This window comes from Pseudoalteromonas sp. S408, assembly GCF_005886645.1.
GTDB lineage: Bacteria > Pseudomonadota > Gammaproteobacteria > Enterobacterales > Alteromonadaceae > Pseudoalteromonas.
In genome coordinates, this window is sequence record NZ_PNDY01000002.1 from 1 (window position 1) to 57,671 (window position 57,671).

Below are 57,671 nucleotides of genomic sequence, written 5' to 3' on the forward strand. Positions count from 1 at the left end.
TTGGCAGTAACCGAATCTGTATTGTGTGTGAAGATGTTGTCAGTGTGAAAAACAGTTCAAGTTAGGTGGTGACCTAGTTTGGGCTGTTTTATTTTACAACTTAATTACACCCTATCCCAAATATTTGAAAGCCCTTAAGTAATTAAGGGCTTTTTTATGCCTATTTACAAACGAGTAAAACATTACATAAATAGTAACCCTTATCCACCTAGCGCCACTGCCAACGTACAAAACTCTCTTTTAAATAACTTTAGCGTAATTATTTACTAGGCAATGTTTCCATACCCTCACACCGTCACTTAATTCAGTGGACTAACTTTACTTATAGACCAATTGGTTTATATGTAATGTTAGCTATTATCGCGAGGTATAAAGTCTAATACGGTTGCATTGATACAATATCTGTCTTCCCCTCTTGGGCCTTCGCCCGGAAATAAGTGACCTAAATGAATTCCTGAACTTTTAGACCTCAACTCTATGCGCTGCATGCCCCAACTGTTGTCTTCATGTTCGGTTACACTATTTTTAACAGGGTGCGTAAACGACAGCCAACCTGTGCCAGAATTAAAGCGATCACGGGTATCAAACAAAGCCTCTCCACTGAGCTTGTCAACAAAGGTACCATCTGGAGTATTTTTAAATATTTTGTATTCTTTACAATAAGGACGATCTGTTTTGGCATTAAATGCGACCTTATAGGCTTCGCTATTTCCTAATTTAAATGCCCCTAGGGCTTTATAAAAAGTATCGCGGTTTGCATAGCCCTGGCGTCCGTATACTTCTTCGCCATTTTCTAAAAATAGAATAGTCGGTGTTGCCCAAGTAGCCGATTTAATCGTTAATCCATCTAATTGATCGGCAAATCTAAATGATAAAGGAATCGTTCCTTTGTAGTCATTCGCCACCTCTTTTTTAAACTTCTCGCAGTAGGGGCAATAATCGCGTGAGTCTATAACCACTATTTGCTTACCTGCTAACAATGCAGTGTTGTCTTTAGTTTCATCAGGTACTGGTTCAAAAACAACACCAGTAGAATGATCAGGGCAATAGCCATTAGGATTTTTCTGTAAATAATTTTGATGGTATTCTTCCGCGGCAATAAACCCCTCGAGTGGCTTTATTGCAGTGACTATATCTCCATACCCTGCATTGGTTAATAATTGTTGGTACTGCGCTTTAACCTTGAAAGCAGTGTCACTTTGCTCATTGTTGCTCGTTAAAATAATTGAACGGTATTGCGTACCAATGTCGTTACCTTGTTTGTTTAGCTGGGTAGGATCGTGACTTTCAAAGTAATTTTTAAGTAATGCTTGTGAGGAAATAATATTGCTGTTGTAAGTAACTTTGACTACTTCAGCGTAGTTGTTTTCGTCAAAACGACGTGATTGCTTAGTAATATTTCTGTAAGTAGCCTCAAAGCCTTTTCCATCAGCATAGCCAGACTCTGCATCAATCACTCCTTCTAGTGCTTCATAGCGTTTTTCTGCGCCCCAAAAACACCCCGATCCTAGTACAAGGGTTTCTACATGCATGCTCGCTTCTACATTGCTTTGTTCTACTTTTTCCATTGATAAAGCAAAAGTGCCTGCGCTAAATATAATGGCAGCGCCCGATAAATATAATAATTGCTGATAATTCATAATATACCTCTAAACAAGTCCGTACTCATTGAGACCATTTAATCTTGATTATTATTTCAAACTACGTGCTTATTTATTACGAGGATTAAGATATAAAGTTTACTTTTAAACCTCATTGGCAATGAAATTACAGAATTAGTGTATTAACTATTTTGTATAAAATGTTTTTTGTTAGTCTCAAGGTTGTCAATAATTAACTAAATATGTGTTAGGTTTGCTTAATGATGTCCGAATTAGGTTTTACCAATGCAAAATCCTCACGTTTACGCTCTATCAAACAATAGCCTAATGTTTGATGCATCTCATTTAAGCGCTAACGACACTCTCAGTATTCAAAACAAAATTTGGTCTTTAGCAAGCCACTGTAATACAAGTGGGTCATTTATCGACGTTGTACCAGCTATGACCTCACTCACTTTGTATCTTAAGCAAGAAATAGAGTTAGCCAAATGGCATGAAGAATTACTAGGTATTTGGAATAACATTAAGCCAAATGAGTTTGTTGCTAAACATCATAAAATTAAGACGCATTACAATGGGGCAGATTTAAACTACGTTGCCAACTTTCATAATTTAAGTATTGATGACGTCATTAATCTTCACAGTGAAGCGCAGTACGCTGTTTTATTTTTAGGGTTTCTACCTGGTTTTGCATACTTAAACGGGTTAAACGAACATCTTTATACACCAAGACGTTCCGAGCCTCGCCTAAAAGTGCCTAAAGGCTCTGTTGCTATTGGCGCTGAGCAAACAGCGATTTACCCTTCAGATTCGCCCGGTGGTTGGCATATTATTGGCCATACTGACACGCCCTTGTTTGATGCAAAGCTAAAAAAACCATGTTTAATACAGCCAGGTGATACGCTCGAATTTATACCTATTTCGGTGGGGAAATAAATCATGATTAAAGTGATTAAAAGTGGCCCATTACTGACCATTCAAGATTTTGGACGCAGCGGATACCGCCATTTAGGCGTTAGTCAGTCTGGTAGCTTAGACCCTTATGCACAAACCATAGCAAACTGCCTTTTAAATAATGATAAAAATGCCGCTGTGCTTGAGGTGACTGTTGGCATGTGCGAACTTGAGTTTGAATGCAACACAGTTATTGCCTTATTTGGTGCTGATTTAAATGCAACACTTGATGAAAAACCTATTTACCCGGGTTGGACATACAATGTAAAACAAAAACAAGTGCTTAAGTTTTCAACAGGGAGAGCCGGATTAAGAGCCTACATTGCCGTTAAAGGGGGAATTCAAAGCTCGGTTATTATGAATTCTAGAGCCACTGATTTAAATGCTGGTTTTGGCGGACTAAATGGCAAATCGCTCATAGCCGGTGACAATATTAAAATTACTCCTTACCAATCAGAATTTACTCAATGCGGCGCACTTATGCCGCCAAAACGTAAAATTGTGCGTGTATACCCAAGCCCATACGCAGAGCTTTTCTCCAAACAGATCATTAATGGGTTTACTCAGTCGTCGTTTAAAGTGAGTCACAATAGTAACCGTATGGGCGTAAGACTCCAAAGTGATGATTATTCTTTAACTCACTCACACTCATTACCTTCTCTTGCTGTGAGTCCAGGAAGTATCCAACTGCCCCCAAATGGAGAACCCATTGTATTGTTAAACGATGCACAAACAACGGGAGGTTATCCCTTATTAGGCACCGTCATTGAAGCAGATTTACATCAATTTGCTCAATATAAACCGCTAGATACAATTGAATTTGAATACGTGACGTTTGAACAAGCACTAAAAGCTAAACAAAAACTCAAAGGCCATTTAAACCAGTTAAGCATTGCACTTAAAAGTAGAGGCCTAGGCAATAATGGGGGACGTTAAACCGCGCGTAATTTAATGTAGTTCATTGCACTACTTAGTTACATAAACAAGTTCGGCCTGCTTGATTGTCTAATTAATAGTTCAGAGTTTACACAGCAAATTGATGTAAAAATAATCAGAGTTTCGCCCTATTAACCAACAAGGTGCAACGAGTTAAACATTGGTGCATAAATTATTCTTAATTAATTGCAAAAGCTGTGTGACTTGAGTAATTATTTCTGATAAAACAAGGGTTCGCAGTTCAGCAAATTGGCTGTTCTGCACACATAATAGGAATGAGGAGTTACTATGTGTTCAATCTTTGGGGTATTAGATATAAAATCTGATCCCGCTCAATTGCGTACCCAAGCAATTGAAATGTCAAAATTACTACGACACCGAGGGCCAGATTGGTCTGGTGTTTACGCGTCTGAAAAAGCAGTTTTAGTTCATGAGCGTCTTGCAATTGTTGGCGTATCTAGCGGTGCGCAACCTTTATACAACCCAGAAAAAACGAATATATTAGCGGTAAATGGGGAAATATATAATCACAAAGAGTTAGCTGCGAATTTAGACACTGATTTTACGTTCCAGACGCAGTCTGATTGTGAAGTTATCTTAGCGCTATACAAACAAAAAGGCCCTGAGTTTTTAGATGACTTAAATGGTATTTTTGCGTTTTGCCTATACGATGAAGAAAATGACGCCTACTTAATTGGTCGTGATCATATCGGTATTATACCGCTTTACACTGGCCACGATGAACATGGTAACTTTTATGTTGCCTCTGAGCTGAAAGCACTTTCTCCAATTTGTAAACACATTGAAGAATTCCCCCCTGGCCATTACCTTTACAGTAAAGATGGTGAACTTAAGCCTTATTACAAACGTGATTGGCAAACTTTCGACGCAGTTAAAGATAACAGCGCAGAGTCGGCAGATGTAAAAGACGCATTAGAAGCAGCCGTTAAACGCCAACTTATGTGTGATGTACCATACGGTGTATTACTGTCAGGTGGATTAGACTCATCAGTTATTTCTGCTATTACACAGCGTTTTGCTGCTAAACGTATTGAAGATAACGACGAAAGCGATGCTTGGTGGCCCAAACTTCACTCATTTTCAGTTGGCCTTGAAGGTTCGCCCGATTTAGCGGCGGCTCAAAAAGTTGCAGATATGATTGGTACGGTGCATCACCCTATCATTTTTACTATTCAAGAAGGTATTGATGCGCTTCGAGAGGTCATTTACCACATAGAAACCTATGATGTAACCACAATTCGTGCATCAACCCCTATGTATTTAATGGCGCGTCAAATTAAAGCCATGGGTATTAAAATGGTTCTTTCTGGTGAAGGTGCAGATGAATTATTTGGTGGTTACTTATATTTCCACAAGGCTCCTAATGCACAAGAGTTTCATGAAGAACTAAACCGTAAAGTTTCTAAACTTCATATGTTTGACTGCCTGCGCGCTAATAAGTCGATGGCCGCATGGGGCGTTGAAGCACGCGTACCATTCCTTGATAAAGAATTTGTTGATGTTGCTATGCGCATCAATCCTGAAGCAAAAATGTGCAAAGATGGCAAAATTGAAAAGCATATTTTACGTGAAGGTTTTGGCGGTTATTTACCAGATGAAGTTTTATGGCGCCAAAAAGAACAGTTTTCTGATGGTGTTGGTTACAGCTGGATAGATACATTAAAAGAGTATGTTGAAGAGCAAGTAAGCGATCAAGACCTTGCTAATGCAAAGTTCAAATACCCTATTAATACCCCTGATTCAAAAGAAGCTTACTACTACCGTACTATTTTTGAGTCGCACTTCCCAGGTGACGCATCAGCAAAGTGTGTACCACATGGCAAGTCAGTTGCTTGTTCAACTCCTGAAGCACTTGCTTGGGATGAGTCGTTCCAAAACAATGCAGACCCTTCTGGTCGTGCAGCGGGCGTTCACAACGACGCTTACACAGGTAAAAAATAAGCACTAATTTATACACTGCATAAATTTTATGCAGTGTATAAAACTCCCCCACCCCATTTATTACAGTTTACATCCCAACCTTAATAGACCACTTAGTTTATAAATAACTATTTGTTAAATTATAGTTTAAGTTCTAACCTTATAAATATTGCCTGCATATCATTAATTTCTAAAATCGCTATTTATATGGCTAACAATACCCAAAAAACACGATATTTTGACTATTTGTTACTTTAAACGTTTATGCAACCTCATATCATCTGTAAGATAGGAATATTATTAGTTAGTCTTCAAATTATTTTTCATTCTCTGTATATAGACTAATGTATTTAATGGGCGGCTGGATAAACCAGTTATTTATAATTAAAAAAGAGGTATTGCATGAAGGAAAATCATGACAAATATAGTATCGACAATACAGATTACACCGTAGGACAGGATAACGTTCAAAAGTGGGGGTTTGATATTCATAACCCTGTTTTTGGGATCAGTGCGGGCCTTATTATTTTATTTTTAGTTGCCTTACTTGTTACTGAGCCACAAACAGCTAAAACGGCACTAGATACAATTAAATTCGATATCATTAATAACTTCGATGCGCTATTTATGTGGGCTGCTAACTTTTTTGTCGTTTTCTGTTTAGCACTTATTGTATCTCCATATGGAAATATACGCTTAGGAGGAAGTGAAGCTAAACCATCTCATACACGTCTTTCATGGCTTGCCATGTTATTTGCAGCGGGTATGGGTATTGGCCTTATGTTTTGGGGTGTAGCTGAACCTGTTGCTTATTATACTGGTTGGTACGAAACACCGCTAAACGTTGCAGCAAACACGCCAGAAGCAGCAAAGCTAGCTATGGGAGCAACCATGTTTCACTGGGGGCTTCATCCGTGGGCAATCTATGCAGTGGTGAGTTTATCCCTTGCTTTTTTTGCTTACAATAAAGGGCTACCACTATCAATTCGTTCGATTTTTTACCCTATTTTAGGTGATAAGGCGTGGGGATGGCCGGGTCATATTATTGATATTTTGGCTGTTTTGGCGACTTTGTTTGGTCTAGCTACCTCTCTAGGATTGGGTGCCCAACAAGCCTCTGCAGGTATTAATCATGTCTTTGGTTTAGAAGGCGGTATTGGTTCGCAAATATTAGTGATTGTAGGGGTTACTTTATTAGCGGTTATCTCTGTTGTTCGCGGCATTGATGGCGGTGTAAAACTACTTAGTAATATAAACATGCTAATAGCGTTTGTATTGTTATTGTTTGTTTGCCTTGTGGGATTTGCTGTAGCTATGGGCAACATTCCAAATACCGTGATGGGCTATGTTGAAAACATTATTCCTTTAAGTAACCCACATGGCCGTGAAGACGAAACATGGATGCACGGTTGGACTGTATTTTACTGGGCATGGTGGATTTCGTGGTCACCTTTCGTTGGCATGTTTATAGCTCGTGTTTCACGTGGGCGCACTATTCGTGAATTTTTAATCGCTGTGTTACTAATCCCAACCTTAGTAACGGTATTGTGGATGTCTATTTACGGTGGTATTGCAATTGACCAAATTATAAATGGTGTAGGCGCGCTTGGGCTTAATGGCTTAACTGAGGTTCCTTTAGCAATGTTTCAGATGTTAGATGAGCTTCCGCTTGCAAATATATTATCGTTTATTGCGATTGTGCTTGTACTTGTATTTTTTATTACCTCTTCAGACTCTGGTTCGTTAGTCATCGACTCTATTACTGCTGGTGGTAAAATTGACGCCCCTGTTCCACAACGTATATTTTGGGCTACGGTTGAGGGCGCTATTGCCGCAGCATTGTTGTGGATTGGCGGAACACAGGCTATTGAGGCCTTACAAGCAGGTGCAGTTTCAACAGGCTTACCATTTACGTTTGTGCTTTTACTTATGTGTGTGAGCTTGTTGTTAGGTTTAAGAACTGAGCCTAGACCGACTAAATAATAAATTAATAATAATAAAACGCCGCATTTTTTGCGGCGTTTTTATTTGTATGTGTTCAGCTCCATATCTCACACAATGGGGTTTCTTCAGTGTAATGATGGCGTAATTGAGCTTGCAATAGTTCAGCTGTTGCAAGCGCATCAGTTAGCGCATGATGCCCTTCATAAACTGGTAGTGAATAACGTTTGCGACAGTCATTTAGCCTCAACGACCCCAATTTGGAGTTAAATAACTGCCCAATTAAGCCTTGTTTTGCCTTGAGCGCTCTGCGCTCAAGTTCCATGGTATCAACAACCATAAACTCAATATGCTCTCTTAATCGCAATACTAAGGCACTGTTTAAAAAGCCACGTTCGATTGCCGCATAGTGAACAACAATCACCTTAGCACGTAACGCATCAAGCAAAGGAGCAATAATGTTGTCAAAGTCGGGCGCGTTATCTACATCATTATGAGTAATACCGTGGATCACAATAGACGATTCACTTAGGTTTCGTCTTGGCTGAACAAGCCAGTGCTTGCTCTGTTTACAGTATATTCGCGTTAATGTAAAAGGAACTAATCCTACACTCACAATATCATCTGTTTGGCTATTTAGCCCTGTTGTTTCAAAATCTAATGCAACAAAAGAAATTTCTTTTATAGGGGCGTTAGCATTGCTAAATGCCGATAAATAAAACTCTTTTATTAAATTATTTTGTGTATTGTCGGCAAGCTGTGCATAACGTATTTTCCAGTTTGTTACTTCTTTAAAAAACATAGATTATTTCACACCTGAGTGTGCGCTATAACAAAATTTAAGGTAACTTTGCGCCTTATCTAAAATAGCAAAAGCATCTTTCAAATGTCGCTGTTCGAAAGGAGAAAGTAAATGAGGGTCAAGGTTATTATCGGGTGCTTCACCCTGTTCAATTTGCCATGCCTGATGGCGTATACGCGTCATTGAAATGTACTCTAACGCATCACGTAAATCTTGCGCTTTACCTTCAGGTAAAACATTGGCTTCTATAATATCTTCTAAACGATCAAATGAATTTTGCTTACGAGAGCCAATTGCAAGTGCATGAACACGAACTACATCACTCAATGGCGCAGTACCGCGTCGTTTTAAGTTCATAGACTTTTGATGCTGTCCATTGTGCTCGAGAACAAACCCTTTAAAAAAACCAAGAGGAGGTGTTCTATTTCGAGCATTTGATGCCATGTTAGCTAAAAACACTCTGTTACTTGCACTTTGTTTTGCAATAAATGTTTTTAACTCATCAGCCCATTTTGTTTTACCCCACACACCGTCTAAATCAAAAAATATAGAGCTATTAAGCAAAGCCTGTGGTTTAGGCTCAGCAATCCATTGGGAAAATTGTTCAAACCATTGGTCTTGTGTTTTTCGCCACTTTTTAAAGGATGCCATAATTTCACCGTCGCAATAGCTATAGCCACATTCAGCTAATCCATCACAAACAAAGTCACTTAAGTTTTGAAAATATGTATTATGTTTTTCATCGTCATAACTATTATCTAATATAAGTGCATTATCTTGGTCAGTAACAATAAGTTGTTCATCCCTTGCCATAGAGCCTAATGCAATAAAGCAGTAAGGTACTGGCGGCGGGCCGAACTTTTCTTCTGCAAGTATTAGCAGTCGTTGTTTAAAGGTACGGCCAATGACAGCCATTGCAGTACCAACCATGTGAGAGTTAGCGTCTTCATTTACCATGCGCACAAATACACGGGGAAGTTGATTTGCATAGTGGGCTAAATCTTCCACAGACTGCTGTGCCAATATACCACGCACCAACAATAAGCTACTCTGCGATTCATAACGCAAAATATCTGATAAAGAAATAACACCTATCGGCCGTTTTTTTTGTACCACTGGAAGATGATGTAAGTTATCTCTGAGCATGGCTAACACAGCTTCAAAAATATAGTCATTTTGATCAAGTAGCACTAAGTTAGTGGACATAATAACGTGTGCAGGGGTGTTGAAAGCAAGCCCCTGCGCCACAACTTTAGTGCGTAAATCTTTATCTGTTATTATGCCAACAACTTGCCCGTCATCTTCTTGGGGGTCGTTATTTACGGGCTTATTAACGTCGGTAACTAGCACTGACGATACCGATTCATCAGTCATTAGCTGTGCTATATTTTTTACTGTTTCAGTTGCGTCAACTGTGACAACCTCTCGGTGAAGTAACGATTTAACTTTGGCAGTCGTTAAATCGTTTCCATCGGCTTGTTCTACAATTGCCTGATGCAAACGCACGTTACCATCCGTTTCAAAGTAATCTGCAAATACTTCATATTCATCACAATACTGCAAAAAAATGTCAACGTTTATACAATAAACTAAGGTGTCTTCGAGCGCTGTAGCCGGAAAACGCACCTTTCGATTCATTAGTAACCCCATTTGCCCAAATATTCCTGCGGTGGCCAAACGGTTATACAGCTCACCATCACGTCGGTACATTTCAACAGAGCCACTTCTTATTATGTATAAATCAGCTATGTCTTGGCCATATTGTAAAATATCGGTATTAGCCCTGAAGTAACTGACTTCAACTTGTTGGGCAAGTTCATCTAATGCTTTTTGAGGAAGATCATCAAAAGGAGGGTGTTGTGATAAAAATTGCGCTATTTCAATTTGCTCGCTTTGCATTATAGATCCCTACTAATATCCAGTAATGCAATTGTGGGCCTAATTAACCGTTTTTTAAAGAAAAAAGATTAATTAGGCTCATAAAGATTTACTCTGTATGTTCAAGCTCTTGAGCAAGCTGTTTAGTTTCATCCCCTCTTGGCTTAGTAAAACGTGCAAGCCCTAAATAGATGACTGGTGTTAAGTATAAAGTAAATAAAACAGCAAGCGACAGCCCACCAAATACAACCCAACCTATTGCATTACGCGCTTCGGCACCCGCCCCACTTGATAATATTAATGGTAGTGCACCAAGCAACGTAGAAACGAGTGTCATAGTGATTGGACGTAACCTAACCAGCGCAGCCTCTTCAACCGCCTCACGCACAGATAAGCCTTGATCGCGAAGTTGGTCTGCAAATTCAACCAGTAAAATAGCATTTTTTGCAATCAGACCAATCAACATTACTAAACCAATTTGAGAATAAATATTGAGAGACGTATTCGTTAAATACAGCGCTAAGATGGCAGAGGTAATACCAAATGGAACTGTTAGCATTACCACTATGGCACTGTTAACACTTTCGAATTGAGCAGCTAATACAAGCAATACAATTAAGAATGCTAAAACGTAAGTTAGAAGGACTTCGTTTGCAGTTTCTTCGAAGGTCAGCGCTTCGCCTTTAAACGCAAGAGTAATGCCCTGAGGCAAAGACTGCTGAGACAAATTACGAATTTGCTCGACTATATCTGCAATCGTCATTCCATCGGGTAATTCCATATCCAATTCAATAGCACGACGCTGAGCATGACGCTCAAGCTCTGCAGCAACGCCCTCTTCACTAATATTAGCTAAGCTACTAATTGGGACTAACCTTCCTTGTGAACTTGCCACATACAGGTTTGCTAAATCACTTGGATCTTGAATAACTTGGTTTTGCACTTGCAACATAATAGGTATTGATTGGTCACCAATGTTTAAATCAGCAATATCATCACCATTTATGGCGGCACGAAGTGTAATTGAAATATCACTTAGCGATACACCCAACTCTTCGGCTCTTCGTCTATCAATATTTACACGTAATTGTGGTTGTGATGGCTGATAAGATACTCGCACAGGCGCTGTACCTGGGATTGCATTTTCAATTTGTTTTGCAAAGTCTTGCGCAGCAATAAAAATTTGTTGGTAATCTTGGCCTAATAAAGCAATTTCTATTCCGCCACCTTGGCCTCTTAAATTTAAACTGTTTGAACCCGATGCACGTCCGGCTGCGCCTGGAATTTCACCTAACGGACCACGAATTTTATTAATGATTTCTTGTTGAGTAAATTGACGGTCGTCCCAATGCTTAAGAGGAACCGTTATAAACACTATATTAGGGTCCCATTGCCCAACAACGGTGTATATAGATTCTATTTCACCACTTTCTACGAAAGGCAACAAAATATCTTCCATCTGCATTGCTTGCCTGTCCATAAAGTTCAAACCTACACCATCAGGTCCTCTGGCAAAAATTCGTATTTTACCCCTGTCCTCTGTGGGTAAAAGTTCGTTGTCGAGGTTTAGATACAATGCACCAGAACCAAAGGCTATTAATATGCACGCTATGAGAACTAACCAAGCACGGTTCAAAACGCTTTTTATCGTTGTACTGTAAAGCTTAACAAGCTTATTGCCTACTTTAGCAAACGGGTGGGTGCTTTGTTTTTTCAGTTTTAATTTTGAAGTCAATGCAGGAACAAGTGATAATGCGACAAAACTTGAAATAATAACGGCGCCGGCAAGCACCCCGCCAAACTCTCTAAATAATCGCCCTGCAGTAGAAGGTAAAAAAGCAATAGGAATGAAAACCGCTGCCAATACCGCAGTTGTGGCAACAACCGCAAAAAATACTTCTCTCGTACCTATGACAGCGGCAGCGCGCCGACCAAGTCCTAAACCTCTTTGACGTTGTATGTTTTCACTCACAACAATTGCATCATCGACTATTAAACCCGTGGCTAGCACAAGCGCTAATAAAGTGAGTATATTGATAGAAAAACCAAGGGCCCAAATAAGAGCAAGTGAACCTATAAGCGCAACAGGTATAGCAAAAGCTGGCACAAGTGTAGCGCGCCACGAGCCTATGAATACCCATAATGTTATTACCACTAACAAAACGGTAAGCACTAAGGAATTGATTACTTCATCAACTGAGCTTCTTATAAATTGCGCGTCATCTGAGGTTAGCGTAAATTCGAGCTCAGGGAATCGTTTGCGCATGTTTTCGAGCAACTGAAGCACTTCATCCGATATTTCAATTGTATTCGACTGTGCTTGGCGAATAACCTCCATACCAATTACGGGTTTGCCATCTAAACGAACCATAGAGCGTGGATCTGCAGGACCAAAATAGACCGATGCAATATCACCTACTCGTGTATCGCCGCTAACAATAATATCTGCAACTTCACTAGGTGTAATAGAAGTTGCGTCTGCTCTAACAATTACTTGTTGGTCACTTGATTTAAGGCTACCCGCGGGTACATCAAAAGGCGCTTCTCGTAAAACGTCTGCTACATCAGGAATAGTAAGATTAAAACTGCTTAATTTTAGGGGATCTAAACGAACACGTAAAACGCGTTTACGGTCTCCGTTCAACCTTACATCGGCAACGCCTGGTATTGTTAGAAATTGAGGTGCTAAATCGGTTTCGACTCGCTCAGTAAGGGCTTCAAGAGCCAGACTACTACTTGACACAGTGAGCGATACAACCGCTTCTGCATCGTTATCGGCTTTGATAATGGCAACACGCTCCACCTCCTCTGGTAACTCTCGTTGTACACGAGCAACAGACTCTCTGGTTTCGTTAGCTGCATTGTCTAAGTCAACGCCAGGGCGAAATTCAACAACAATACGAGCACTGCCCTCTTCACTTTGTGCACGTATTGATTTAACGCCACTCACTCGGGCTATCGCCCCTTCCAGTTTGCTGGTTACTTCTGTATCAACCGTTTCGGGTGACCCACCAGGAAATGATGCTGAGACTGTTATACGCGGTCTATCAACATCTGGTAACTCTCTAACTTCAATGCCAGCGATTGCAGCTAAACCGGCAATTATAATTAATAGATTTAAAACAACAATAAGAACAGGTCGGCGGATTGCCATTGAAGGGAGATCTTGCATCATAGGGGAATTTTTCATTATTATTCCTCTAAATTACTGACATTGGCGAACGTTAATGCTTGGTTTTCGCGTAGACGTTGCACGCCTTCAACAACCAATATATCGTTCTCATTTAAGTTACCTGAAACTAGCAATCGCCCAGCTAAGCGTTGCTCTATTTTTACATCAATACGCGTAGCTTTTTTATTTATACTTTTCCAAACGTAAGGACCTGTTGCTCCCCACATAAGTGCAGCTTCAGGCACAACCGCGTATGACTCCCCTTGCATTGTAATATTAATTCGAAAGCTCATACCTGGCATAAACTGATCATTTGTATTTTCCAGTTTGGCTTTAACTCGTAAGGTACGGGTTTGTGGATTTATTCGCGAATCTAAATATGAAACTTGAGCATTAATGGCTTTTGCACTTTGCCATGGTGTTACTTCCACAATGCCTTTATTTTTTAGCATAGAGACAGCTGACTCAGGTGCGTTAAAGTTGATATACAAACTGCGGGTATCATCAATAGTCGCTATGGCTGTTTGCTCAGTAATGCGATCCCCTTTTTCAACATCAGTAAGCCCCATCACACCATCGAATGGCGCAAGTACTGTTCTATCTTCTAGGTCTGTTTTTGCATTGATAAGTGCAACCTCGGCAAGTGCATGCAGAGTTTTCGCATCATCTAAGTCACTTTTAGGGATTGCCCCTTTTTTGTGACTTTCGCTGAGTCTGTTAAGTGTACGCTGAGTGTCTGCTAGGGTTATTTCTGCTTGTTGAAGCGCTGCTTTTTGCCTACGAGAGTCTAGTTCAACTAAAACATCTCCTTCTTTAACAAAGTTACCCGGTTTAAAGTGAACTGCTGTAACTCTATCACCAACAGCAGGGTATAATATAACGGAATGAATTGCTTCTGCATTTCCTACAGCTTTTACCTCTTCTTTTGTACGTTCCGTTGTTACTTTTTGTACCATTACATTTGCACTTGATGCTGCGGTGCTAAAAATGAATAATAACAAGTAGATATTTAATAGAAGTATGCGCAATTTCAAAGAACCACCTAATAGACAATTTTGTTAACCACTATACGCAGTGTAACAAAACTGTGATCAAAATTAGCCAGTGTTAACGCTGAATGCTCAACTATATAAGATGAATAACAAAATGAAGGCAAAAAAAAGAGCCGTGAAGCTCTTTTTTATTTAATAACTATTACCGATTAATTACTTTGCGCGTTGCGCATCTTTTTGTGCTTTTTTAGCTTCTTTACGTTGTTGAAGAACAGTTTGTGCTTCATTACCTATATGCCCTTCACCACGAGCTTGAGCAAGTTCAATTTGTTTTTGGCGCTCTGCAAAGCGCGCTCGCTGCTCATCAGTTACGTTATCAATACAATGATGGCATGAAACACCTTCTAGATACTCAGGCTTTTGTTTTTCTTGTTCAGTAATAGGCATACGACACGCATGACACTGATCGTACGATCCCTTTTGTAGGTCATGGTTTACAGCAACGCGATTATCAAAAACAAAGCATTCGCCTTCCCACATGGTTTCTTCTTTTGGCACCTCTTCCAAATACTTAAGTATTCCGCCTTCAAGGTGATAAACTTCATCAAAGCCTTGTTCTTTCATATAGGCCGTTGATTTTTCACAGCGAATGCCACCTGTACAAAACATAGCTACTTTTTTATGTTTTTCTGGATCAAGATTTTCTTTTGCCCACTGCGGAAATTCACGAAAAGTGGTTGTATTGGGATCAACGGCATTTTGAAATGTACCAATTTCAATTTCGTAATCATTACGCGTATCAATTAAAACAACCTCTGGGTCAGAAATTAATGCATTCCAGTCTTGAGGTTTAACATAGCTCCCCACGACTTTAAGGGGATCAATTCCCTCTACCCCCATTGTTACAATTTCTTTTTTTAGTTTTACTTTTGTGCGGTAAAACGGGCATTCGTCGTCATAAGATTCTTTAGTGACAATATTTTTTAAATTTGGCTGCTCATCTAGCCATGCAAGGAGGTTATCAATGCCTTCTCTTTTTGCAGAAACAGTTCCATTTATCCCTTCTGCAGCTAAAAGTAATGTGCCTCGAACTTCGTTTGCTTCCATAACCTCTAATAAAGGTTTACGTAATGCCTCAAACTCTGGCAGCCCTACAAATTTGTATAATGCGCACACCACAAAGTGTTCGCTGGTAAGATCGTCTTTATGAACAGCTGTCATTTTATTTCCTATTTTGCCTTAATTAGCCAATATTGGCGTTTACCGAATCGTAAATCCGGCGCATATGGGGCGCGTATTTTACGCTTTTTTAGATTAATTGCAAAAAATAGCAGCATACATTGCTTTTTGCTGTCGGGATAAGCCATGTGTACGCTATAATGCAGCAATTAATTTAAGTTGCACATTGGAGAACATTACATTGCACTTTACTGATCTTGGGATTGATACTCGCCTTGAAACACAATTAGCACATCAAGGGATCACCCAGCCCACAGACATTCAAGCACATGCAGTGCCTACCGCACTTGCAGGGCATGACATTTTTGCTCAGTCGAAGACTGGGTCGGGCAAAACCTTGGCGTTTTTATTACCTGCAGTTCAACGGGTTATGAAACAAAAAGCACTCAGTAAACGCGATCCACGTGTACTTATTGTTGCCCCTACACGCGAACTAGCCACGCAAGTTTTTACTCAACTACGTTTATTAATAGCAGGCACTGCTATTAAGGCAGTTAAAGTATTAGGTGGTGAGAACTTTAACGACCAAATTAAAGCATTAAGAAACGACCCACAGTTTGTAGTTGCAACACCGGGTCGTCTCGCTGATCACGTTACTAAACGCTCTTTACAGTTAAGTGGGTTAGAGCTGCTGATTTTTGATGAAGCAGACCGCATATTAGATCTGGGCTTTACCGAACAATTAAAACTAATTAATGACGAAGCAAATCACCGCCTTCGACAAACATTATTATTTTCAGCAACGCTTGACCATGCACAAGTAGATGCGCTTTCGCGTAATTTATTAAAAAAACCAAAACAAATTACGCTTAGCGCTGCAAACGAGCAACACAGCGATATAACGCAAACACTCTACCTAGCCGACCACCTAGATCACAAAGAAGCATTACTTACACACTTTTTAAAGCAAGATGAGGTAGGCCAATGCATAATTTTTACTGCAACCCGGGCAGATACAAGTCGTTTGAGCGAAGAGCTAAACAACAAAGGATTTAAATCAGTTGCACTTGCGGGTGATTTAACACAAAGCAAACGCTTAGACATTATGGACTCGTTTAGCAGAGGAAACTTTAAAATATTAATTACCACTGATGTCGCATCTCGTGGCCTAGATTTACTAAGCGTAACCCATGTGATTAACTTCGATTTACCCAAGCATGCTGAAGAATATGTACACCGAATAGGTAGAACTGGACGTGCTGGCTTTAAAGGTACTGCTATATCGTTAGTCGGCCCTAAAGATTGGGCTAGTTATTTATCAATTAAATCTTTTTTAAATGATGAACTTAAGTTTGCAAGTATTGACGGACTTAAAGCTAAATTTAAAGGCATAAAAGAGAAAAAACCTGCTTCAACGCTTAAAGCTAAAAAAGTAACGCAGGTTAAAAAGCCACAAATAAAACGTAAAGCAAAACCCAAAAAACCAGTAGCACCCATTAAAGCCCCTATGAATATCGATGGCGATTCACCAATGCGCCGTAAAAAAAAGCCTGAGCAGGAATAATTATGAGTTACCTTGGAACAACACAAACACTATTTGTAAAAGAAGTAAGTAATGAAGGCGCTTACTTGGACGGTCATGATTTAGGTGAAGTTTTTTTACCAAAAAACGAAATCAAAGATGAACTTGAAGCCGGTGATAGCATTAGCGTGTTTATATATTTAGATAATGCTAATTTGCCAACTGCAACGGTTAGAAAGCCACATGCTCAGGTAGGTGAGTACGCCCTTTTACGTGTCAAAGAAATAAATAGTATCGGTGCTTTTTTGGACTGGGGATTAGAAAAAGATGTACTAGCCCCATTTAATGAACAAAAGCCACGCATGCAAGAGGGACATTCTTATTTAGTTCGATTGTACCTTGATAATGCCAGCCAACGCATTTGTGCTTCAACTAACTTTAATCGCTTTTTATCGAAAGATGAACCTGAATACACTAATCTACAAGAGGTTGATTTAATTGTTGCTGGCAAAACAGATATTGGCTACAAAGTGCTTATTGAAGAATCTCACTTTGGTGTTGTGTTTTACAACATGGTGTTTAAAAACTTATTTGTAGGGCAAAAACTTAAGGGCTTTATTAAAAAAGTAAGAGAAGACGGAAAAATTGACGTTGTGCTAGAAAAACCAGGCATGGGCAAGGTAAGTGAGCTTGGCGATAAAATAATGGAAAAGCTTAAAAACGAAGGCGGAATACTCGCTATTGGCGATAAATCTGATCCTGAACTTATCAAAAAAGTATTCTCTACGAGTAAAGCGAATTATAAAAAGGCAATTGGTGGTTTGTTTAAGCAAGAGCTTATTGAAATTGAAGCAAAATCAATTCGCTTGAAATCGAAATAATTAAACAACACTCATTCTATATTTTTATAATGAGTGTTTAACCTAAAATATACTTATAAGGCAATGTGCATTGCGTATATTGCCTTGAATAATCAAGTACTTCCCTTTCTGATTCTAAGTTCAATGGTGCTAGCCTGAACACCTTTTTTTCACACTCTAATTTTTTTTCGTCATGGTTTGTTAAACAAGCACTAACACTTATATCCTGGGCATTCAATGTGTCGGAGTTTCTGTAACAAAGGTGATGTGCGTAGTCTTTCATTGTTTTTTTAAAATCAAACATATTTACAGGATACGCTGAAATAACATCTGTTACTGTTGTAACTCCATCATATGCTTTACTCGAAAACACATATTTATTAAAAGAGAAGCCTGCGATGATAATGACCAATGAACCAATTAATACCTTCAAAATAAAACCCCTCACAACATTTTGATATTATAAATGTAACACAAATTACACATAACGTAAGGGGTTTAGTACTTATTTGCTGTTTTTTGTAAACTATTTTATAGACTCATTAACATCTTGCAGTACTTTTACTGGATTTGATGCTTTAGTAATCGGCCTGCCTACTACTAAGTAATCACTACCTGCTTCAATTGCTTGTTTTGGAGTCATTATTCTTTTCTGGTCGCCTGCATCACTACCTTCAGGACGAATACCGGGTGTAACTAGTTTAAAATACTCACCAAGCTCAGCCTTTAAAACACTCGCTTCTTGCGCGGAACAAACAACACCATCAAGGCCTGCTTCTTTGGCTAGTTTTGCAAGGTATATTACCTGCTCCTGAGGTGATTTATTTATACCTAATCGCTTTAATTCTGACTCATCCATACTTGTTAATACAGTAACAGCAATAAGAATTGGGGCTTTATCACCAAACGGTTCTAAAGCAACTTTTGCTTTAGTCATCATTTCGAAACCACCCGATGCATGAACATTTACCATCCATACCCCCATTTTTGCAGCCGCTGTGACTGCCTTTGCGACTGTATTAGGAATATCATGAAACTTTAAATCTAAAAAAACATCAAAACCAAGTTCAATTAATTCTTTTACAAATTCAGGACCAAAGTATGTAAACATTTCTTTGCCTACTTTTAAACGACAAGTATCGGGCGAAAGCTGTTTTACAAATGCTAACGCTGTTTCTTGATCGTCGTAGTCTAAAGCGATAAGTACTTTTTTTGAATTTTCGAAAGACATAGTTATCCTAATGTATAGCAGTAAAGAGTTTTTGTATATTTGACTTAGTTAGCTAAGCGAACTTATACAAAGTGAATAAGGAGGTTTAATTAGACTATTGGCGCTAGTTAAACTTCTAGTCGAATTTGTAAGGGCTCTACAATAATTAAGTATTTAGGGGTTATTAAAATCCGTCTAAACCTCTACTTGGGACAATGGTTTCCCAATGTTTACAAGAGGGGCAATTCCAATAGATTGTATAACTTGTGAAGCCACAATGCTGGCATTGAAAGTCTGGCTTAGTCGCTATATATGACGTAACAAGTTTATCAATTTCATTGAGCACTTCTTTTGTATTTTTATTTTGGTCACCCATAAGCTGCAGTAAAAAGCTAAAACCTCTAATTGTAGGTTGCCTTTTTAAACTATCAGTTAAAAAATCAAAAGCTTGCTTAGTCTGACCTTGCTCTAGGAGCGCTTGGCAATGTTTTATTTTTATTAGAACACCACCTTTGTCTAGTAAATCGCTTACTAGTTCATGAAATTGATGCGTTAAGTTAAGTTGTTTATAACTATGCGCTAGCTCATCAATAAATAACGGTGCAAACAACGTAAACTGACAGATTAGTTCACGCCAGTAGTAAATAGCTTTTACGTAATCCTCTTTGGAAAAAGCGATGACACCTAGCTCGTACAAGGGCCTAACTGCTTTATAATTTAAACTAATCGCTTTACGCATAATTTGAGGATTATTATCACTAAGCGCAGCTTCACAATAAAAATTAGCTATGGCTTTAAATTGCTGCTCTTTAGAGAATAATTCGCTGTGAGATTCAAACATATTAATGCCTTTATCCCATTCACGTGTTTGCGAATACAAAGTAATAATAGGATCGAGAGCTTCTACGTGCCCTGCCTTGACTAGCCAAACTAAATGCTCTTCTGCGCCATCTAATAAGCCAGCCATAATATAATCTTCAGCGAGTTCTAAACGGCTGGTTGCAGCTTGCTGCTCACTTAAGCTAGGATGTTTTAGGAGGAGTTCATGTATTTTTATTGCACGATCTAATTCGCCTCGACGACGAAACATTGTGGCAAGAGTGGAATAGTGTTCAACCGAATCAGCGGCAACTTCAAGTAGGTTTATTAAATGCTCTAAGCCTTGATCTTCTTCACGGTCTAATAAAAATTTTAAACCTTTACTGTATTCAGACGTAATTTGTCTATTCAGTTGATGGGCATGATTCTTAGCGCTGTTTTTTCCCATAACCCAGCCATAACCGGCTGCGACAGGTAGTAATAAAAACAAAAGCTCAATCATAATTAGGTGTCTTTATTAACGTCAGGCTTATTTTTATTTTTCTCAGGCGACAATTGCTTTTTTAACCGGTAGTTTTGCCACTTCAACTGAGAAAACAACTTGAAGCTTATAAAAAAACCAATTAAAACACCTAACAAAAAGCAGATACTTATTATTACAGCTAAAGGTAATGTATTACTGGCTATAATATAATTTACTTGTACTAACTGCGGATTTTGTGACCCTAATACAAAGGCACTAATTAGGCATAGTGCAACCAGAATAATTTTCAATACCTTGAACAAGTAACTACTCCGTTATATTAACTAGGCAATGCTCGCATTTACGCGGTCACGTAATTCTTTGCCTGGTTTAAAATGAGGTACGTGCTTTCCATCTAACTCTACAGTATCGCCAGTCTTAGGATTGCGACCTGTGCGAGGAGCGCGGAAATGCAAAGAGAAACTACCAAATCCTCTGATCTCAATCCGATCTGAAGAAGATAATGAGCCGGCCATTTGTTCAAGAATTTCTTTTACCGCATTTTCAACATCTTTCACTGGAACGTGTGCATGTTGTTCCGCAAGTGTTTCTATCAGTTCTGACTTAGTCATAGCGTTTCCTTAAAAAAGATATAGGAAGGGCAATAATTGCCCTCCCAACTAAAAACTAATTATAAATTAGTCTTTTTGTGCATTTGCGAAAGCAGCTGCCATTGCGTTTTCAAACACTGGCTCTTCTTTCTTAAGCTTCTCTAGTACTTCTTTCTCTTCAGCTTCGAAAAGAGCTTTAACAGATAAGCTTAAAGTGCGGTTCTTACGATCAACACCAACATATTTAACTTCAACTTCGTCGCCAACAGAAACAACAGTAGTTGCATCTTCAACGCGCTCTTGAGCAATATCAGCTACACGAATGTAACCTTCAACGCCTTCGATAAGTTCAACAGTTGCGCCTTTCGCATCAACTTCAGTCACTTTACCTTTAACAATAGCACCTTTTTTGTTTGCATCAAGGTAGTTATTGAATGGGTCAGCTTCGATTTGTTTAACACCTAGAGAGATACGTTCACGCTCTGGGTCAACTTGCAATACGATAGCAGTGATTTCGTCGCCTTTCTTGAATTCACGCACAGCTTCTTCGCCAGGTGTATTCCAAGAAATGTCTGAAAGGTGTACAAGACCGTCAATACCACCGTCAAGACCGATAAAGATACCGAAGTCAGTGATTGATTTGATCTTACCAGTAACTTGATCGCCTTTGTTTTGTAGACGAGCAAATTCCTGCCAAGGATTAGCAATACATTGCTTAAGACCTAGAGAAATACGACGACGTTCTTCGTCGATTTCAAGAACCATAACTTCAACTGTATCACCTAGTGAAACAACTTTTGAAGGATGGATGTTCTTGTTAGTCCAATCCATTTCAGAAACGTGTACTAGACCTTCAACGCCTTCTTCGATTTCTACGAAGCAACCGTAGTCAGTAAGGTTAGTTACACGACCAGAAAGTTTAGAACCTTCTGGGTAACGACCAGCGATAGCTGCCCATGGATCTTCACCAAGTTGTTTCAGACCTAGAGATACACGAGTTTTATCTTTGTCGAATTTAAGAACTTTAACTGCGATTTCGTCGCCAACATTAACAATTTCTGAAGGGTGCTTAACACGCTTCCACGCCATGTCAGTGATATGTAGTAGACCATCAACACCACCAAGGTCAACGAATGCGCCGTAGTCAGTAAGGTTCTTAACGATACCTTTAACTTCTTGGCCTTCAACAAGGTTAGCAAGAAGCTCTTCACGTTCTTGTGAGTTTTCTGATTCGATAACTGCACGACGTGAAACAACAACGTTGTTACGTTTTTGGTCAAGCTTGATTACTTTAAATTCAAGCTCTTTGCCTTCAAGGTGAGTTGTGTCACGTACTGGACGAACATCAACAAGTGAACCAGGTAGGAAAGCACGGATTGAATCAACTTCAACAGTGAAACCGCCTTTAACTTTACCGTTGATAACACCAGTAACAGTCTCTTGCTCTTCACATGCTTTCTCAAGACGGATCCACGCTTCGTGACGCTTCGCTTTCTCACGAGAAAGGATAGTTTCACCGAAACCGTCTTCGATTGCATCTAGTGCAACATCTACTTCGTCGCCAACAGCAACTTCTAGTTCACCAGCAGCATTTTTGAACTGCTCTGCAGGGATAGCACTTTCTGATTTAAGACCAGCATCTACAAGTACAATGTTGTTCTCGATTGAGATTACTGTACCTTTAACGATAGAGCCTTGCTCTGCTTCAAAACCCTTTAAGCTTTCTTCAAATAACTGCGCAAAATTTTCTGACATACGAATATACGTCTCATATATTAATACCAATAAGCAACCATGCTGCATGGGGTTGTTAAAATAGCACTGGCATCCTGCTGGTGCATAAAATGTGTTTAACTTCGTTTAGGAAGTTTTCCCTCAGAAATAGCTGCATCCAATAAAGTCATAACCTTATCAAATACTTGCTGTGCATTTAGCTCGCTAGTATCGAGTTCAATTGCATCTTCTGCAGGAACAAGCGGCGCAACGGCGCGATTCATATCACGGTCATCACGAGCTTGAATGTCCTCTAATAGACCACTTAGTGTAACATCAAGCCCACGCTCATTCAACTCAACAAAGCGTCTACGAGCACGCTCTTGTGCGCTCGCTGTTAAATAGATCTTTAATGGCGCATCTGGGAACACAACAGTTCCCATATCACGGCCGTCTGCTATTAAACCATTTTCGGTTCTAAAAGCGCGTTGACGGCGCAATAGCGCTTCACGAACGCGAGGAAGTGCAGCTACCTTTGATGCAGCTGCGCCCACTTCTTCATTACGAATAGTGGTCGTAACATCCTCTCCCTCTAAAATAACTTTTCCAGCATTAGTCTGGCTATCCACCAAAAACTGCACATCTAAATTTGCAGCCAGCGGTACAAGTGCCTCTTCGTTGTCTAATGCGATTTGGTGGTGAAGTGCTGCAAGGGACAAAACGCGGTAAATTGCACCACTATCCAATACATCCCAACCCAACTTATCGGCTAACAAACGACAAACAGTTCCTTTACCAGAACCACTTGGGCCATCAACGGTGATCACGGGCATTAATAACGCCTGCATTTAAACCTCCTGCAATGCACACCTAAATAATCCGCGACATTATACGCCAGTTATTAAAATATATCTGCTATTAGTGTGTAACTTTTTATAAATAGTTATAAAAAGCCTATTCACTAACCGATGCTAATACATTGAAAAACGTAGGAAATGTTTTATAGGTACACTTAGGGTCATTGATTGTTATAGGCTTTCCGCCTACTGCAACCATTGCAAAACACATAGCAATACGGTGATCGTCGTAAGTATCAATGGCGACATCATTAAATGTTGATGGGGGAGTTATTTCAATAAAATCTTCACCCTCAACAACTTCTGCACCTACTTTACGTAGCTCTGTGCTCATGGCGTAAAGTCGATCAGTCTCCTTTACACGCCAATTATAAATATTACGAATAGCTGTTGGACCTTTAGCAAACAGTGCAACAGTGGCGAGTGTCATGGCAGCATCAGGTATAGCATTGGCGTCTATGTCGACCCCTTTTAAGTCGCCTTTTCTAACAACTAAACGCTCATCATACCAATCGATTTTTGCACCAACTTGCTCCATCACCTTTGCAAAGCCAATATCACCTTGAACTGATTTAGCGCCCACACCTTTAATTTCTATTTCACCACCAGCAATAGCTGCTGCGGCTACAAAATAAGAAGCTGATGAAGCATCACCTTCAACCATAATACGCTCAAGTGATTGATACTGCTGCCCGCCTTTGACTTTAAATGTTGAATAATCTGAATGTTCAACGATAATGCCAAAACGCGCCATAACGCCTAGTGTAATATCAATGTACGGCTTAGAAACTAAAGTGCCTTTAATTGTAATTTTTGTATCACCCGTGAACAAAGGCGCAGCCATTAATAAAGCGGTTAAAAATTGACTTGAAATACTGCCATCAATTTCAACTTCACCGCCATTAATTTGTCCACCAACAATTTTCAGCGGCGGGTAGTCTTTGTGCTTAGTGTAGGTAATATCACCGCCAAGCACTTGAAGAGCGTCTACTAAATGCCCTATTGGGCGCTCTTCCATACGTGCTTCACCAATTAATTCATACTCACCACTTACAGCCGCAAGCACTGCTGTTAAAGGGCGATATGCAGTGCCCGCATTACCTAAAAACAATGGCTCATTAGGTGTTTTAAATTTTCCACCGACACCGTGCACGGTTGCAACTGTACGGTCATCATTAAGTGTAACTGTTACACCTAAAAGTGCTAAGGCCCCCAACATATGACGAATATCATCACTGTCGAGTAAGTTCTCAACAACTGTTGTTCCGTTCGCTAAAGCAGCCAGTAGTAAAATCCGATTAGATAAACTTTTTGACCCAGGCAATGTCACAGTCCCATTAACACGGGATATAGGCTCTAAACGAAGTTGCTCCATTAGCTATTCTCCTTCGCAAAAGCTGCCATAAAATCAACAAGCGCTTGTACGCCCTCAAGTGGCATTGCATTATAAATACTTGCACGCATACCACCTACTATTCTGTGACCTTCAAGTGCCAATAAACCAGCTTCTTTAGATTGTGATACAAACTTTTCATTTAAGCTTTCATCATTAAGCCAAAATGGTACATTCATACGTGAGCGGCAATGCTTGGCTACTCTATTGGTATAAAAAGGAGACTCATCAATAAAATTATAAAGAAGTTCTGCTTTGGCGATGTTGTGTGCTTCCATCGCCTTTACACCACCTTGTGCTTCTACCCATTCAAACACCTCAGCAGCTAAGTACCATGCAAATGTAGGTGGTGTATTAAACATACTGCCCTGTTTAGCTTCAAGGGCATAATCTAAAATACCTGGTTTTGCTAGTCCTTCACGCTCAAGTAATGTTTTGCGCACAATAACAATAGCGATACCTGATGGACCGATATTTTTTTGCGCACCAGCGTAAATTAAATCAAATTGATTAACGTCGATTTCACGAGATAATATAGTCGAAGACATATCGGCAACAATGGGAGCTGTTGGATGACTTGGTACCTCAAAAATTTCTAAGCCATCTACGGTTTCGTTTGGACAGTAATGAATATATGAGGCATCTGCAGGTAACACCCAGTCAGCCACGTTTTTTATAGAAAATTGCCCATCTGTATCGTTGCGTACATCAACACTAATTGTTGAAGTAAACTTATTAGCTTCGTCTGTAGCGCTTTTAGACCACACTCCATTTTCACAGTAGACCGCTTTTTTATCGGCTTGATGGAGATTAAGGGGTACTGCGCTAAATTGACCTCGACCACCACCATGCATAAATAGAACTTCAAATTCATCACTAATATTCATTAAGCGTCTTAAGCTTGCTTCACATTTTGCAGTTAATGCTAGAAATTCTTTACTGCGGTGGCTAATTTCCATTACAGAAACGCCCATGTCTTGCCAATCTAAGAATTCTTTTTGTGCTTTTTGCATTACCGCTTGCGGAAGCATAGCCGGCCCTGCACAAAAATTATATTTACTCATTACCTTTGCCTCATTCCAGTAATTTATATACTCAACATGAAAATATTAAATCCACGCTGTATTAATTTTTTTCAACAACATTAAAAAAAGCGGCCAAGGCCGCTTTTTCAATCTCAATTATTCTGAAGGAGGAGTGTCATCCACGACTTCATCTATAACTGTATCTACTGTTTCAACGTCTTCAGTATTAATTAAGTCACTTTCTGTAACTTCAATTTCTTCTATACGTTGTAAACCAACTACTTGCTCTTCGTCAATAGTTCTGATCAAAATAACACCTTGTGTGTTACGTCCAACCGTTGAAACTTCGTTCACACGAGTACGCACTAACGTTCCGCGGTTTGAAATAAGCATTATTTCGTCGTTGTCATCAACTTGAACAGCACCTACTACAGCACCATTACGCTCACTCACCTTAATTGATACAACACCCTGTGTTGCACGACTCTTAGATGGGTAATCTTCAAGCTGAGTTCGTTTACCATAACCATTTTCAGTTACAGTTAATATAGCACCATCAGTTTTTGGTACGATAAGCGATACTACACGTTGTTCGTCGGTCATTTTAATACCACGTACACCGGTTGCCGTTCTACCCATTGGACGAACACCTTTGAAACGAATCTCAGGGTTACCTTCTTCGTCAAGTACTGGGTTACCGTTTTCATCTACAACAGCAGATTCTTCAGCTTCTTTAAAGCGAACAACCTTACCCGCATCAGTAAACAGCATTATTTCGTTCGTACCATCGGTAATATCAACACCAATTAAGCTGTCGCCTTCATTAAGGTTAACAGCAATAATACCGCTAGCACGCTGACGGCTGTAGGCTGTTAATGGTGTCTTCTTAACGGTACCAAAAGCAGTTGCCATAAAGATGTATTTATCTTCTTCGTACTCACGTACTGGCAATATAGCAGTAATACGTTCGTCAGCTTCTAACGGTAACAAGTTTACAATTGGCTTACCGCGGGCTGCACGGCTTGCAAGTGGTAATTGATACACTTTTAACCAATATAAGCGGCCTGCTGTAGAGAAACACAAAATAGTATCGTGCGTGTTTGCAACTAATAAACGCTCGATGAAATCTTCGTCTTTCATCTTCGTTGCAGACTTGCCTTTCCCGCCACGACGTTGCGCTTCGTAATCAGACAATGCCTGATACTTAACATACCCCTCGTGAGAAAGTGTCACTACAACATTTTCCTCAGTAATCAGGTCTTCAAGGCTAATGTCATGCGCAGCTGCATTAATTTCAGTACGACGTTCATCACCGTATTGCGCCTTAATTTCAACTAATTCATCGCGAATTACTTCCATTAAGCGCTCTGGACTTGCCAATATGTGTAACAGTTCAGCAATCAAATCAAGCAGTGTTTGGTATTCACTTAAGATTTTTTCGTGCTCAAGGCCTGTTAGCTTGTGTAAGCGTAAATCAAGAATCGCTTGAGCTTGTTGCTCAGAAATGAAGTACTGGCCGTCGCGTATACCTAAATCATCAGCCAACCAATCTGGGCGAGCAACGTTAGCTTCACCTGCTTTTTCAAGCATGGCTTTCACATTACCGAGTTCCCACGAGCGAGCAGTTAACGCTATTTTAGCTTCTGCCGGTGTAGGAGACTTACGAATAAGTTCAATAATTGGGTCAATGTTGGCGAGTGCAATTGCTAGACCTTCTAGCATATGAGCACGGTCACGCGCTTTACGTAAATCGAATACTGTACGACGAGTTACTACTTCACGGCGGTGAATAATAAACTCTTCAAGCATTTCTTTTAAATTAAAACACTTAGGCTGATTATTAATAAGCGCAACCATGTTCATGCCAAACACTGTTTGTAATTGTGTTTGCGCATATAGGTTATTTAAAATAACTTCACCTACGTCACCACGTTTAATCTCAATAACGATACGCATACCGTCTTTATCTGATTCATCACGTAATGCGCTGATCCCTTCAATCTTTTTATCTTTAACTAGCTCAGCGATTTTTTCAATCAAACGAGCTTTGTTAACTTGATAAGGGATTTCATGAACAATAATTGTTTCACGACCTGTTTTCTCATCCGTTTCAATATCGGCGCGTGCACGCATGTACACTTTACCACGGCCGGTTTGATACGCTTGTTCAATCCCTTTTTTACCGTTAATAATTGCGGCTGTAGGGAAATCGGGGCCTGGGATGTAATCCATTAATTCAGTAATGGTTAAATCAGGATTAACAATAAGAGCTAAACAGCCATTAATAACTTCAGTTAAGTTATGGGGTGGTATATTTGTTGCCATACCTACCGCAATACCAGAAGAACCATTTACTAGTAAATTAGGTACTTTAGTTGGTAAAACATCAGGAATTTGTTCTGTGCCATCGTAATTAGGTACGAAATCAACCGTTTCTTTTTCAAGATCGGCTAATAACTCGTGTGACATTTTAGCCATACGTACTTCGGTATAACGCATTGCTGCAGCTGAATCACCATCAACTGAACCGAAGTTACCTTGGCCATCAACAAGCATATAACGAAGTGAGAATGGCTGTGCCATACGAACTATCGTGTCATAAACTGCGCTATCGCCGTGTGGGTGGTATTTACCGATTACGTCACCGACAACACGTGCCGATTTTTTGTAAGGCTTGTTCCAATCATTACTAAGCTCGTTCATTGCAAACAAAACGCGACGATGAACTGGCTTTAAGCCATCACGTACGTCTGGTAATGCACGTCCTACAATTACACTCATTGCGTAATCTAAGTAGGAGTTTTTTAACTCGTCTTCAATATTGACTGGCAGAATTTCATTGGCGAGATCAGTCATTTGATATCACATTCCTTCAGTAGCAGCTCTTAATAACCCGGTATTGGGTTTTAAAGAGTATTGTTATTATTACTAACGGACATGCTATCACAATTAATTTTAATTTACAGGCGCAAAACTTTGCGATTTATCAATTTAGGCCTATATAATGGCCTCAGATTGACGAGGAAGTATTTTATGACCGAACATCAAAATGTAGATCACGCAGAAATAGCAAAGTTTGAAGCCATCGCAGAGCGTTGGTGGGATTTAGAGGGTGAGTTTAAACCCTTACACGAAATTAACCCGTTACGCCTAGATTTTATTGCAAATAAAGCTCAAGGCTTATTTGACAAAGAAACACTCGATGTGGGCTGCGGTGGCGGTATTTTAAGCCAAAGCATGGCACGTATGGGAGCCAAAGTAACAGGCATTGATATGGGGCAAGAGCCTTTAACTGTCGCCAAGTTGCACAGCTTAGAAACAAATGTACCCGTTGAATATATAAAAGTACCTGCTGAACAATTTGCTGATGAGCACCCTGAGCGCTTTGATGTCGTTACCTGTATGGAAATGCTCGAACACGTCCCCGACCCTGCTTCGATTATTCAAGCGGTTGCTAAACTTGCAAAACCCGGTGCTGACGTTTTTTTTTCTACCCTTAACAAAACTCCTAAGGCCTACTTGTTTGCCATTGTAGGTGCTGAAAAACTATTGAAAATGGTTCCTGATGGAACACACGACCATAATAAGTTTATAAAACCTGCACAACTAATTTCATGGGCCGAAGAAGCGGGCTTAAAAGTACGTGCAAGCTCAGGGCTCTCGTATAACCCCTTTTCTAAACAGTACACACTCAATAGTGATGTTAGTGTTAACTATATTCTTCATTTTGAGAAGTTGGTGTAATGAAAAGCGGACAGTTACCTTCAGCACTTTATCAATATGATGCATTTTTGTTTGATTTAGACGGGACGTTACTCGACACAGCTGACGATTTAGGCGCTGCTCTTAATGGTGTACTGCGTTCAAATCAAATTACTGAAGTAACCAGTGAGGTATATCGTCCAGCAGCGTCTAATGGTGCAGCAGCATTATTAGAAGCTGGCTTTAAAGAGTTATGGCCCTCTCTTGCACAATCACAATTGATAAAGCAACTGGTCGATAACTATGCACAAAACATTGCAAAGCATACCCACTGTTTTGCCGGTATTGAACCACTACTCATTGCACTTGATCACAAAAAGATCAAATGGGGGATCATGACAAACAAGCCCGGGTTTTTAACCGAGCCGCTAGTCGCTGCGATCCCCGCTTTAAAAAATGCCTCGGTTGTAATTAGCGGAGACACCCTTGAAGAAGCTAAACCCTCTCCGATGCCTTTACTTCATTGCGCTAAACTCATGGACGTGATACCAGCTCGCTGTTTATACATAGGTGATGCTGAGCGTGATATTCAGGCAGGTAAAGCAGCAGGTATGCCCACAGCGACTGCTTTGTGGGGTTACATTCCAAGCGAGTCAGAAGCATTGACTTGGAAAGCTGATTTTAACTGGTATAGCCCTATTGACGCATTTAACCACATATAGTGCCTATTATAGATATAAACACTATATGTTGTGATTGTGACACTTTATACACAAAGCTTGATGATAAAAAAAGCAGGCGAAATTTATTTTCAAAATGTGTAAATTTAGTCGATCCTGAGTTGATTTTTAAAAATTTCAACTCAAATGAATGATCAAAGGTTAATGCCTACTAACACAATTACGTTATCCCAACGTTATCCACAAACAGGGGCAATTATGCCCCTTGCAAATCAACTCAGACCACACTATCTTGTGATCTCTAAATTGAACAACACCAGATATTGTGGCCAAATGTTATCCAATTAAATTTACCTGATTTGGTAAAACTTATAATAAATGAGCACTACTTCTCTTTTTGAGACGTACAACATTGGTCAAAAATACATTATCCCCAAGGAATACAGGCAAAGCTATGAACCAACAGTTATCTGTAAGCAAACGTGACGGGCGCAAAGAGCCTCTTGATCTTGATAAGATCCATCGCGTTATAGAATGGGCCGCCGAAGGTTTAAATAACGTTTCGGTTTCTCAGGTTGAATTAAAGTCACATATTCAATTTTACGATGGTATTCGTACTAAAGATATTCACGAAACGATTATCAAAGCGGCTGCCGATCAGATTTCTAAAGAATCACCTGATTACCAATACCTTGCTGCACGTTTAGCTGTATTCCACTTACGCAAAAAAGCATATGGTAAATTTGAGCCTCCGCGTTTATTTGACCATGTAGCAAAAATGGTTGGCGATAAGCGCTACGACGCACATTTACTCGCTGACTACACAGAACAAGAATTTGATGAATTAGACGAATACCTAGACCATTCTCGTGATCTAAATTTTAGCTACGCTGCAGTTAAACAATTAGAAGGTAAATATCTAGTTCAAAATCGTGTAACGGGTGAAATATATGAAAGTGCGCAGTTTTTATATATTTTAGTCGCTGCAAGCTTATTTGCAGATTACCCACGAGAAACACGTGTTTCATATATAAAGCGCTTTTATGATGCGGTATCGCTATTTAAAATTTCATTACCTACGCCAATCATGGCGGGTGTTCGCACGCCAACTCGCCAGTTCAGCTCATGTGTGCTTATTGAATGTGGCGATAGCCTAGATTCAATCAATGCTACGTCATCGGCTATAGTAAAATACGTTTCTCAACGTGCTGGTATAGGTATTAATGCGGGTCGCATTCGCGCATTAGGAAGCCACATTCGTAACGGCGAAGCGTACCACACTGGCTGTATTCCTTTTTACAAGCACTTTCAAACAGCTGTTAAAAGTTGTTCGCAAGGTGGCGTACGTGGTGGCGCAGCAACTTTATTCTATCCTCTATGGCACTTAGAAGTAGAAAACCTTTTAGTTCTTAAAAATAACCGTGGTGTTGATGACAACCGCGTTCGTCACTTAGATTATGGCGTACAGTTTAATAAATTAATGTATTCTCGTTTAATTAAAGACGATTATATCACGTTATTTAGCCCATCAGACGTACCGGGTCTTTATGATGCGTTTTTTGAAGACCAAGACGAATTTGATGCGTTATACGTTAAATACGAACAAGACGACTCTATTCGTAAAAAGCGTATTAAAGCAATTGAGTTGTTCTCTGTGTTCGCACAAGAGCGTGCAAGTACTGGCCGAATATACTTACAAAACGTTGATCACTGTAATACACACAGCCCGTTTATAGCGAAAGTAGCACCAATTCGTCAATCTAACTTATGTTTAGAAATTGCATTACCGACAAAACCGCTTAACAACGTTAACGATGAAGAAGGCGAAATTGCATTATGTACACTGTCTGCATTTAACCTTGGTGCGCTTGAGTCATTAGATGAACTAGAAGAACTTGCTGAACTAGCAGTGCGTGCACTCGATAATTTACTCGATTTCCAAGACTACCCGGTACCTGCTGCTAAAAATGCAACGATGGGACGCCGTACGTTAGGAATAGGCGTAATTAACTACGCCTACTACTTAGCCAAAAATGGTAAGCGTTATTCAGACGGCAGTGCAAATGCACTAACACACAAAACATTCGAAGCGATTCAGTACTACTTGATGAAAGCGTCAAACGAACTTGCAAAAGAACGTGGTGCATGTCCTAAATTTAACGAAACAACGTACTCTCAAGGTATTATGCCAACAGATACGTATAAAACAGACTTAGATAAAATTTGTGATGAGCCACTGCACCTTGATTGGGATGCATTGCGTAAAAGTATACAAGAACACGGTATGCGTAACTCTACACTCAGTGCATTAATGCCATCAGAAACGTCATCGCAAATCTCAAACGCGACAAATGGTATTGAGCCGCCACGTGGTCACATTAGTGTTAAAGCAAGCAAAGATGGTATTTTAAAACAAGTTGTACCTGAGTACGAACGTTTAAAAGACAACTACGAGTTACTTTGGGACATTCCTTCTAATGATGGTTACCTACAGCTTGTGGGTATCATGCAAAAATTTGTAGACCAAACTATTTCTGCAAACACAAATTATGATCCAAATAAATTTGAAGGCGGTAAAGTACCTATGAAAGTCTTATTAAAAGACTTACTTAGCGCCTACAAATTGGGTGTCAAAACTTTGTATTACCATAATACCCGTGATGGCGCATCTGATGCACAAGACGACACTCCAGAAGTGGAAGATGACGATTGTGCAGGCGGCGCGTGTAAAATATAGTCGTTAATTTTATCTTAAGCGGGCATACAGCCCGCTTTGTTCTGATAGTTTTTTGAGTGATAAACATGTCTTATACTACTTTTAGTCGTAATCATAATAACCAAATGCAAGAGCCAATGTTTTTTGGCCAGACCGTTAACGTATCGCGTTACGATCAACAAAAATATCCTATTTTTGAAAAGTTAATAGAAAAGCAATTGTCTTTCTTTTGGCGACCAGAAGAAGTCGATGTGAGTAAAGACCGTTTAGATTTTCAGGCGCTACCAGAGCATGAAAAACACATATTTTTAAGTAATTTAAAATACCAAACATTACTCGATAGTGTACAAGGTCGCTCTCCTAACGTTGCCTTGCTTCCTATTGTGTCTATTCCAGAGCTAGAAACGTGGATAGAAACGTGGGCATTTAGTGAAACAATTCACAGCCGTTCATACACCCACATTATTCGTAACGTAACACAATCACCAGAACTTATTTTTGATGACATAGTTAGTAACGATAAAATTAGCGAACGTGCTGATGCAGTAACAACTTACTACGATGACTTAATTAACTCTGTTTCACTTTACAATCTTTACGGTGAAGGCAAGCACGAAATTAATGGTAAAACAGTGGTTGTTAATTTATTCGAACTTAAAAAGAAACTTTACCTCGCGATGATGTCGGTAAACATTCTTGAGGCAATTCGTTTTTATGTCAGCTTTGCGTGTTCGTTTGCATTTGCTGAGCGTGAACTGATGGAAGGTAATGCTAAAATTATCAAGCTAATTGCACGTGATGAGGCACTTCACCTTTCTGGCACACAGCATATTTTAAATATCATGCAAGATGGTAAAGACGACCCAGAAATGGCAATTGTTGCAGCCCAATGTCGCGACGAAGCAATTAAAATGTTTGTACAAGCTGCTGAGCAAGAGAAAGAATGGGCAGAATACCTATTCAAAGATGGGTCAATGATTGGTTTAAACAAGCATATTTTATGTCAGTATGTTGAATACATTACTAATGCACGTATGACTGCTATTGGCTTACCGGCTCAATTCGAAAACAACAGTAACCCTATTCCATGGATTAATTCATGGCTAGTATCTGATAATGTTCAAGTTGCGCCACAAGAAGCTGAAATCAGTTCATACCTTGTAGGTCAAATAGACTCACAAGTTGATGCAGCTGAATTTGGTGACTTTGATTTATAATGAGCAATGAAACGACTGCAAGTGTAACACTTGCAGAAAACAGCCAGCGCATTGAATATAGCCCTGGCTGCCCCTCTCTTTTACACTGCTTAGAATCTCAAAAAATAGATGTTGCTTATCAATGTCGTGAAGGCTACTGTGGTGCTTGCCGAGCAACCTTAGTGTCTGGTAATGTTCAATATAACGAAGAACCACTCGCATTTGTTCGCGATGGTGAAATACTTTTATGCTGTAGTAAACCCAACGGCGATATACGTATTAATCTAAAATAATAAATACCTTTATTGCAGTAACATTCCTTACTGGTCATTATAGTGTTTATTAGTAAAACGATAGTGACCAGTAATTTTATAATCAAATAGCATTTCGCTTAGTTCTGGCCCGCGCCCTATATTATGTACAATTTGAGGTTTCTCGGTGCTGTTTGAAGCTTCACCTATGTGAGGTAAGTTACCAGGCAGCTTCCAAACAACTATATCGCCAACTTTATAATCACGTGAGTTGCTAGAAATGGCCAATTCTGTGCCATTGTGCTTAAAAAATACTTGAAGGTTTGGTACACGCCGGTGGTCAATATTTTTATCCGGCTTTTTTAGACCCCAAATTCGCTGAGATGGATATCTAGCAAAATTTGCTCGCATATCTTCATGTACTCTTTGTTGTAAATCAACACCCTACTGACGGTAAGCGCGAATAATAACATCGGTACAAACACCAATATTACTTGGTACATCACCACCGGGTATTTTATTGAATGATAGCTGCCGTCATACGTAATATTATGTGTGGTCCTTTCAATCAGCGCTGCGGTTATTTGCTGATTGAAAGAGTTAGCAAGGGTAAAAATGTAAATAAATATAAACCGTGTTTGAACATAATTCTCCTTTTAAAACGCTACCTTCATGACCATTAATTCTATATGCAAAAATTAAATTGCGCTTTCAATTAGCCTTCTTCTTCAACCAGTGATTCTAACAGGTCATGTATTTCGGCTTTAAGTTCTTTATCTTCAATTTTATTTGCACTAACTTTTGCACTTTGAAGATTTTTTATAGCCTCTTCTTTTTGGCCAAGTTCTAATTGTAATGTTGCCATAGAAAATGCAACTGACGACATATGGTCTTTATTATTAATAGCAATGGATTTTGCTAACGCCTTTTCGTAAGTGGTAATAGCTTCTTCTAACTCTTCTGTAAAATCAGCAAGTGTTTCCCACTGAACAGGGTGATCTTTAGATGTATTTTCGTTTTCTTCACAAATCGCTTTAAGTTTAGAAAAAAGTAACTCAAAGCGTTTACGATCATTTTTATTTGCCGCATTCATTAACTCTTCAGCCAAATCGTGTACCGCTTTGTATACTTTTGTATTCATCATTACGTATCACCCTCAATGTATTTATGCTTAAAATAGCAAAATATAGATTTAAATGGCTAATTAAATATGCCTTTAGGACGATCATACAACATTAAAGTGTGCAGCAAACAATTTAAATGCGAAATAATAACTAAAGTATAAGTGGTTTATAAAATTCTACCCTGTCACAAAAATTCACACTTTTTAAATAACCTTAATTACTTTTATTTTTAAAGCACACCACATGAATTAAATTTATCAACTGCTCATCCATAAGTATAAAATGTTTAAATTAATAAAAATAATAATTTCAAACAATTTGAAGATGGGCTGTTACACTCAAAACTATCAAAAAATATAAAGATAGATAGGCTATGAAAGCGTGTAACCAATGTGGCAAATGCTGTACCAAATATGGTGGTGGTGACCTCGACGTTTCAACAGAAGAAGTGGAAATGTGGGCACTATTTAATCCTGAAATTTATCAATATGTACAAGGTAATCAAATTTGGTTTGATCCCGACACAGGTAATAAACTAAGCGACTGCCCTTTTTTAGCAATTGAGCCTAAAAAAGACAAAAACGCTAAAGATAAGTTCATATGCAATATCTACTTAGATCGACCTGAAGATTGTCGCCAATACCCTAGCCTTATAGCCGAAATGATTCGCGATGAATGTGAAATGATAGAGCCCAGCGATTTAAAAAATCAAAAACGTGCCCAAGACAAACTCAATGTATTAATGATTGATAGTAGATGAATCACAATTTTACCTCAGTGACTTAACACTAATTTTAGTTAATTAAACGCAAAATCATAAGTTATAGTATAACATTGTTGATCCGCTAATTTTGAACTGTTATATTATATCACAACAAGCAATCACAAAATAATTTACTCATGACAAAGTTAACATTAATTTCTTCTGCAATTTTTTCTGTTTTATGCACGCAATCAGCGTTAGCTGCTACGGTTACTGGCACAATCTTAGATGATAAAAAAAACCCAATTAAAAATGCCTCCGTTCATGTTCATGGAAAAAATCAAACTGTTAAAAGCAATGAACTTGGTGAATTTTCAATAGACATTGATGCTGACAGCCAACTTCATATTAGTAAAGACAACTACATAGATTCAAGAATAGCGGTGACTGAATCATCAAACAATGTCACTGTTTCACTCTTACCAACATCTGTAGAAACCGTTGTGGTTTATGCGTCTGCCCTGCATAAAAGCAGCCTTGAAATGATTTCGCCAGTAAGTGTTCTCTCTGGTGATGAGTTAAGAAATAAATCAAAACCAACACTTGGAGAAACACTAAAAGGCTTACCTGGTGTAAATGCCAGTTACTTTGGCCCTGTATCTTCAAGCCCTATTATTCGGGGTTTAGATGGCCCTCGTGTAAAAATCACCCAAAATGGATTAGATGCCAGTGACGCTTCGCGTATTGGGCCCGATCACGCTATGTCAAGCGACAGCTTATCTGCTGAGCAAATTGAAGTATTACGTGGTCCAAGTACCCTTTTATACGGCTCAGGTGCTATTGGGGGAGTTGTAAATGTGGTTGATAATCGTATTCCTACAAACAACATTGATGACTTTACAGGTGCAGCTGAATATAGCCACGACACTGTCTCTAACTCAAATACCGAGGCCGCAAAACTAGAAACAGGGAATGACGGATTTAACTTTCATTTTGATGGGACTAAGCGCAGCGGCGATGACTATGAAACGCCTACATTTAGAGTAACTGACGAAGATGGCGACGTAGAAACTGAAAACTCAGTAGAAAACACGTTTATTGACAGTGAAACACTTAATTTTGGAACAAGCTACGTTGGCGAGCACCTTACTGTCGGATTTTCTTACGGTAGTATAAAAACCGACTATGGAATACCTGGACATGAACATCACCATGAGCATGATCACGAAGGTGAAACTGAAGAAGAACATGCAGAACATGAGGGTGAAGAAGAAGGCGAAGAGCTTGTTTTTGCACAGCTAGAGCAAGACCGCTGGCAAGGGTTGGTGAGCTATGCGCTTCACAACAACTGGATAGAAACAATAAACCTGCGTGTTGGTTATACCGATTACTCACACAGTGAAATTGAAGATGGTGAAATTGGCACAACGTTCACTAACGAAACTACCGAAGCGCGTTTAAACGTAGAACATAAATTTGCTGATTGGCATGGTATGCTGGGCTATCATTACAGCGACTCTGACTACGACGCAATTGGTGATGAAGCATTTACACCAGCAAGTATAACAACTTCACATGCCCTTTATTTATTAGAAGAACGCGTATTTGGTGATGTAACAGTAGAACTGGGTGCCCGCATTGAAGATTACAAAATTGACAGTAATATTTCAGCAGCTGATCATCATCATGACCATGGTGAAGAGGAAGTTGAAGAAGAAGAGCACGATGAAGAATCTATTGCTTATAGCAAAAGCTTTACCAATGTAAGTCTATCTGCTGGTGCAATTTGGCAGTACAAACCTGGACATAGTATTGCTACAAGTATTTCTCACTCAGAGCGAGCCCCACTTTCTGCAGAGTTATTATCTAATGGCTTACACATTGCAACGGGTACTTATGAACTGGGCTTAGGTTACCATATTGAGGATAATGAAGCGCATTTCGAGCCTGAGAACATTAAACAAGAAACCTCAACAAACTTAGACATTAGCTTTAGGCGTTTTAGCGGTGCTTTTGGTTACACCGTGAACTTTTTCTATAACGATATTAAAAATTTCTATTTTCAAGAAAATACAGGCTTAGTCTTCGATGAAGAAGACGGTTTAGAATCAGCAGTTGGTGCACACGACGATGCAGTAGCCGTTTATCAATTTAGAAGTAAAGACGCTGAGCTTTACGGTATAGAGTTTGATGCTCACTACCAGATGACACCAAACGCCATGGTTAAAGTATTTGGTGACTCTACTCGCGCTAAACTTAAAAACGATGAAGGGAACCTTCCGCGTATACCAGCAAACAAATTAGGCTCTGAGTTACAGTATGATTTAGGTAACTTACAACTAACGCTAACCGGCACTCATTACTTCGACCAGAATGACATCACTGCGTTTGAAAGCCAAACAGATGGTTATACTTTATTTGATGCTCAAGCTAACTACCAATTAGGTTTAGGTCCTGTTGATGCTCAACTTTATATAAATGTTGATAACCTAACTGATGAACTAGGGTTTGTTCATACCTCATTTATCAAAGATAAAGCCCCTCTTCCAGGTAGAAATATTCGCTTGGGTGTTCGTGGCTACTTTTAATCACTAAACGTTATGTTCAGCCTGTTTGATTAATAACTCCCTTTTAAAACCGCATTTGTGAATGCGGTTTTTTTTATATAAATCGCGTTGTAATTAAGGTGAAAAGCTAATTGTTTTAAAAATTACCATTACGCATTACCTGAACATAATTAAAACAGATACAAAAAAACCGCGCTATTTATAAGCGCGGTTTTTAAATAACTTAATAGAATACTATTAAGAAATTATTTCGTGTAGCTCAACGTCAAATACAAGCGTTGAGAAAGGTGCGATTGCTGCACCTGCGCCGCGCTCACCATAAGCAAGCTCATGAGGAACGTATATACGCCATTTAGTACCTACTGGCATCATTTGTAATGCCTCAGTCCAACCTTTGATCACGCCACCAACTGGGAACTCAGCTGGTTGACCTCGCTCGTAAGAGCTGTCAAAAACAGTACCGTTAATAAGAGTACCGTGGTAATCAACACGAACTGTAGACTCTGCAGTTGGCTTTTCGCCTTCACCCGTTGCTAGTACTTCATATTGAAGGCCAGACTCAGTAACAGTGATTTCTGGACGTTTAGCATTTTCTTCTAAGAAAGCAATGCCTTCAGCAGAAAGTACTTTTGATTCTTCTTCACGACGAGCTTGAATCTCTTCGTTAATTTTTTCAAATGCTGCTTGGATCTCAGGGATCTCAACTTGAAAAGCGCCACCAGCGTACGCATCTTTCATGCCTTCAAACACTGAATTTAGGTTTAAGCCTTCAAAAGGATTAGACTTAAGTTGCTCACCCATTTGTAAGCCAATACCATAACTTGCTTTTTCAGCATCTGTAGTAAAATTATCTGACATAATGTGTTTTTCACGTTTTGTTAGTTAAAAGACATAGATATGCTATCACAAAATCAAGCCTGTTTGGTGCTAGTTTTTATCGAGTTTTACCTTTAATAGGCCAACAATAAAGCAACTAAGGACCAAACTGCATAAAAATCCTACAAGCAATGGAGAAGTTAATAAACTAGAGGTGCCCCCAAGGATAATTGGCACCGCAATAAGCCCTACTACACCAATAAAAATTGATGCGATAACAGGCCATTTTGTATCGTATTTAGTAATTAAATGAGCAACTATAATATTAAATCCAACACCATATACGAACGCTGTGATTAGTGGGTGATCGGGCTGCGCATCGGCTGCCATTTTTATTAGCACACTCAAACCGCTTTGATAGCAATAACCGAATACAGTCCACAATAAAATATGTTTTAACAGCTGTGCACTTAAAGGTAAATTTGCTTTGTTTGTCATTACTAAACCCCAGATAGCAAAAAACCGCCAATAAGGCGGTTTTTTAAATAATGGTGGAGAGATAGGGATTTGAACCCTAGATAGGCTACAAACCTATGCCGGTTTTCAAGACCGGTGCATTCGACCACTCTGCCATCTCTCCGTACGGCGCGAATAATAGGGTTTATCTCATTATTTGTAAAGCATTAAATGTAAAAAATATAAAATTTTGTTTAATGACTTAAAAAACTACATACCAATGGCAGCAACATCGTGCTGTTAATGAGATTAATAATATTGCTTAGGTCTACGAGCAATCCATGAGCATAGTAGGCATACCAGTAAACTCAATGAGAAAAAAGTGACCCCTTGAAAAATTAGATCAAAACGGTTTAATTCGTCGCTTGGTACAATTACAAACATAAAAGCAGGTAAAATACTTAACATAAGCACGTAACAGCACACTTTGAAGGCGCGCCCAAAATCGAATCGCTTTGATTGCTGCATCCACCAAGTAAGTAGAACTAATACACTTACGGCCGAACCTGCAATAAATGGAGTTGCATTTGTACTCATTGCTACATATAACGTAACAAACGCCCCCAAAAGACCCCATATAGACCAAGCAAGCCAATTTTCTTTTTCACGTAAAAATAAATTTCCCATAAATTAAGTCTTCTTTATCATTGTTATTTTGAGACTCTCCATACATTATCAAAAAACAACCGATTAAAAAACAATCTGCAGAAGAATTATTAGCTTATTTAGCTTCCGTGCACTTCTAACAGCATGTCACTGCAAAATAGTAGTGACTAAATTTTATACTCATTTATAAGTGACCATCACATTATCTAAAAGTTCACCCTTGTTTATAAATTAGTAAAATAACTTTCAGGCTTATGCCGTGGCGACTTTTTACAATCGACAGCTGGAGTACCTATGTATAAATATCCCACAATTTCATCTAATTCGTTTAAATTGAGTGCTTGCTTAACCGCATTACTTTGCGCAAAATAACCCGTGCGCCACACACCACCTAGCCCCTGTGCAAATGCAGCTTGTTGCATTGCAAGCACACTACACCCTGCACTTTGTATTTGTTCTATGCGTGGTACTTTTGGATGTTCTTCATATTTAGCAATAGCAATTACAATTACAGGTGCTCGAAGAGGAAGATCTTTAGCACGATTAACCACTTTTTCTGGTTGTTGCTCTGCTAAAGCGCATTGATAATATATTTCACCTAGCTTTATGCGTGCATCCCCTTGAACCATAATAAACTGCCACGGTGCAATACAACCATGATCGGGAACACGCAGTGCTGCCTGTTTTATTATATCAAGCTGTTCAGGTGATGGACCAGGTCCTGTAAGTTTAGAATCAGATTGGCGAGTAAGTAAAAGCTCAATAGCATCCATAAAAATAACTCAAAATTCAAAACGCTAGAATAGCATTTAAAACCTTAATATTACCAATTTGGTTATATCGCTCGTTATAATTAATTAAGCCTTTTCATAAAAAACTATTTTTGCTGAGGTGGATTCGATTTGTAAAATTGTGAAAAGATATGCATAAGCTATCAATACCCAATGAGGTTATATAGCATATACAAAAAACGGCCGTTTAAAATATTTATATGGCCGTTCAAGTATGTTAAAACACCCTATTCTTTGCTGATTGTTCGCTTTATCCAATAATCAACGCTTACAAAGCGCCCACCTCCAGTGAAAAATAAACTAAGCAGCATTGCAAAGTAAATGGCAGCAAATTCAATCCCATTGTTTAGAATTGAAGGTTTGCCTTTATCGTACAAATACTCAGGAAAACCGTGTTCTTCCAGTATTGCGCGAATTTTGCCAATTCGCTCTTGTACTTCGAGTGAGTTTTCGAGACTTTCTTTTGCACCAGGGATTGATAACCAATCGAGTACCTGAGCTGCACTCGTGTCAGGATTAGTAGGTGCTATTGCAAACCAGCCATTGTGCCAATGCACTGATGTTGCAGCAACAACCATAGTAAACATAAGCGGGATACTAACTAGGCGAGTAAAAAGGCCAAATAATAAAAACCAGCCTCCCAAAAATTCGCTCCAACCAGCTAAAAATGCGAGTAAATCAGGAAATGGTAAGCCTAAGCCCCATTCACTATTCCCAAACCATTGCACAATATCAGGTGACGCTAATAAGCTGTTTAAAAAACCGTCAGCTTCATCACTTATAGCAAGCTTATTGTATCCGGCAATAATCATCACTGGCGCTAAAATTAGTCTGAAAAGTAAAGAAGGTAAACCATCTAAAAAAAATAGTTTACCTATTGCTGATTCGTATAGGTGGGTTAGTGTGTTCATGCGTTTCCTGAGTGCTGTGTTTATTTAGTTATAGACTATAAACAACCAAGACCGCATGAACAGGTAAACTCTTTCAATCTATCTAAGGCTTAAATAGATCTCGCTATTTGAAGCGCTTCAAAAATAGCACGCTTAGCATCAATTGCAGCTGCGAGTTTTGCACCGCCAATCACGTGTACTTTTGCGTTTTCAGCATGGGGCTTTACAACTTCATCATTTGAAACTTGACCAATACACGCAATAACAGTGTCGACAGGTAACACCTGAGTTTCACCACCAACTGTAATAGTTAAACCATTGCTGTCAAAGCTCTGATACTGACAATCTGCAATTTGTTTTACACCATGTTGCTTAGCGACTTGACGATGGATCCAACCTGTTGTTTTACCAAGTTCACTACCAAATCGGCCTGAACTTCTTTTTAACATGTACAACTGGCGATCGTCTTTGTGTGGTTGCGGTTCACATTCAATTCCCCATTGTGTTTTAAATTCATCAATGGTTTGCGATTTATGCTCACTTAAAAATGCCACCATATCAAAACCAATACCGCCAGCACCTAATATAGCAATAGAATTACCTAACTCGACTTCGCCACGAATTACTTCATCGTATGCAAATACGCGTTTGTCATCGCTACATTTAATTGACGCCTCACGGGGGCGAACACCCGTTGCAAAAACAATGTCATCAAACTGTGTCAGCATTGACTCGTTGTAAGACGTTTCAAGTTGAACCGATACATCTAAACGTTCTAGCTCATTAATAAAGTATGCCAGTGTATGATTAAAGTCTTCTTTACCAGGTATTTGCATGGCTAGATTAAATTGGCCACCCATTTGCGATTTTTGGTCAATCAAAGTGACCTTATGACCTTTCTGAGCTAAATAACAACTTGCAGATAAGCCAGCCGGGCCAGCCCCCACAACAAGTACATTTTTTGAGATTGTGGCTTTATCGAGCGGGTAGTCAAGTTCAAAGGCAGCTTGCGGGTTAACTAAACAGGTTGCACGTTTATTTTTAAATACATGATCTAAACAACCCTGGTTACAGCCAATACAAATATTAATTTGTTTGGTTTGATCGTTTTGGTATTTATTAAAAAACTCAGGATCAGCTAATAAAGGTCTAGCCATTGATATAAGGTCGGCTTCACCAGCATTTAATATATCATTTGCAATGTCAGGTGTGTTAATGCGGTTAACCGCAATGACTGGAACGCTAACAACACTTTTTAAGCGCTTAGACGCTTCTTTAAAAGCCCCTGGTGGAACCATGCTAGCAATTGTAGGAACGCGTGCTTCATGCCAGCCAATACCTGTGTTAAAAATATCAACCCCGGCTTTTTCAAGCTCAGTGGCTTGAATAACAACTTCATCTGGCGTTGAACCATTAGGGATTAAATCCATTACAGATAATCTAAATATGATTAAAAATTTATCTGAAACTTTTGCCCTAACCGCTTTTACTATTTCCAGTGCTAAACGCATGCGGTTTTCTAGGCTACCACCAAATTCATCAGTACGTTTGTTTGTATGCGGCGCCATAAACTCGTTAATTAAGTACCCTTCAGAGCCCATTACCTCAACACCGTCGTAACCTGCTTTTTCTGCCATATAAGCAGAATGTGCAAAGTCTTTAATCGTTTTTTTAATTGAGCTCAGTGACATTTCTTTAGGCTTGTAAGGATTAATTGGAGCCTGAATAGCACTAGGTGCCTGATTGAAAGGATGATAAGCGTAGCGACCAGCATGCAGTAACTGTAAACAAATTTTCCCACCATGCTTATGAACAGCATCTGTGTATGCGCGGTGCTTAAAAACATCATAATAACTGTGAAAAGAAGAAGATATTGGCGTTAACTTACCTCGTAGGTTCGGGCTATAGCCACCTGTTATGAGCATGGCAGTACCACCCTTCGCGCGGGCCTCATAAAATGCACGTAAACGTTTTCTGTTATGCCATCCCTCTTCAAGGCCCGTATGCATTGAGCCCATAACTAATCTGTTTCGTAATTGTGTGTGTTTTAATTGTAGTTGTTGTTCTAACATCTTATGCCCCATTAACTGGTCTAACCTGTGTAGATTCACTAATTCTGCTTCAACGACAACGAATAAGCAATATTTGCATGTATTTAATTGATACTTTAGCCACGCTTAAAATACGTACTTATATCAAAATTACTATTTAATGCGTGCATGTATAGCATAATAAACCCATTGTTTTCGGTATCTTAAACGTATTTATAAACACTTCGTTACGATTTAGCAGTTAAATTTATATTTATTCTAGGATAAGATGAAACAAATGTATTAGCTGTACCAAATTAAGGAGCTATTTTGATAGCAAAAATTTTTAAAGGTATTTGGGCTGGAATAAACTTTTCTCGTCGATTAATTATTAACTTTTTGTTTGTGCTACTTGTTATTGTATTTATTGCAGGTATTTCAAGCGACGAAGACAAAATAATCGTTGATGAAGGCTCTGTTCTTCGATTAAACCTAAATGGTCCATTGGTTGAAGAAAAATTATATATAGATCCTATTGAAGCCGCTTTAAATGATGCAACCTCAGGTAACGACGAGCCAAGCGAAATTTTACTTGACGATGTTATTGAAGTTATAAATGAAGCAACAAAAGATAGCCGAATTAGTGTACTTCTTCTTGACCTGCAAGAAATGCCTAAAGCGCATTTAAACAAGCTTAAGCAAATTACCAGCGCGATTGAAGGCTTCAAACAGGCTGGTAAAAAAGTAATTGCTACGGGTTACTACTACACACAAGCTCAGTATTATATTGCTGCACATGCTGACGAAATAGCAATGCACCCTTACGGTAGTGTCGCTATTGAAGGCTACGGAATGTATCCGCTTTATTTTAAAGACGCACTAGAAAAACTAGAAGTAACGCAGCATATTTTCCGTGTTGGTACATTTAAATCAGCTGTTGAACCCTTTATCCGTAACGATATGTCTGATGCAGCTAAAGAAGCAAACCGAGTATGGTTGGGTGCGCTTTGGAGTGAATATAAGCAAGATGTATCGTCAGTTCGCCCATTCGATGAGTCAAACTTTGATGAAACTATGGATGCTTACCTAGAAAAAATGCAAGCAGCTAACGGTGATGCGGGTAAATACGCATTAGATAATCAATGGGTTGATTCACTTAAAACGACTCAACAGGTGCGCCAACAACTCATAGACTTAGTCGGTGCGCAAGAAGATGGTAAAACATTTAAGCAAGTGTCATTTCGTGAGTACCTAAGTTTAGTTAAACCGCCTGTTGTATTTGACAACCCTATTACTGAAAAAGTAGCGGTTGTGGTAGCGAGAGGCACCATTGTTGATGGTGAGCGAAGAGCAGGCGAAATTGGTGGCGACTCTACTGCAGCCCTACTTCGTAAAGCACGACTAGACGATAAAGTGAAAGCGGTAGTACTACGTATTGATTCAGGTGGCGGTAGTATGTTTGCCTCAGAAGTTATTCGTGCTGAAGTATTAGCGCTCAAAGCAGCTGGTAAACCTGTAATTGCATCAATGAGCTCTGTTGCCGCCTCTGGTGGTTATTGGATTGCATCTGCAGCTAATGAGATTTGGGCTGCACCAAGCACGATTACTGGCTCTATTGGCGTGTTTGGTACGTTTATGACATTTGAAAATACATTATCAAAAATTGGTGTGTATTCTGACGGTGTTGCTACTACCGAAATGGCTGGCTTTTCAGTTACTCGCCCGCTTAACGAAAAAATGGCTCAAGTCATTCAAATGAGTGTTGAAGAAGCTTATGGCCGCTTTTTAGATGTTGTTGCACAAGCGCGAGGCATGACACCAGAGCAGGTTGATGCAATTGCACAAGGTCGAGTTTGGATCGCATCTCAAGCTCTTGAACTGGGATTAATTGATAAGCTTGGTGACAAACAAGATGCAATTGATGCTGCAGCCGCGCTTGCTAAATTAACTAACTACGATGTGAAAACAATCACTCAAGATTTAAGCCCGCAAGAAAAAATGCTGCAAGATATCTTTGGCAGCGCATCGGTTCAGTCTATACTAGGAGCACAATCAACTACCCCATCGGTTTTAGCAACACAAGCTAATTTACAAAGCGTAGTGAAGCAGTTAAGTTCTGAACTAGAAAACCTTAAAGATTATAACGATCCACAAGGTGTATACGCACGCTGTTTAGAATGTAATGTTGCACAATAAAAGTGCATAAGCACCACTCGTTGCTTTATTTACTTTAGCGACAGGTTATACTAAGCCCAGTTTTTTTACTGGGCTTTTTTTATGAAACGTAAACGCATATATATCGCTTACACAGGCGGTACCATAGGGATGAAAAAATCAAGTCGCGGCTATATTCCCGCTGAAGGTTTTTTAACAGAAACGGTTATGAATAATGCTGAATTTAATCGTGATGAAATGCCCTTGTTTGATATTCACGAATACTGCCCTCTTATCGATTCTTCTGACATGTCTCCTGCACATTGGCAGCTCATTGCCGATGATATAAAAAGTAAATATCAGCAATACGATGGATTTGTCGTATTACATGGTACCGATACCATGGCCTATACAGCCTCGGCACTTTCCTTCATGTTTGATAATTTAACTAAGCCCGTTATTGTTACCGGCTCACAGATCCCGCTTTCTCAACTTCGTTCTGATGGACAGGTTAATTTATTAAATGCTATGTATCTTGCTGCAAACTACCCAATTGCAGAAGTAAGCTTGTTTTTTAACAACCAGTTATTTAGAGGTAATAGAGCCACTAAAGCGCATGCAGATGGTTTTGATGCTTTTGCTTCACCAAATTTAGAGCCTCTTGCATTATCAGGTATTAATATTCAACTTATCAAAGGCCAACTGAGCCCTTATGTTGAAAATGAACTTCAAGTTACCACTATAACGCCACAACCAATTGGCGTGCTTTATTTATACCCTGGAATAAGCACCGAGGTGGTCAGAAGCCTTGTAAACGATAACATTAAAGCCTTAGTGTTATTAAGTTTTGGCGTGGGCAATGCACCTCAGGACGATAAGTTTCTTTCTGTGCTAAGTGACGCAAGTAAAAAAGGGATGATCATTGTTAATCTAACACAATGCCTGAAAGGTCAGGTCAATATGGGCGGTTACGCAACTGGCAACGCATTGTTAAATATTGGCGTTATTAGTGGTTATGATATGACATTAGAAGCCTGCTTAACAAAGCTGCATTACCTATTCAGCCAAAATCTAGAAATCGAAACTATTCGTCATTTAATGCAAGATAATATGCGCGGCGAATTAACTCGATAAGCAATTACAGGCATCTGTAAATCAAAAAGGCACGCGTATAGCGTGCCTTTTTTTGTTTAATAATGAATTAGCGCACCTTAGCGTCAATCTCTACTAAATCAGTTAAGTGACATGTCTCGCCGCTGTGGGTTTTAATGCCGTGCTCACCAAAGTAATCACGCTGGGCTTGAACTAAGTGCCCATTACTTGGTGTTGTTAGCGTTGCTAAGTAAGTTTGTGTTGAGCTTAATACTGGAAACGCCAGGCCAGACATAACAGCTTGCCCTGTTACCTTACGCAATGCATTGGCTTCTTTATCAAGCGAGTCTATAAATTCGACACCTTGCGCTACGCTGTCAAGGTAATCAGCTCGAATGATACAACCTGCACGCCAAGTTTGTAATGTTTTCGAAAGATCTACCTTCCATTGATGTGTCCGAGAGGCTCCCTTAATTAACGCAAGGCCTTGGCGATAAGCTAAAAGACTCGCTAACGTAAACGCATCTTTAAGCTCTTCAAGGTCAATATCAACGGTATTAGTTGATTTTGAAGCATAGGTCATTTCTTGTGCCGCAGTTGTATCGCATGCATTGGTTAGATGTCGAGCTTGAACAGCAGCAACCAGTGAGGGTACTGCAATTCCTAACTCAAGTGCATTTTGTGCCGTCCACAAACCAGTACCTTTAGCGCCAACTTTATTATCAATCAGGTCTACTAGAGGCACATTTTTATCATTTTCAAGGGTTAATATATGACTAGAAATAGCGAGTAAGTAACTATTCAACTGCCCTTCTGACCATTCGTCAAATATTGCCGCGACTTCTTTTGGAGAACGGTTAGTACCTAAGCGGAGTAATTGATACATCTCTGCAATTAGTTGCATAAGCGCATATTCAATACCGTTATGAACCATTTTCACAAAGTGTCCACTGGCTGACTGGCCAACACGCGCAAAACAAGAGCTACCGTTATAGCTTGCAGCTACTTTTTCAAACCATGGCTCAATGCGTTCCCAGCCACCTTCTGATCCACTGGCCATCATTGCCGGACCATGGCGAGCGCCTTCTGCTCCGCCTGAAATACCCATAGTGGCAAACTCAAATTTGTTTTGAAACTTTAGCTTGCGAGTAATACCATCTTTATAATTACTGTTACCACAGTCGACTATAATATCATCACACTCTACGCCTGCGTCTACCAGTTCGTTACAAACGGTATCGACTAACTCACCTGCAGGAACAAGCAATAAAATAGAGCGAGGTGCTTCTAAACGCCTTACCATGTCTCCTAAATCAGAGACAATGTGAAGTCTATCAGCCATGCCTTGAGATTTAGCACAGCTTATTAACTCTTCACCCGCATGTGGGTTTTTGTCATAAGCAACAAGCGTTATCCCTTTATCTATTAAGTTTAGGGCAAGATTTTTCCCCATAACGCCTAACCCGACTAATGCAACTTGCATTTAGTGTCCTCCTCGGTAACAACTATTTGGTTAGAAAATTCAGTGTATTCATTAAATAATACCGCGTGCATTATACTCATGCAGTCATAAAATGCTAACCATGAGCCAATACAACATGCTTTTTTATTAAAGATAAATAAGCTATGTAATTATATCAAACATCAATGCTCTAGGGGTGACTTAAAGCACAGCTATTTGAAATTAAGATCATTGACGCATTTTGACACCGGTGTCATAATGATGACACAATAGTTTTGTATAAAATAGTGGCAATTCGTTCAGCTTTGCCTACAACTTAAGATATTGCTTTTTTAAGCTGTATTCTTCGTAAACAAAATAACCGTCAACCTGCTTTCACCAAGCACACAGGAGAAATTGATGCTAAGACGCACAAAAATAGTCGCTACCCTTGGGCCTGCTACCGATAGAGATAACAACCTAGAAAAAATCATTCGCGCAGGCGCAAACGTAGTACGTTTAAACTTCTCACACGGTGTGGCTCAAGATCATAAAGACCGTGCACAAGCAGTTCGTGATATTGCAAAACGATTAAACAAACACATTGCTATACTTGCCGATCTTCAAGGTCCTAAAATCCGAGTTTCAACATTTAAAGAAGGAAAAGTAACCCTAGCAGTGGGTGCTAAGTTTATTCTTGATGCTAAAATGGAAAAAGGCCAAGGCGATGTAAACGCTGTAGGTATCGATTACAAAGAACTTCCACAAGACGTATCTCCTAACGATTTACTTCTTTTAAATGATGGTTTAATACAACTTACGGTTGATAAAGTAGTTGATCACCTCGTTCACTGTACTGTTACAGTGGGAGGCGTTTTATCAAACAACAAAGGGATTAATCGTTTGGGGGGGGGATTAACAGCTCCAGCGTTTACCGAGAAAGACAAAGAAGACTTAATCACAGCAGCAGAAATAGATGTAGATTATATTGCGGTTTCTTTCCCACGAAGTGGCGATGACATGCGTTACGTTCGTTCATTAGCAGAAGCTGCTGGCTCTAAAGCTCAACTTCTAGCAAAAATTGAACGCGCTGAAGCTGTAGAAACACAAGAAGCCATCGATGATATTGTGCTTGCTTCGGATGCTGTAATGGTTGCTCGTGGTGACTTAGGTGTTGAAATTGGCGATGCTGCGCTAATGGGCAAGCAAAAGCTTATTATTCGTCGTGCACGTTCGTTGAACCGTACTGTTGTTACAGCCACGCAAATGATGGAATCGATGATCGATAACCCAATGCCAACACGTGCTGAAGTAATGGATGTTGCAAACGCAGTGCTTGATGGGACTGACGCTGTAATGCTTTCTGCAGAAACAGCTGCTGGAGATTACCCTGAAGAAACGGTAGCAACTATGGCACGCGTTTGTTTAGGTGCTGAGTCACAAAAAGAAACGCATGTATCTAAGCACCGTTTAGATAGCCGCTTCTCTAGTAATGCTGAATCAATTGCTCTATCGGCTATGTATGCAGCAAACCATTTAGATTCTGTTAAGGCTATTGTAACGCTTACTGAATCTGGTAGCACTGCAAAACTCATGTCACGCATAAGTTCTGGCTTACCAATTTATTCGTTGTCACGTCATGCCAGTACCCTTGGTCAGACTGCACTTTATCGTGGTGTTTATCCGGTGTTTTTTGATTCAACACAAACAGAAAAAAATGCAATGGTTAAAGCAGCATTAGATACACTTGTTGCTCAAGGTTCATTGGCTTCAGGTGATACTGTGATTTTAACGCATGGTGATTCAATGGAAACTGTGGGCGCAACAAATACAATGAAAATTGTTACTGTTGAGTAATTAAAGTTTTCTAAAAAAAATGCGAGCTTAGCTCGCATTTTATATTCTTAAACTTATATTAACTAGCCAACGCTGCTTTTACTTTATCACGGTAACTACGGCTAACTTTTAGCTCTTGACCATTCTCTAAAACAAGTAAATATTCACCACTGACCTGTGTAACTAATTTACTGATTTGTTTCGTATTAACAATTGCGCTGCGATGAACCCTTACAAATAAATGAGGGTCTAGCTCTTGCTCAAGTTCTTTCATTGTTTTTCGTAGTATATGTGTTTGCCCATCTTGGCAATGTAAGCACATATAATCCCCGGCTGCGTCAACCCATTGAATAGTTGCTGCTGGAACACGGATAATTTCGCCCTGCTCTTTTACGGCTAAGGATTCTGGGTAACGTTTATCAGCTAAAGTATCACCGGTTGCCAGTTTTTTGAGAATTTCTTCACAATTATTTCCGGTAATGCCAGCTACAAAACTCGCGAGTTTTTTCTTATGGGCGTTGTCTTGTTGCGTTTTTAAATAGGTATGCACTTTTTCTACCGCCTGTTTTAGTCTGTTATCATCAACGGGTTTTAAAATGTAATCCAATGCATGAATTTCAAATGCTTTCACCGCAAATTGATCGAATGCGGTAACAAACACGATTGCCGGAAGTATTTTAGTGCTTTCACTTAACGCGCGAGCAACTTCAAAGCCATTCATGCCTGGCATTTGAATATCTAAAAATACTAAATCTATTTTTTCGTTTTTACACGTTTCTATTGCATCTGCACCTGAACTACATAATTTAATAACTTCAATGTCATCAAATTCTGAAAGTCTTACATCCAAGCCTTTGCGCGCTAATGGTTCATCATCAACAATAAGCGTTCTGATTTTCATCATTTCTTCACAGCCTTCTCAAACGGCACTCGCAGATTAACTTTTAATCCACTTGGCGTATTATGTGATAATACAAACGAATAATTATTTTCGTAGAGCGTTTTCAATCTATCTTTGGTATTTGCAATACCAACACCTTGTGCGTTAACAAGCTTGCCATTTTCTAATTCGGTGCCAGGCCCATTATCTCCCACTTCAAGGAGTAATTCGTTAGCAAACACTTGGGCTTTAATATCTATTACCCCACCTTCAGATAAGTGGGCAATCGCATATTTAATTGCGTTTTCAATAATAGGTTGCAGTATAAGGCTAGGAACTAATGCTTGCTTAGCTTGTTCGCTTACATCTATGTTTACTTTTAATCGTTCATCAAAACGAACTCGTTCAATATCTAAATATAATTTTAACGCATGCAACTCTTGCTCAAGTGGTACCTTTTTTATGGGATCTGTATTTAGGGTATACCTTAAAAAGTCACTTAATTTAGACACCATTAAGTTAGCATCTTTATTTTCTTTTACCAAAACTAATGTTGAAATAGCATTTAACGTATTGAATAAAAAATGCGGGTTAAGCTGGTATCTAAGCATTTTTAATTGGGCTTCGTGCGCCATTGTAGTTGCTTTTAATGCTTTTTGACGTTCACTTTGTAATAGCTGATAATATTTAACACCAAAGTATAAGCCGCTCCAACATAAAATAATGTAGACCGAATCTAAACCTTGTTGAAGATAATAAAACCACTCTTCAGGTCTGTAACCATGGCGATATATCTCCCATAGATTAAATTTCTGTACAACAGCCCATAAGGTGCCCGTAATATAAGATGCACCAAACACCACTAACATAAGCACTATAGGTGAAGCATTCCAAACTGTACGGTAAATATAGCGAAGTGGTACTGTCATCAAACAGCCAGCATAAGCATTTAATAATATAACGAATACGTAAATATCACGCATTTCAAATACTTTAGAACCAATGTAATTGACAAGCGCATACCCTATCCAGCCCGCAATCTGCAAAAGCCAAAAAAAGCGCTGACGGTTATCAATTAAAGATTGCCAATTCAAAATTTACATCGTCTCCAAAATAGTAACTACTTTAAAAATCTATTCTTTAGTGTGTATTTATACATAACCAACTAGTTTTATAAATAAACTGAATAATATCATCATCTATTATATAGATTTACGAGGATATTTAGCACTACCGCCTATCTTAGTTTTTAATACAATCAACGCAAACTATACTCACACGCAATAAAAAAGCGAAAGGTGTTACTCTTTCGCTTTCATAAATACGTTGATAGTTAGTGTTTAAGCTAGTTTATCTGACGCAACTTTATAAGTAGGATCTTCTATTACATTGACTTCAACTAAATCACGCGCTTTGTGCAATAACTGAGTACAGTCTTTACTTAAATGACGCAAATGAAGCTGCTTACCCGCTTTAGTATATTTATCAGCTAATGCGTCAATAGCCTCTATTGCACTGTGATCTGATACACGGCTATGTTTAAACTCTACAATAACGTTCTCTGGGTCATTTTTAACATCAAATAATTCAGAAAAGTTTTTAACTGAACCAAAAAATAATGGCCCATGTAACTCATATACTTTTGAGCCTTCTTCATCAATGTAGTTTGTTGTGTAGATATGTTTAGCATGTTGCCATGCAAAAACAAGTGCAGACACAATCACACCTACACACACTGCAATCGCTAAATCGGTAATCACGGTTACACCCGAAACTAACACGATTACAAAGGCATCAGATAATGGTACGCGCTTCATCATTTTAAAGCTTGCCCATTCAAATGTACCAAGCACAACCATAAACATAACCCCCACAAGTGCAGCGAGTGGGATCATTTCAATTAAGCTTGATGCAAAAATGATAAACGCAAGCAGCATTAAGGCTGCACTTATTCCCGATAAACGAGAGCGGCCGCCCGAATTAATATTAATCATTGATTGGCCAATCATTGCACAACCGCCCATTGCTCCAAAAAAACCACACGTTATATTTGCAGCGCCTTGGCCAATACACTCTTTGTTACTGTGACCACGCGTTTCAGTAATTTCATCAATTAAGCTAAGCGTTAATAATGACTCTATCAGGCCGATTGCAGCAAGTATAAGCGCGTAAGGGAAGATAATTTGCAGTGTTTCTAAATTAAATGGCACCATAGGAATATGAAACTCTGGCAACCCACCTGCGATTGTTGCTGCTTCATCACCTGTCATCCCTTTTAAAAAATCTAATACGGTATGTGCTTCAAGGTCTAAACCAATAACTAAGCCTGTCACCGTTACAATCGCAACCAAAGATGAAGGAATAGCCGTTGTTAACTTTGGAAGGAAATGAATAATAGCCATTGTTAACGCAACAAGCCCTAACATAATAAACAATGGTTCACCTGTCATCCATTGCTGACCGCCCATATCATCAGGTACTTTAAACTGACCTAACTGGGCTAAAAATATAACAATAGCTAAGCCGTTTACAAACCCCAGCATTACAGGATGCGGTACCATACGTATAAACTTACCGAGCTTGAATATTCCCGCGAGTATTTGCAAAATACCCATCAGAAGCACGGTTGCAAAGAGATACTCAACACCATGATCAAGCACTAAACTTACCATTACAACCGCTAAAGCACCGGTTGCACCTGAGATCATGCCTGGGCGGCCACCGAATATAGCCGTAATTAAACCTACGATAAACGCGGCATATAGACCAACTAAAGGTTCTACATTTGCAACAAAGGCAAACGCAACAGCTTCTGGCACTAGGGCTAACGCCACAGTTAAACCAGATAGAATATCGTTTTTAGCTGAGCTTGGCGCCCTGCTTAGTAAGTTAAACATTGAGATCCTCAGGTGTATTTTGGGTATAAAAAAAGCGCTAAATTTTAGCAAATTAGCGCTCATTTAACAATTACATTGTGTTTTTAAACTAAATAGCTTTAAAAAGTTATCTGTTTACAAAGGTAGAGATGTGCTGCGTTTTACACAGGTCATTGTCACGTTTGAATGCACTTCCTGTACGTACTCTAAACTTAATAAATTATCTCGAACAAAATGTTCGTAGCCTTCTATCCCTTGTGAGATTATTCGCAACATAAAATCCATTGTGCCTGCCATTGTATAACACTCAGTGACCTCATCGTAACTCATGATCAATTTTTCAAATTCAGCTAGATTTTTTTTACCGTGATTAGATAAACGCACATGTGCGTACACCAACATATCAAAGCCAAGTTTCTTCTCATCTAACAATGCCACTTTGCTTTTTATGTAGCCGTCTTGCTCTAGTTTAGCAATTCGACGCCAACAAGGTGATTGAGATAAGCCGACTTTATCTGCTATTTCAGCAGTTGATAGACTTGCGTCTTGTTGCAAAAGTGCCAAAATTTGGCGATCTACGTGATTTAGAGACATTTTATTTCTTATTTATCAAATAAACTGGTTAAATTATACAACCATTTTTAAAAACAGTCTGCTTATTTTTAATTTTTCTATGTATAAATTACTCATAATTAATACATTTAACTCACTAGCCGTACTGCCCACTTACAAAAGGATTCGTTTTAATTTCATGCTCAACGGTTGTTTCACCGCCATGGCCAGACAAAATCGCGGTCTGTAAAGGTAAGGTTAGTATATGAGCCTTAATAGACTCTATAAGTTGTTGACTATTCCCTCTAGGGAAGTCAGTACGTCCTACAGAGCCTTTAAATATAACATCACCAACAATGACACATTGTTGATTTTTCTCGTAAAATACAATATGCCCTGGTGTATGGCCTGGGCAGTGAAATACATCAAATGTTAACTTGCCTAGACTCAAAGTATCACCGTGCGATAACCATTTGTCAGGGTAAAAAGGTTTAATAGGTGAAAAACCAAACATTTGAGCTTGCATTGATAAATTTTCAAACCAAAAATGTTCATCCTTGTGTGGGCCAATAATCTTAGTATTAAAATGCTTACGAAGTACGTCTGCTCCACCAACGTGGTCTAAGTGCCCATGGGTTAACCAAACAGCTTTAAGGGTTAAATTATTACTCGTTAAAGCTGCAATTATTTTATCGCTGTCACCGCCAGGATCAACAACGACTGCTTCTTGGGTACTTTCGCAAGCTATTATTCTGCAATTTTGTGCAAAAGGAGTCACTGGTATTGTTATAATTCTCATCACTATATTTCTTTATCTTTTTGATCTGGTATTGCTATTTCTTCTTCAAATGACATAAGTATTGGGTACTTTAGGTATGCTTCATCATAAAATGGGCTGTGCTGATACAACCAATCTAAGCGAGCATCAGCATCACTTGCAAATGACTTTTCAGTTTTTAATTTTTGGTCAAATTGCAAAGCAAGTTTTGGCTGTTCTTTTAACATATTACGAGCAAAAGGGATCAGCGCGTAATTTTCCATATACTCAGTGCGCTGAAAAATCGTGTTAAATTCTCCCCATGAAAAAAACGAGTCAGGCGCCTCTGGATGCAGTAGATGGACAGCCAATTCCCCTGCTTTTTGTTGAGTTGTAACTTCAAACCAACCGTCTAAATTTACATTAATAGCAGGTTTATAATCGAAAGTAGCCGTTACCCTAAATCTTCCTTCAAACGGTGACTTAGCAAACGAGTGCTCATTTATTTTTGCCTGTTTTAATGGTTGTGTGTTTTCACCAACTAATTTATTCACAGACACACCATGAAGCGACAGTTTTTCAATTAAATCGGTGTAAACAGGTGGTATAAAAAATGCCTTAGGTACTTCAATACGTTTTTGTACATCTTTTTGCCAATATACAGGTAAATTTGTATAGTCTTCTTTCTCACCAATATATTGAACTTCTGTTTGACCCGATAATGTACTCACTTTTGACGTATAACGAATACCTTTAAATGCAATTTCTACAGGGTCTTTACTATAGCCTCGTTGAACAATAAGCTGCTTTGGTACAAATGCGTGTTCTTTTTTTACTGCATTAGCTAGTTCATGTCCATGCTTTGATAAAGCATCAATTGCTCCGTCAATAAACACGTAAGTCCCCAATACACGCTGCTTATAGGGTTTTAATGAGTGGTTTTCGACTAAAATTGTAGGTAATGATTTTAAGTCACCCCAACCGTTCGAAAAACGGGGTGTAGCAACCCAACCCGCAAGCCCTTCTTTAAAGTTTCGCTTATTCATAACAAATACAAGAGGCCCAGGAATATGCCCTTGCGATGCTAACTTATTATCTATAACCGGTTTAAAGTATCTATCTAACGTATCAGCAATAGCAGGAGATTCACTTGCAAACACCGGATTATATCCATAGGTCACATCGTATTGATAATCGGCACCGTCAGTAACATGCACATCAATATAAAGGTTTGGGTTATAGTCATTAATAACCTTTAAAACACTTTTAACTTCGGGTGTTTCAAGTTTTGTGAAGTCACGGTTTAAATTTAAATTATTTGCATTGGTTCTAAAACCCATTTTACTCGGGCCGCGTTGATTAATACGATTAAAATGGCTGCTTCTTTCATGTCCGTCAACGTTTAATATTGGGATAAATAAAATATTTACTTTCTTTAAAATATCTCTACGTTTGCCTGTAGCTATGTCGCGTAACAACATAAACATGGCGTCTTTACCGTCAATCTCGCCAGCGTGAATTCCCGCTTGAATAAGCACTGTTGGCTTAGTGCTATTGGCAAGCTGATCTGCATCAAAAAAACCTTGCTCAGTCGCTACCACCATTTTAATAGCACGCTTACTATTA

46 protein-coding genes, 1 tRNA gene and 1 pseudogene (1 of these 48 running past the window's edge) are annotated in these 57,671 nt (G+C 39.1%); 16 read left to right on the forward strand and 32 right to left on the reverse strand.

Going from position 1 to position 57,671, the window contains the following annotated elements; all coding sequences use genetic code 11:
- Positions 1-350 precede the first annotated feature (350 nt).
- Complete coding sequence (gene msrA, locus CWB62_RS02395) at positions 351-1,640, reverse strand: peptide-methionine (S)-S-oxide reductase MsrA (protein ID WP_138530185.1); 1,290 nt, start codon at positions 1,638-1,640, stop codon at positions 351-353.
- 246 nt (positions 1,641-1,886) lie between these two features.
- Here msrA and pxpB point away from each other — a divergent pair, with 246 nt between their 5' ends.
- The 4 genes from pxpB to CWB62_RS02415 all read left to right on the forward strand — a co-directional run bounded on the left by pxpB (position 1,887) and on the right by CWB62_RS02415 (position 7,415).
- Positions 1,887-2,537 (forward strand): 5-oxoprolinase subunit PxpB, encoded by a 651-nt coding sequence (gene pxpB / locus CWB62_RS02400; protein ID WP_138530183.1) that lies wholly within the window; start codon positions 1,887-1,889, stop codon positions 2,535-2,537.
- Between the two features lie 3 nt (positions 2,538-2,540).
- Positions 2,541-3,491, forward strand: coding sequence for a 5-oxoprolinase subunit C family protein (locus CWB62_RS02405; RefSeq protein ID WP_058403965.1), 951 nt, complete (start codon positions 2,541-2,543; stop codon positions 3,489-3,491).
- 288 nt (positions 3,492-3,779) lie between these two features.
- A complete protein-coding gene (gene asnB, locus CWB62_RS02410; protein WP_058403964.1) occupies positions 3,780-5,453 on the forward strand; it encodes an asparagine synthase B in 1,674 nt (557 codons plus the stop codon).
- Positions 5,454-5,834: 381 nt separating this feature from the next.
- On the forward strand, positions 5,835-7,415 hold the full coding sequence (locus tag CWB62_RS02415; RefSeq protein ID WP_138530181.1) for a BCCT family transporter: 1,581 nt from the start codon (positions 5,835-5,837) through the stop codon (positions 7,413-7,415).
- A 55-nt stretch (positions 7,416-7,470) separates the two neighbouring features.
- Here the strand turns inward: CWB62_RS02415 and CWB62_RS02420 are convergent, their stop codons facing one another.
- The 5 genes from CWB62_RS02420 to trhO form a co-directional block, all read right to left on the reverse strand.
- The gene (locus CWB62_RS02420; RefSeq protein ID WP_138530179.1) at positions 7,471-8,175 is read right to left on the reverse strand and encodes a 3'-5' exonuclease; all 705 of its coding nucleotides are present in this window, start codon (positions 8,173-8,175) and stop codon (positions 7,471-7,473) included.
- Between the two features lie 3 nt (positions 8,176-8,178).
- Positions 8,179-10,074 (reverse strand): DUF294 nucleotidyltransferase-like domain-containing protein, encoded by a 1,896-nt coding sequence (locus tag CWB62_RS02425; RefSeq protein ID WP_138530177.1) that lies wholly within the window; start codon positions 10,072-10,074, stop codon positions 8,179-8,181.
- 88 nt (positions 10,075-10,162) lie between these two features.
- A complete protein-coding gene (locus CWB62_RS02430) occupies positions 10,163-13,243 on the reverse strand; it encodes an efflux RND transporter permease subunit (RefSeq protein ID WP_138530176.1) in 3,081 nt (1,026 codons plus the stop codon).
- A 2-nt stretch (positions 13,244-13,245) separates the two neighbouring features.
- Positions 13,246-14,259: an efflux RND transporter periplasmic adaptor subunit gene (locus tag CWB62_RS02435; protein WP_138530174.1), complete on the reverse strand. Its 1,014-nt coding sequence runs from the start codon at positions 14,257-14,259 to the stop codon at positions 13,246-13,248.
- 171 nt (positions 14,260-14,430) lie between these two features.
- Positions 14,431-15,438, reverse strand: a complete 1,008-nt coding sequence (gene trhO, locus CWB62_RS02440; protein ID WP_058403958.1) for an oxygen-dependent tRNA uridine(34) hydroxylase TrhO — start codon at positions 15,436-15,438, stop codon at positions 14,431-14,433.
- A 199-nt stretch (positions 15,439-15,637) separates the two neighbouring features.
- On the opposite strand from trhO, the gene CWB62_RS02445 reads away from it, so the two are divergent.
- Both CWB62_RS02445 and CWB62_RS02450 read left to right on the forward strand, forming a co-directional pair.
- Positions 15,638-16,960, forward strand: coding sequence for a DEAD/DEAH box helicase (locus CWB62_RS02445; RefSeq protein WP_138530172.1), 1,323 nt, complete (start codon positions 15,638-15,640; stop codon positions 16,958-16,960).
- A 2-nt stretch (positions 16,961-16,962) separates the two neighbouring features.
- Positions 16,963-17,799 carry a CvfB family protein gene (locus CWB62_RS02450; RefSeq protein WP_138530170.1) on the forward strand — a complete coding sequence of 279 codons (837 nt, stop codon included), beginning with the start codon at positions 16,963-16,965 and terminating at the stop codon, positions 17,797-17,799.
- Positions 17,800-17,836: 37 nt separating this feature from the next.
- Here CWB62_RS02450 and CWB62_RS02455 read toward each other — a convergent pair whose 3' ends face one another.
- The 10 genes from CWB62_RS02455 to gyrA all read right to left on the reverse strand — a co-directional run bounded on the left by CWB62_RS02455 (position 17,837) and on the right by gyrA (position 28,725).
- Entirely contained in the window at positions 17,837-18,211 is a 375-nt protein-coding gene (locus tag CWB62_RS02455) for a hypothetical protein (protein ID WP_058403955.1), read from the reverse strand.
- Positions 18,212-18,304: 93 nt separating this feature from the next.
- Positions 18,305-19,009, reverse strand: a complete 705-nt coding sequence (pyrF, locus tag CWB62_RS02460) for an orotidine-5'-phosphate decarboxylase (RefSeq protein ID WP_058403954.1) — start codon at positions 19,007-19,009, stop codon at positions 18,305-18,307.
- A gap of 163 nt (positions 19,010-19,172) precedes the next feature.
- Entirely contained in the window at positions 19,173-20,309 is a 1,137-nt protein-coding gene (gene lapB, locus CWB62_RS02465) for a lipopolysaccharide assembly protein LapB (RefSeq protein WP_138530168.1), read from the reverse strand.
- 2 nt (positions 20,310-20,311) lie between these two features.
- Positions 20,312-20,593, reverse strand: a complete 282-nt coding sequence (locus CWB62_RS02470) for a lipopolysaccharide assembly protein LapA domain-containing protein (RefSeq protein ID WP_138530166.1) — start codon at positions 20,591-20,593, stop codon at positions 20,312-20,314.
- 21 nt (positions 20,594-20,614) lie between these two features.
- Positions 20,615-20,902, reverse strand: a complete 288-nt coding sequence (gene ihfB, locus CWB62_RS02475; RefSeq protein WP_006794165.1) for an integration host factor subunit beta — start codon at positions 20,900-20,902, stop codon at positions 20,615-20,617.
- A gap of 66 nt (positions 20,903-20,968) precedes the next feature.
- Positions 20,969-22,636, reverse strand: coding sequence for a 30S ribosomal protein S1 (rpsA, locus tag CWB62_RS02480; protein WP_006794164.1), 1,668 nt, complete (start codon positions 22,634-22,636; stop codon positions 20,969-20,971).
- A 95-nt stretch (positions 22,637-22,731) separates the two neighbouring features.
- Complete coding sequence (cmk, locus tag CWB62_RS02485; RefSeq protein WP_138530164.1) at positions 22,732-23,442, reverse strand: (d)CMP kinase; 711 nt, start codon at positions 23,440-23,442, stop codon at positions 22,732-22,734.
- Between the two features lie 106 nt (positions 23,443-23,548).
- Entirely contained in the window at positions 23,549-24,826 is a 1,278-nt protein-coding gene (gene aroA / locus CWB62_RS02490) for a 3-phosphoshikimate 1-carboxyvinyltransferase (RefSeq protein ID WP_058403950.1), read from the reverse strand.
- Positions 24,826-25,908, reverse strand: coding sequence for a 3-phosphoserine/phosphohydroxythreonine transaminase (gene serC, locus CWB62_RS02495; protein ID WP_138530162.1), 1,083 nt, complete (start codon positions 25,906-25,908; stop codon positions 24,826-24,828). The genes aroA and serC overlap by 1 nt, the downstream gene beginning before the upstream one ends.
- A gap of 117 nt (positions 25,909-26,025) precedes the next feature.
- The gene (gyrA, locus tag CWB62_RS02500; protein ID WP_058403948.1) at positions 26,026-28,725 is read right to left on the reverse strand and encodes a DNA topoisomerase (ATP-hydrolyzing) subunit A; all 2,700 of its coding nucleotides are present in this window, start codon (positions 28,723-28,725) and stop codon (positions 26,026-26,028) included.
- A gap of 177 nt (positions 28,726-28,902) precedes the next feature.
- Here gyrA and ubiG point away from each other — a divergent pair, with 177 nt between their 5' ends.
- From ubiG to yfaE, 5 genes are all read left to right on the forward strand, one after another.
- The gene (ubiG, locus tag CWB62_RS02505; RefSeq protein ID WP_058403947.1) at positions 28,903-29,613 is read left to right on the forward strand and encodes a bifunctional 2-polyprenyl-6-hydroxyphenol methylase/3-demethylubiquinol 3-O-methyltransferase UbiG; all 711 of its coding nucleotides are present in this window, start codon (positions 28,903-28,905) and stop codon (positions 29,611-29,613) included.
- Complete coding sequence (locus CWB62_RS02510) at positions 29,613-30,293, forward strand: HAD family hydrolase (protein WP_138530160.1); 681 nt, start codon at positions 29,613-29,615, stop codon at positions 30,291-30,293. Before ubiG ends, CWB62_RS02510 begins: the two co-directional genes overlap by 1 nt.
- Positions 30,294-30,705: 412 nt before the next feature.
- A complete protein-coding gene (nrdA, locus tag CWB62_RS02515) occupies positions 30,706-32,988 on the forward strand; it encodes a class 1a ribonucleoside-diphosphate reductase subunit alpha (RefSeq protein WP_058403945.1) in 2,283 nt (760 codons plus the stop codon).
- Between the two features lie 65 nt (positions 32,989-33,053).
- On the forward strand, positions 33,054-34,184 hold the full coding sequence (gene nrdB, locus CWB62_RS02520; protein WP_006794448.1) for a class Ia ribonucleoside-diphosphate reductase subunit beta: 1,131 nt from the start codon (positions 33,054-33,056) through the stop codon (positions 34,182-34,184).
- Positions 34,184-34,456: a class I ribonucleotide reductase maintenance protein YfaE gene (yfaE, locus tag CWB62_RS02525; RefSeq protein WP_058403944.1), complete on the forward strand. Its 273-nt coding sequence runs from the start codon at positions 34,184-34,186 to the stop codon at positions 34,454-34,456. Before nrdB ends, yfaE begins: the two co-directional genes overlap by 1 nt.
- Positions 34,457-34,483: 27 nt before the next feature.
- On the opposite strand, the pseudogene CWB62_RS02530 reads toward yfaE, so the two are convergent.
- Together CWB62_RS02530 and CWB62_RS02535 are read right to left on the reverse strand one after the other, a co-directional pair.
- Positions 34,484-35,043, reverse strand: a pseudogene (locus CWB62_RS02530) (DUF1287 domain-containing protein).
- Positions 35,044-35,129: 86 nt separating this feature from the next.
- Positions 35,130-35,558 carry a tetratricopeptide repeat protein gene (locus CWB62_RS02535; RefSeq protein ID WP_058551899.1) on the reverse strand — a complete coding sequence of 143 codons (429 nt, stop codon included), beginning with the start codon at positions 35,556-35,558 and terminating at the stop codon, positions 35,130-35,132.
- Between the two features lie 353 nt (positions 35,559-35,911).
- On the opposite strand from CWB62_RS02535, the gene CWB62_RS02540 reads away from it, so the two are divergent.
- Entirely contained in the window at positions 35,912-36,298 is a 387-nt protein-coding gene (locus CWB62_RS02540; protein ID WP_138530158.1) for a YkgJ family cysteine cluster protein, read from the forward strand.
- A gap of 140 nt (positions 36,299-36,438) precedes the next feature.
- The gene (locus tag CWB62_RS02545; protein ID WP_138530156.1) at positions 36,439-38,829 is read left to right on the forward strand and encodes a TonB-dependent receptor; all 2,391 of its coding nucleotides are present in this window, start codon (positions 36,439-36,441) and stop codon (positions 38,827-38,829) included.
- Positions 38,830-39,045: 216 nt separating this feature from the next.
- Here CWB62_RS02545 and bamJ read toward each other — a convergent pair whose 3' ends face one another.
- From bamJ to CWB62_RS02580, 7 genes are all read right to left on the reverse strand, one after another.
- On the reverse strand, positions 39,046-39,666 hold the full coding sequence (gene bamJ / locus CWB62_RS02550; protein WP_058403940.1) for a BamJ family beta-barrel-assembly machinery protein: 621 nt from the start codon (positions 39,664-39,666) through the stop codon (positions 39,046-39,048).
- Positions 39,667-39,735: 69 nt separating this feature from the next.
- Positions 39,736-40,122, reverse strand: coding sequence for a hypothetical protein (locus CWB62_RS02555; RefSeq protein WP_138530154.1), 387 nt, complete (start codon positions 40,120-40,122; stop codon positions 39,736-39,738).
- A gap of 51 nt (positions 40,123-40,173) precedes the next feature.
- Positions 40,174-40,264: transfer RNA gene (locus CWB62_RS02560), tRNA-Ser, on the reverse strand.
- Positions 40,265-40,389: 125 nt separating this feature from the next.
- The gene (locus CWB62_RS02565; protein WP_058403938.1) at positions 40,390-40,767 is read right to left on the reverse strand and encodes a hypothetical protein; all 378 of its coding nucleotides are present in this window, start codon (positions 40,765-40,767) and stop codon (positions 40,390-40,392) included.
- A gap of 203 nt (positions 40,768-40,970) precedes the next feature.
- The gene (locus tag CWB62_RS02570; RefSeq protein ID WP_138530152.1) at positions 40,971-41,519 is read right to left on the reverse strand and encodes an NAD(P)H nitroreductase; all 549 of its coding nucleotides are present in this window, start codon (positions 41,517-41,519) and stop codon (positions 40,971-40,973) included.
- A gap of 245 nt (positions 41,520-41,764) precedes the next feature.
- The gene (locus CWB62_RS02575; RefSeq protein ID WP_138530150.1) at positions 41,765-42,448 is read right to left on the reverse strand and encodes an HvfX family Cu-binding RiPP maturation protein; all 684 of its coding nucleotides are present in this window, start codon (positions 42,446-42,448) and stop codon (positions 41,765-41,767) included.
- An 89-nt stretch (positions 42,449-42,537) separates the two neighbouring features.
- A complete protein-coding gene (locus CWB62_RS02580; RefSeq protein ID WP_138530148.1) occupies positions 42,538-44,499 on the reverse strand; it encodes an oxidoreductase in 1,962 nt (653 codons plus the stop codon).
- Positions 44,500-44,787: 288 nt separating this feature from the next.
- Here CWB62_RS02580 and sppA point away from each other — a divergent pair, with 288 nt between their 5' ends.
- Both sppA and ansA read left to right on the forward strand, forming a co-directional pair.
- Entirely contained in the window at positions 44,788-46,653 is a 1,866-nt protein-coding gene (gene sppA, locus CWB62_RS02585) for a signal peptide peptidase SppA (RefSeq protein WP_138530146.1), read from the forward strand.
- Between the two features lie 81 nt (positions 46,654-46,734).
- Positions 46,735-47,745, forward strand: coding sequence for an asparaginase (gene ansA / locus CWB62_RS02590; RefSeq protein WP_058403933.1), 1,011 nt, complete (start codon positions 46,735-46,737; stop codon positions 47,743-47,745).
- Between the two features lie 67 nt (positions 47,746-47,812).
- Here the strand turns inward: ansA and gnd are convergent, their stop codons facing one another.
- Positions 47,813-49,186 carry an NADP-dependent phosphogluconate dehydrogenase gene (gnd, locus tag CWB62_RS02595; RefSeq protein WP_058403932.1) on the reverse strand — a complete coding sequence of 458 codons (1,374 nt, stop codon included), beginning with the start codon at positions 49,184-49,186 and terminating at the stop codon, positions 47,813-47,815.
- Positions 49,187-49,564: 378 nt separating this feature from the next.
- Between gnd and pyk the strand changes: the two genes are divergently transcribed.
- The gene (gene pyk / locus CWB62_RS02600) at positions 49,565-51,001 is read left to right on the forward strand and encodes a pyruvate kinase (RefSeq protein ID WP_138530144.1); all 1,437 of its coding nucleotides are present in this window, start codon (positions 49,565-49,567) and stop codon (positions 50,999-51,001) included.
- Positions 51,002-51,059: 58 nt separating this feature from the next.
- On the opposite strand, the gene CWB62_RS02605 is transcribed toward pyk, so the two are convergent.
- The 6 genes from CWB62_RS02605 to CWB62_RS02630 all read right to left on the reverse strand — a co-directional run.
- On the reverse strand, positions 51,060-51,884 hold the full coding sequence (locus CWB62_RS02605) for a LytR/AlgR family response regulator transcription factor (protein WP_058403930.1): 825 nt from the start codon (positions 51,882-51,884) through the stop codon (positions 51,060-51,062).
- The gene (locus CWB62_RS02610) at positions 51,881-52,954 is read right to left on the reverse strand and encodes a sensor histidine kinase (RefSeq protein ID WP_058403929.1); all 1,074 of its coding nucleotides are present in this window, start codon (positions 52,952-52,954) and stop codon (positions 51,881-51,883) included. The genes CWB62_RS02605 and CWB62_RS02610 overlap by 4 nt, the downstream gene beginning before the upstream one ends.
- 246 nt (positions 52,955-53,200) lie before the next feature.
- The gene (locus CWB62_RS02615) at positions 53,201-54,757 is read right to left on the reverse strand and encodes a SulP family inorganic anion transporter (protein WP_138530142.1); all 1,557 of its coding nucleotides are present in this window, start codon (positions 54,755-54,757) and stop codon (positions 53,201-53,203) included.
- 114 nt (positions 54,758-54,871) lie between these two features.
- Complete coding sequence (locus CWB62_RS02620) at positions 54,872-55,330, reverse strand: Lrp/AsnC family transcriptional regulator (RefSeq protein WP_002960703.1); 459 nt, start codon at positions 55,328-55,330, stop codon at positions 54,872-54,874.
- A 115-nt stretch (positions 55,331-55,445) separates the two neighbouring features.
- Positions 55,446-56,087 (reverse strand): MBL fold metallo-hydrolase, encoded by a 642-nt coding sequence (locus CWB62_RS02625; RefSeq protein ID WP_138530140.1) that lies wholly within the window; start codon positions 56,085-56,087, stop codon positions 55,446-55,448.
- Between the two features lie 2 nt (positions 56,088-56,089).
- Positions 56,090-57,671, reverse strand: partial view of a M14 family metallopeptidase gene (locus CWB62_RS02630; protein WP_138530138.1) — the 3' portion only. 236 nt of this gene lie beyond the right edge of the window; the window shows 1,582 of its 1,818 coding nt (coding positions 237-1,818); its start codon lies beyond the right edge, outside the window — the gene reads right to left on this strand; its stop codon occupies positions 56,090-56,092.

What these genes read in the sequence shown, in the direction of transcription:
- CWB62_RS02535 (WP_058551899.1), bottom strand. Translation starts at nt 35,558, where the DNA reads ATGATGAATACAAAAGTATACAAAGCGGTACACGATTTGGCTGAAGAG.
- CWB62_RS02555 (WP_138530154.1), bottom strand. Translation starts at nt 40,122, where the DNA reads ATGACAAACAAAGCAAATTTACCTTTAAGTGCACAGCTGTTAAAACAT.
- asnB (WP_058403964.1), top strand. Translation starts at nt 3,780, where the DNA reads ATGTGTTCAATCTTTGGGGTATTAGATATAAAATCTGATCCCGCTCAA.
- aroA (WP_058403950.1), bottom strand. Translation starts at nt 24,826, where the DNA reads ATGGAGCAACTTCGTTTAGAGCCTATATCCCGTGTTAATGGGACTGTG.
- CWB62_RS02510 (WP_138530160.1), top strand. Translation starts at nt 29,613, where the DNA reads ATGAAAAGCGGACAGTTACCTTCAGCACTTTATCAATATGATGCATTT.
- gyrA (WP_058403948.1), bottom strand. Translation starts at nt 28,725, where the DNA reads ATGACTGATCTCGCCAATGAAATTCTGCCAGTCAATATTGAAGACGAG.
- ansA (WP_058403933.1), top strand. Translation starts at nt 46,735, where the DNA reads ATGAAACGTAAACGCATATATATCGCTTACACAGGCGGTACCATAGGG.
- CWB62_RS02580 (WP_138530148.1), bottom strand. Translation starts at nt 44,499, where the DNA reads ATGTTAGAACAACAACTACAATTAAAACACACACAATTACGAAACAGA.
- CWB62_RS02545 (WP_138530156.1), top strand. Translation starts at nt 36,439, where the DNA reads ATGACAAAGTTAACATTAATTTCTTCTGCAATTTTTTCTGTTTTATGC.
- CWB62_RS02420 (WP_138530179.1), bottom strand. Translation starts at nt 8,175, where the DNA reads ATGTTTTTTAAAGAAGTAACAAACTGGAAAATACGTTATGCACAGCTT.
- CWB62_RS02405 (WP_058403965.1), top strand. Translation starts at nt 2,541, where the DNA reads ATGATTAAAGTGATTAAAAGTGGCCCATTACTGACCATTCAAGATTTT.
- msrA (WP_138530185.1), bottom strand. Translation starts at nt 1,640, where the DNA reads ATGAATTATCAGCAATTATTATATTTATCGGGCGCTGCCATTATATTT.
- rpsA (WP_006794164.1), bottom strand. Translation starts at nt 22,636, where the DNA reads ATGTCAGAAAATTTTGCGCAGTTATTTGAAGAAAGCTTAAAGGGTTTT.
- ubiG (WP_058403947.1), top strand. Translation starts at nt 28,903, where the DNA reads ATGACCGAACATCAAAATGTAGATCACGCAGAAATAGCAAAGTTTGAA.
- CWB62_RS02430 (WP_138530176.1), bottom strand. Translation starts at nt 13,243, where the DNA reads ATGAAAAATTCCCCTATGATGCAAGATCTCCCTTCAATGGCAATCCGC.
- nrdB (WP_006794448.1), top strand. Translation starts at nt 33,054, where the DNA reads ATGTCTTATACTACTTTTAGTCGTAATCATAATAACCAAATGCAAGAG.
- CWB62_RS02450 (WP_138530170.1), top strand. Translation starts at nt 16,963, where the DNA reads ATGAGTTACCTTGGAACAACACAAACACTATTTGTAAAAGAAGTAAGT.
- pyrF (WP_058403954.1), bottom strand. Translation starts at nt 19,009, where the DNA reads ATGTCTTTCGAAAATTCAAAAAAAGTACTTATCGCTTTAGACTACGAC.
- CWB62_RS02425 (WP_138530177.1), bottom strand. Translation starts at nt 10,074, where the DNA reads ATGCAAAGCGAGCAAATTGAAATAGCGCAATTTTTATCACAACACCCT.
- CWB62_RS02540 (WP_138530158.1), top strand. Translation starts at nt 35,912, where the DNA reads ATGAAAGCGTGTAACCAATGTGGCAAATGCTGTACCAAATATGGTGGT.
- CWB62_RS02605 (WP_058403930.1), bottom strand. Translation starts at nt 51,884, where the DNA reads ATGATGAAAATCAGAACGCTTATTGTTGATGATGAACCATTAGCGCGC.
- trhO (WP_058403958.1), bottom strand. Translation starts at nt 15,438, where the DNA reads ATGACAGCTGTTCATAAAGACGATCTTACCAGCGAACACTTTGTGGTG.
- CWB62_RS02415 (WP_138530181.1), top strand. Translation starts at nt 5,835, where the DNA reads ATGAAGGAAAATCATGACAAATATAGTATCGACAATACAGATTACACC.
- CWB62_RS02565 (WP_058403938.1), bottom strand. Translation starts at nt 40,767, where the DNA reads ATGGGAAATTTATTTTTACGTGAAAAAGAAAATTGGCTTGCTTGGTCT.
- gnd (WP_058403932.1), bottom strand. Translation starts at nt 49,186, where the DNA reads ATGCAAGTTGCATTAGTCGGGTTAGGCGTTATGGGGAAAAATCTTGCC.
- bamJ (WP_058403940.1), bottom strand. Translation starts at nt 39,666, where the DNA reads ATGTCAGATAATTTTACTACAGATGCTGAAAAAGCAAGTTATGGTATT.
- ihfB (WP_006794165.1), bottom strand. Translation starts at nt 20,902, where the DNA reads ATGACTAAGTCAGAACTGATAGAAACACTTGCGGAACAACATGCACAC.
- serC (WP_138530162.1), bottom strand. Translation starts at nt 25,908, where the DNA reads ATGAGTAAATATAATTTTTGTGCAGGGCCGGCTATGCTTCCGCAAGCG.
- yfaE (WP_058403944.1), top strand. Translation starts at nt 34,184, where the DNA reads ATGAGCAATGAAACGACTGCAAGTGTAACACTTGCAGAAAACAGCCAG.
- CWB62_RS02575 (WP_138530150.1), bottom strand. Translation starts at nt 42,448, where the DNA reads ATGAACACACTAACCCACCTATACGAATCAGCAATAGGTAAACTATTT.
- CWB62_RS02625 (WP_138530140.1), bottom strand. Translation starts at nt 56,087, where the DNA reads ATGAGAATTATAACAATACCAGTGACTCCTTTTGCACAAAATTGCAGA.
- cmk (WP_138530164.1), bottom strand. Translation starts at nt 23,442, where the DNA reads ATGCAGGCGTTATTAATGCCCGTGATCACCGTTGATGGCCCAAGTGGT.
- CWB62_RS02570 (WP_138530152.1), bottom strand. Translation starts at nt 41,519, where the DNA reads ATGGATGCTATTGAGCTTTTACTTACTCGCCAATCTGATTCTAAACTT.
- nrdA (WP_058403945.1), top strand. Translation starts at nt 30,706, where the DNA reads ATGAACCAACAGTTATCTGTAAGCAAACGTGACGGGCGCAAAGAGCCT.
- pxpB (WP_138530183.1), top strand. Translation starts at nt 1,887, where the DNA reads ATGCAAAATCCTCACGTTTACGCTCTATCAAACAATAGCCTAATGTTT.
- CWB62_RS02615 (WP_138530142.1), bottom strand. Translation starts at nt 54,757, where the DNA reads ATGTTTAACTTACTAAGCAGGGCGCCAAGCTCAGCTAAAAACGATATT.
- lapB (WP_138530168.1), bottom strand. Translation starts at nt 20,309, where the DNA reads ATGATTGAGCTTTTGTTTTTATTACTACCTGTCGCAGCCGGTTATGGC.
- CWB62_RS02620 (WP_002960703.1), bottom strand. Translation starts at nt 55,330, where the DNA reads ATGTCTCTAAATCACGTAGATCGCCAAATTTTGGCACTTTTGCAACAA.
- pyk (WP_138530144.1), top strand. Translation starts at nt 49,565, where the DNA reads ATGCTAAGACGCACAAAAATAGTCGCTACCCTTGGGCCTGCTACCGAT.